At 61.0% G+C, this 54,715-nt stretch carries 57 protein-coding genes (1 of these 57 only partly in view); 31 read left to right on the forward strand and 26 right to left on the reverse strand.

Annotation, left to right across the window (positions count from 1 at the left end; genetic code table 11):
• The first annotated feature begins 63 nt into the window (after positions 1 to 63).
• From mreC to tldD, 7 genes are all read left to right on the forward strand, one after another.
• A complete protein-coding gene (gene mreC, locus F8N66_RS06390) occupies positions 64 to 1,206 on the forward strand; it encodes a rod shape-determining protein MreC (protein WP_150769386.1) in 1,143 nt (380 codons plus the stop codon).
• Positions 1,206 to 1,697 carry a rod shape-determining protein MreD gene (gene mreD / locus F8N66_RS06395; RefSeq protein ID WP_150769387.1) on the forward strand — a complete coding sequence of 164 codons (492 nt, stop codon included), beginning with the start codon at positions 1,206 to 1,208 and terminating at the stop codon, positions 1,695 to 1,697. Before mreC ends, mreD begins: the two co-directional genes overlap by 1 nt.
• Before the next feature lie 43 nt (positions 1,698 to 1,740).
• Entirely contained in the window at positions 1,741 to 2,337 is a 597-nt protein-coding gene (locus F8N66_RS06400) for a Maf family protein (RefSeq protein ID WP_150769388.1), read from the forward strand.
• Positions 2,338 to 2,394: 57 nt separating this feature from the next.
• A complete protein-coding gene (gene rng / locus F8N66_RS06405) occupies positions 2,395 to 3,852 on the forward strand; it encodes a ribonuclease G (RefSeq protein ID WP_150769389.1) in 1,458 nt (485 codons plus the stop codon).
• Positions 3,853 to 3,927: 75 nt separating this feature from the next.
• A complete protein-coding gene (locus tag F8N66_RS06410; protein WP_150769390.1) occupies positions 3,928 to 7,731 on the forward strand; it encodes a YhdP family protein in 3,804 nt (1,267 codons plus the stop codon).
• Positions 7,732 to 7,890: 159 nt separating this feature from the next.
• The gene (locus tag F8N66_RS06415; RefSeq protein WP_150769391.1) at positions 7,891 to 8,745 is read left to right on the forward strand and encodes a carbon-nitrogen hydrolase family protein; all 855 of its coding nucleotides are present in this window, start codon (positions 7,891 to 7,893) and stop codon (positions 8,743 to 8,745) included.
• Between the two features lie 12 nt (positions 8,746 to 8,757).
• The gene (gene tldD / locus F8N66_RS06420) at positions 8,758 to 10,200 is read left to right on the forward strand and encodes a metalloprotease TldD (protein ID WP_150769392.1); all 1,443 of its coding nucleotides are present in this window, start codon (positions 8,758 to 8,760) and stop codon (positions 10,198 to 10,200) included.
• A 93-nt stretch (positions 10,201 to 10,293) separates the two neighbouring features.
• Here the strand turns inward: tldD and yjgA are convergent, their stop codons facing one another.
• Entirely contained in the window at positions 10,294 to 10,818 is a 525-nt protein-coding gene (gene yjgA, locus F8N66_RS06425; protein WP_150769393.1) for a ribosome biogenesis factor YjgA, read from the reverse strand.
• A 108-nt stretch (positions 10,819 to 10,926) separates the two neighbouring features.
• Between yjgA and pmbA the strand changes: the two genes are divergently transcribed.
• From pmbA to F8N66_RS06455, 6 genes are all read left to right on the forward strand, one after another.
• Positions 10,927 to 12,273 (forward strand): metalloprotease PmbA, encoded by a 1,347-nt coding sequence (gene pmbA, locus F8N66_RS06430; protein WP_150769394.1) that lies wholly within the window; start codon positions 10,927 to 10,929, stop codon positions 12,271 to 12,273.
• 245 nt (positions 12,274 to 12,518) lie between these two features.
• On the forward strand, positions 12,519 to 12,926 hold the full coding sequence (locus F8N66_RS06435) for a FagA protein (RefSeq protein WP_150769395.1): 408 nt from the start codon (positions 12,519 to 12,521) through the stop codon (positions 12,924 to 12,926).
• A complete protein-coding gene (locus F8N66_RS06440; protein ID WP_150769396.1) occupies positions 12,907 to 14,283 on the forward strand; it encodes a class II fumarate hydratase in 1,377 nt (458 codons plus the stop codon). The genes F8N66_RS06435 and F8N66_RS06440 overlap by 20 nt, the downstream gene beginning before the upstream one ends.
• A gap of 27 nt (positions 14,284 to 14,310) precedes the next feature.
• Positions 14,311 to 14,748, forward strand: coding sequence for a hypothetical protein (locus tag F8N66_RS06445; RefSeq protein ID WP_150769397.1), 438 nt, complete (start codon positions 14,311 to 14,313; stop codon positions 14,746 to 14,748).
• A gap of 1 nt (position 14,749) precedes the next feature.
• Positions 14,750 to 15,361 (forward strand): superoxide dismutase, encoded by a 612-nt coding sequence (locus F8N66_RS06450; RefSeq protein ID WP_150769398.1) that lies wholly within the window; start codon positions 14,750 to 14,752, stop codon positions 15,359 to 15,361.
• 29 nt (positions 15,362 to 15,390) lie between these two features.
• Complete coding sequence (locus tag F8N66_RS06455) at positions 15,391 to 16,284, forward strand: ZIP family metal transporter (protein WP_150769399.1); 894 nt, start codon at positions 15,391 to 15,393, stop codon at positions 16,282 to 16,284.
• 10 nt (positions 16,285 to 16,294) lie between these two features.
• Here F8N66_RS06455 and F8N66_RS06460 read toward each other — a convergent pair whose 3' ends face one another.
• From F8N66_RS06460 to F8N66_RS06505, 10 genes are all read right to left on the reverse strand, one after another.
• A complete protein-coding gene (locus F8N66_RS06460; RefSeq protein ID WP_150769400.1) occupies positions 16,295 to 16,570 on the reverse strand; it encodes an HPr family phosphocarrier protein in 276 nt (91 codons plus the stop codon).
• 15 nt (positions 16,571 to 16,585) lie between these two features.
• Positions 16,586 to 17,443, reverse strand: coding sequence for an RNase adapter RapZ (rapZ, locus tag F8N66_RS06465; RefSeq protein ID WP_150769401.1), 858 nt, complete (start codon positions 17,441 to 17,443; stop codon positions 16,586 to 16,588).
• Between the two features lie 2 nt (positions 17,444 to 17,445).
• Positions 17,446 to 17,910 carry a PTS IIA-like nitrogen regulatory protein PtsN gene (gene ptsN / locus F8N66_RS06470; protein ID WP_150769402.1) on the reverse strand — a complete coding sequence of 155 codons (465 nt, stop codon included), beginning with the start codon at positions 17,908 to 17,910 and terminating at the stop codon, positions 17,446 to 17,448.
• A gap of 12 nt (positions 17,911 to 17,922) precedes the next feature.
• The gene (gene hpf / locus F8N66_RS06475; protein ID WP_007941242.1) at positions 17,923 to 18,231 is read right to left on the reverse strand and encodes a ribosome hibernation-promoting factor, HPF/YfiA family; all 309 of its coding nucleotides are present in this window, start codon (positions 18,229 to 18,231) and stop codon (positions 17,923 to 17,925) included.
• Positions 18,232 to 18,305: 74 nt separating this feature from the next.
• Complete coding sequence (locus F8N66_RS06480; RefSeq protein WP_150769403.1) at positions 18,306 to 19,799, reverse strand: RNA polymerase factor sigma-54; 1,494 nt, start codon at positions 19,797 to 19,799, stop codon at positions 18,306 to 18,308.
• Between the two features lie 184 nt (positions 19,800 to 19,983).
• Positions 19,984 to 20,709, reverse strand: a complete 726-nt coding sequence (gene lptB / locus F8N66_RS06485; RefSeq protein ID WP_150769404.1) for an LPS export ABC transporter ATP-binding protein — start codon at positions 20,707 to 20,709, stop codon at positions 19,984 to 19,986.
• On the reverse strand, positions 20,709 to 21,257 hold the full coding sequence (gene lptA, locus F8N66_RS06490) for a lipopolysaccharide transport periplasmic protein LptA (protein ID WP_150769405.1): 549 nt from the start codon (positions 21,255 to 21,257) through the stop codon (positions 20,709 to 20,711). Before lptA ends, lptB begins: the two co-directional genes overlap by 1 nt.
• Positions 21,244 to 21,816: an LPS export ABC transporter periplasmic protein LptC gene (lptC, locus tag F8N66_RS06495; protein ID WP_150769406.1), complete on the reverse strand. Its 573-nt coding sequence runs from the start codon at positions 21,814 to 21,816 to the stop codon at positions 21,244 to 21,246. Before lptC ends, lptA begins: the two co-directional genes overlap by 14 nt.
• A 7-nt stretch (positions 21,817 to 21,823) precedes the next feature.
• On the reverse strand, positions 21,824 to 22,348 hold the full coding sequence (locus F8N66_RS06500; RefSeq protein ID WP_150769407.1) for a KdsC family phosphatase: 525 nt from the start codon (positions 22,346 to 22,348) through the stop codon (positions 21,824 to 21,826).
• Positions 22,348 to 23,322 carry a KpsF/GutQ family sugar-phosphate isomerase gene (locus tag F8N66_RS06505; protein WP_150769408.1) on the reverse strand — a complete coding sequence of 325 codons (975 nt, stop codon included), beginning with the start codon at positions 23,320 to 23,322 and terminating at the stop codon, positions 22,348 to 22,350. Before F8N66_RS06505 ends, F8N66_RS06500 begins: the two co-directional genes overlap by 1 nt.
• A 274-nt stretch (positions 23,323 to 23,596) precedes the next feature.
• On the opposite strand from F8N66_RS06505, the gene F8N66_RS06510 reads away from it, so the two are divergent.
• From F8N66_RS06510 to hisC, 10 genes are all read left to right on the forward strand, one after another.
• On the forward strand, positions 23,597 to 24,406 hold the full coding sequence (locus F8N66_RS06510; protein WP_150769409.1) for an ATP-binding cassette domain-containing protein: 810 nt from the start codon (positions 23,597 to 23,599) through the stop codon (positions 24,404 to 24,406).
• Positions 24,406 to 25,203, forward strand: a complete 798-nt coding sequence (gene mlaE, locus F8N66_RS06515) for a lipid asymmetry maintenance ABC transporter permease subunit MlaE (protein WP_150769410.1) — start codon at positions 24,406 to 24,408, stop codon at positions 25,201 to 25,203. The genes F8N66_RS06510 and mlaE overlap by 1 nt, the downstream gene beginning before the upstream one ends.
• A complete protein-coding gene (gene mlaD / locus F8N66_RS06520; RefSeq protein WP_046026814.1) occupies positions 25,203 to 25,670 on the forward strand; it encodes an outer membrane lipid asymmetry maintenance protein MlaD in 468 nt (155 codons plus the stop codon). The genes mlaE and mlaD overlap by 1 nt, the downstream gene beginning before the upstream one ends.
• A gap of 11 nt (positions 25,671 to 25,681) precedes the next feature.
• Entirely contained in the window at positions 25,682 to 26,335 is a 654-nt protein-coding gene (locus tag F8N66_RS06525) for a phospholipid-binding protein MlaC (protein ID WP_150769411.1), read from the forward strand.
• A complete protein-coding gene (locus tag F8N66_RS06530; RefSeq protein ID WP_150769412.1) occupies positions 26,332 to 26,637 on the forward strand; it encodes a lipid asymmetry maintenance protein MlaB in 306 nt (101 codons plus the stop codon). The genes F8N66_RS06525 and F8N66_RS06530 overlap by 4 nt, the downstream gene beginning before the upstream one ends.
• Before the next feature lie 114 nt (positions 26,638 to 26,751).
• Positions 26,752 to 26,991, forward strand: a complete 240-nt coding sequence (locus tag F8N66_RS06535) for a BolA family protein (RefSeq protein WP_077045294.1) — start codon at positions 26,752 to 26,754, stop codon at positions 26,989 to 26,991.
• A 22-nt stretch (positions 26,992 to 27,013) separates the two neighbouring features.
• Complete coding sequence (gene murA / locus F8N66_RS06540; RefSeq protein ID WP_150769413.1) at positions 27,014 to 28,279, forward strand: UDP-N-acetylglucosamine 1-carboxyvinyltransferase; 1,266 nt, start codon at positions 27,014 to 27,016, stop codon at positions 28,277 to 28,279.
• Positions 28,280 to 28,422: 143 nt separating this feature from the next.
• The gene (hisG, locus tag F8N66_RS06545; protein WP_150769414.1) at positions 28,423 to 29,058 is read left to right on the forward strand and encodes an ATP phosphoribosyltransferase; all 636 of its coding nucleotides are present in this window, start codon (positions 28,423 to 28,425) and stop codon (positions 29,056 to 29,058) included.
• Between the two features lie 126 nt (positions 29,059 to 29,184).
• Entirely contained in the window at positions 29,185 to 30,510 is a 1,326-nt protein-coding gene (gene hisD, locus F8N66_RS06550; RefSeq protein ID WP_150769415.1) for a histidinol dehydrogenase, read from the forward strand.
• Between the two features lie 2 nt (positions 30,511 to 30,512).
• The gene (gene hisC, locus F8N66_RS06555; protein ID WP_150769416.1) at positions 30,513 to 31,565 is read left to right on the forward strand and encodes a histidinol-phosphate transaminase; all 1,053 of its coding nucleotides are present in this window, start codon (positions 30,513 to 30,515) and stop codon (positions 31,563 to 31,565) included.
• Between the two features lie 123 nt (positions 31,566 to 31,688).
• Here hisC and F8N66_RS06560 read toward each other — a convergent pair whose 3' ends face one another.
• The 3 genes from F8N66_RS06560 to algW form a co-directional block, all read right to left on the reverse strand.
• Positions 31,689 to 32,408 (reverse strand): DUF4198 domain-containing protein, encoded by a 720-nt coding sequence (locus F8N66_RS06560; protein WP_150769417.1) that lies wholly within the window; start codon positions 32,406 to 32,408, stop codon positions 31,689 to 31,691.
• A gap of 12 nt (positions 32,409 to 32,420) precedes the next feature.
• Positions 32,421 to 34,526 (reverse strand): TonB-dependent siderophore receptor, encoded by a 2,106-nt coding sequence (locus F8N66_RS06565; protein ID WP_150769418.1) that lies wholly within the window; start codon positions 34,524 to 34,526, stop codon positions 32,421 to 32,423.
• 87 nt (positions 34,527 to 34,613) lie between these two features.
• Complete coding sequence (gene algW / locus F8N66_RS06570; protein WP_150769419.1) at positions 34,614 to 35,774, reverse strand: Do family serine endopeptidase AlgW; 1,161 nt, start codon at positions 35,772 to 35,774, stop codon at positions 34,614 to 34,616.
• A gap of 102 nt (positions 35,775 to 35,876) precedes the next feature.
• Between algW and F8N66_RS06575 the strand changes: the two genes are divergently transcribed.
• From F8N66_RS06575 to cysN, 3 genes are all read left to right on the forward strand, one after another.
• Positions 35,877 to 36,635, forward strand: a complete 759-nt coding sequence (locus F8N66_RS06575; RefSeq protein ID WP_150769420.1) for a Nif3-like dinuclear metal center hexameric protein — start codon at positions 35,877 to 35,879, stop codon at positions 36,633 to 36,635.
• A gap of 251 nt (positions 36,636 to 36,886) precedes the next feature.
• A complete protein-coding gene (gene cysD, locus F8N66_RS06585; RefSeq protein ID WP_150769422.1) occupies positions 36,887 to 37,804 on the forward strand; it encodes a sulfate adenylyltransferase subunit CysD in 918 nt (305 codons plus the stop codon).
• Between the two features lie 9 nt (positions 37,805 to 37,813).
• The gene (cysN, locus tag F8N66_RS06590) at positions 37,814 to 39,712 is read left to right on the forward strand and encodes a sulfate adenylyltransferase subunit CysN (RefSeq protein WP_150769423.1); all 1,899 of its coding nucleotides are present in this window, start codon (positions 37,814 to 37,816) and stop codon (positions 39,710 to 39,712) included.
• 178 nt (positions 39,713 to 39,890) lie between these two features.
• Here the strand turns inward: cysN and F8N66_RS06600 are convergent, their stop codons facing one another.
• From F8N66_RS06600 to F8N66_RS06610, 3 genes are read right to left on the reverse strand one after another with little or no spacing between them, the layout of a single operon-like run.
• A complete protein-coding gene (locus F8N66_RS06600) occupies positions 39,891 to 40,790 on the reverse strand; it encodes an acyltransferase (protein ID WP_150769424.1) in 900 nt (299 codons plus the stop codon).
• Positions 40,791 to 42,890, reverse strand: a complete 2,100-nt coding sequence (gene pta, locus F8N66_RS06605) for a phosphate acetyltransferase (protein WP_150769425.1) — start codon at positions 42,888 to 42,890, stop codon at positions 40,791 to 40,793.
• A gap of 59 nt (positions 42,891 to 42,949) precedes the next feature.
• The gene (locus F8N66_RS06610) at positions 42,950 to 43,276 is read right to left on the reverse strand and encodes a DUF3565 domain-containing protein (protein ID WP_150769426.1); all 327 of its coding nucleotides are present in this window, start codon (positions 43,274 to 43,276) and stop codon (positions 42,950 to 42,952) included.
• On the opposite strand from F8N66_RS06610, the gene F8N66_RS06615 reads away from it, so the two are divergent.
• From F8N66_RS06615 to F8N66_RS06625, 3 genes are all read left to right on the forward strand, one after another.
• Positions 43,245 to 43,730 carry an FKBP-type peptidyl-prolyl cis-trans isomerase gene (locus tag F8N66_RS06615; protein ID WP_008054392.1) on the forward strand — a complete coding sequence of 162 codons (486 nt, stop codon included), beginning with the start codon at positions 43,245 to 43,247 and terminating at the stop codon, positions 43,728 to 43,730. The two genes, F8N66_RS06610 and F8N66_RS06615, sit on opposite strands and share 32 nt — an antisense overlap.
• Positions 43,731 to 43,853: 123 nt before the next feature.
• A complete protein-coding gene (locus F8N66_RS06620) occupies positions 43,854 to 44,336 on the forward strand; it encodes a glutathione peroxidase (protein WP_150769427.1) in 483 nt (160 codons plus the stop codon).
• Positions 44,337 to 44,523: 187 nt separating this feature from the next.
• The gene (locus tag F8N66_RS06625; protein ID WP_150769428.1) at positions 44,524 to 45,627 is read left to right on the forward strand and encodes an NADH:flavin oxidoreductase; all 1,104 of its coding nucleotides are present in this window, start codon (positions 44,524 to 44,526) and stop codon (positions 45,625 to 45,627) included.
• A 119-nt stretch (positions 45,628 to 45,746) separates the two neighbouring features.
• Here F8N66_RS06625 and F8N66_RS06630 read toward each other — a convergent pair whose 3' ends face one another.
• A complete protein-coding gene (locus F8N66_RS06630; RefSeq protein ID WP_150769429.1) occupies positions 45,747 to 46,946 on the reverse strand; it encodes a glycosyltransferase family 4 protein in 1,200 nt (399 codons plus the stop codon).
• A 40-nt stretch (positions 46,947 to 46,986) separates the two neighbouring features.
• Positions 46,987 to 47,739: a sulfate transporter CysZ gene (cysZ, locus tag F8N66_RS06635; protein WP_150769430.1), complete on the reverse strand. Its 753-nt coding sequence runs from the start codon at positions 47,737 to 47,739 to the stop codon at positions 46,987 to 46,989.
• Between the two features lie 315 nt (positions 47,740 to 48,054).
• Here cysZ and trxB point away from each other — a divergent pair, with 315 nt between their 5' ends.
• Positions 48,055 to 49,011, forward strand: coding sequence for a thioredoxin-disulfide reductase (gene trxB / locus F8N66_RS06645; protein ID WP_150769431.1), 957 nt, complete (start codon positions 48,055 to 48,057; stop codon positions 49,009 to 49,011).
• Positions 49,012 to 49,188: 177 nt separating this feature from the next.
• Here trxB and F8N66_RS06655 read toward each other — a convergent pair whose 3' ends face one another.
• From F8N66_RS06655 to F8N66_RS06685, 7 genes are all read right to left on the reverse strand, one after another.
• Positions 49,189 to 50,439, reverse strand: a complete 1,251-nt coding sequence (locus tag F8N66_RS06655; RefSeq protein WP_150769432.1) for an aspartate aminotransferase family protein — start codon at positions 50,437 to 50,439, stop codon at positions 49,189 to 49,191.
• A gap of 193 nt (positions 50,440 to 50,632) precedes the next feature.
• Positions 50,633 to 50,971, reverse strand: a complete 339-nt coding sequence (locus tag F8N66_RS06660) for a HopJ type III effector protein (protein ID WP_150769433.1) — start codon at positions 50,969 to 50,971, stop codon at positions 50,633 to 50,635.
• Positions 50,964 to 51,260, reverse strand: a complete 297-nt coding sequence (locus tag F8N66_RS06665) for a DUF1244 domain-containing protein (RefSeq protein WP_008026968.1) — start codon at positions 51,258 to 51,260, stop codon at positions 50,964 to 50,966. Before F8N66_RS06665 ends, F8N66_RS06660 begins: the two co-directional genes overlap by 8 nt.
• A gap of 97 nt (positions 51,261 to 51,357) precedes the next feature.
• Entirely contained in the window at positions 51,358 to 51,729 is a 372-nt protein-coding gene (folX, locus tag F8N66_RS06670) for a dihydroneopterin triphosphate 2'-epimerase (protein ID WP_150769434.1), read from the reverse strand.
• Positions 51,729 to 52,307, reverse strand: a complete 579-nt coding sequence (gene folE / locus F8N66_RS06675) for a GTP cyclohydrolase I FolE (protein WP_150769435.1) — start codon at positions 52,305 to 52,307, stop codon at positions 51,729 to 51,731. The genes folX and folE overlap by 1 nt, the downstream gene beginning before the upstream one ends.
• 20 nt (positions 52,308 to 52,327) lie before the next feature.
• Positions 52,328 to 53,038, reverse strand: a complete 711-nt coding sequence (gene folM / locus F8N66_RS06680; protein WP_150769436.1) for a dihydromonapterin reductase — start codon at positions 53,036 to 53,038, stop codon at positions 52,328 to 52,330.
• 174 nt (positions 53,039 to 53,212) lie between these two features.
• Positions 53,213 to 53,782, reverse strand: a complete 570-nt coding sequence (locus F8N66_RS06685; RefSeq protein WP_150769437.1) for an antibiotic biosynthesis monooxygenase — start codon at positions 53,780 to 53,782, stop codon at positions 53,213 to 53,215.
• Positions 53,783 to 53,989: 207 nt separating this feature from the next.
• On the opposite strand from F8N66_RS06685, the gene F8N66_RS06690 reads away from it, so the two are divergent.
• A protein-coding gene (locus F8N66_RS06690; RefSeq protein WP_150769438.1) for a MerR family transcriptional regulator crosses the window boundary here: on the forward strand, positions 53,990 to 54,715 show its 5' portion. The gene runs 234 nt beyond the window's last position; 726 of the gene's 960 nt are visible here — the first part of the coding sequence; its start codon is at positions 53,990 to 53,992; its stop codon lies beyond the right edge, outside the window.

Consider the following 54,715-nt stretch of genomic DNA (forward strand, 5'->3'; position numbering starts at 1 on the left):
CTGCATCCAGGCCGGTTTGATGCCGTATGAATAAAGAGAACATTTGCCTGGGAGGAGCGGCTCATTAAACCGCTTTTCACCAAGGGTCCCTCACTGGGCGTGCGCTTGTTGGTGCTGGTCGTGCTTTCGGTCGCGCTGATGGTGGTCGATGCCCGCTTCACACTGCTCAAGCCAGTGCGTAGCCAGATGTCGCTGGTGCTGATGCAGTCCTACTGGATCACCGACCTGCCGCAGCGGCTATGGCAGGGTGTGGCCAGCCAGTTTGGCAGCCGGACCGAACTCGTCGCCGAAAACGAAAAACTCAAGAGCGAGAACCTGCTGTTGCAGGGGCGCATGCAAAAGCTTGCTTCCCTGACCGAACAGAACGTTCGGCTGCGCGAGTTGCTCAACTCATCGGCACTGGTCAACGAGAAGGTCGAAGTGGCCGAATTGATCGGCATGGACCCCAACCCGTTCACCCATCGCATCATCATCAACAAAGGCGAACGTGATGGCGTGGTCCTCGGTCAGCCGGTCCTCGATGCCCGTGGCCTGATGGGCCAGGTGGTCGAGTTGATGCCCTACACCTCCCGCGTCCTGCTGCTGACCGACTCCACCCACAGCATTCCGGTGCAGGTCAACCGTAACGGCCTGCGGGCGATTGCCAGCGGTACCGGTAACCCGGAGCGCCTCGAACTGCGCCACGTGGCGGATACCGCCGACATCAAGGAAGGCGATCTGCTGGTCAGCTCCGGCCTCGGCCAGCGGTTCCCCGCGGGTTACCCGGTCGCCACGGTCAAGGAAGTGATTCACGACTCCGGTCAGCCGTTCGCCATTGTCCGCGCGGTGCCGACCGCGGCCCTCAACCGCAGCCGTTACCTGCTGCTGGTGTTCAGCGACAACCGCACGGCTGAAGAGCGGGCCAACGATGCCGCGCAGGCCCAGGAATCCCTGGATGCGCAAGGCGGTGGGCCGATCATCCCGGCGACCGTGCCGAAACCCGCGATCGTTCCGGCTGCCGTTGCGGCACCGGCCACGCCGGCCGCTCCAGCGGTGGCACCCGCAGCCGCCGCACCGGTCAAGCCTGCCGCCACCCATCCGGCCGCTGCCAGGCCGCCAGCGACTGCCCCGGCAGCCGCCAAGCCGCCGGCGGCTCAGCCCGCTGCCGTCAAGCCTGCTGCCAAACCGCCTGCCTCCGCGCCGGCGACCACTGGGGGACGAGAATAATGGTCGGTGTCAAAGCCTCCCGAAACGGCTGGATGGTCTGGCTGACGTTCGCCATCGGCATGCTGCTCAGCGTTTCGCCGCTGCCGCAGTTCATGGAAATCCTTCGCCCGCTGTGGCTCGGCCTGCTGCTGGCATTCTGGGCGCTGGCCCTGCCGCAAAAAGTCGGGATGGTCACCGCGTGGTGCCTGGGCCTGGCGGAAGACGTGCTGTATGGCACGTTGCTGGGTCAGAACGCGTTGATCCTGACCCTCATTACCTACCTGGTGCTGGCGCTGCAGCAACGCCTGCGGATGTTCCCGATGTGGCAGCAGAGCCTGGTGATCCTGGTGATCTTCGGCCTCGCGCAGCTGGTTCAACTCTGGCTCAGCGCGTTGACCGGCAACCGCCAGCCAACACTGGCGCTGGTCTTGCCGGCCCTGGTCAGCGCGCTGCTCTGGCCGTGGATCAGCTTCGGTTTGCGCGGATTGCGTCGACGCTACAAAATCAATTAATTCGGTCAGGCATTTGCCTCCAACTCGACAGGGAGATGTCTTGATGAAACGGCTGTATCTCGCCTCTGGCTCGCCGCGTCGGCGTGAACTGCTCACGCAGATCGGCGTGCCGTTCACCGCCACCAGCGCGGACATCGACGAAACCCCCCTGACTCACGAATCTCCATTGGCCTATGTCGAGCGTCTGGCGCGCGGCAAGGCAGCGGCTGGCCGGGATTGTGTGGCGTCCGATGCGCCGTTCTGCGTCCTGGGCGCCGATACCGCCGTGGTGCTCGACGGCAAAATTCTCGGCAAACCGGTTGATGAAGCCGATGCTTGCGCCATGCTGAAGCTGTTGTCCGGCCATGAACATGAAGTCCTGACGGCCATTGCGTTGCTCGACGGTGAGCGTTGCGAGTCGCGGGTGGTGCGCAGTGTGGTGCGGTTTCGCCCCATCGCCAGTGAGGAGGCGGCGGCCTACTGGGCCAGCGGCGAGCCACGGGACAAGGCCGGTGGTTACGGCATTCAAGGGTTGGGCGCGGTGTTTGTCGCCGGGCTCAATGGAAGTTATTCGGCGGTGGTTGGACTGCCGCTGTGCGAAACCGCGGAACTGCTCGGCCATTTCGGCATACCCTGTTGGCAAACCCCTGACGCGCGCTAAGCGTTGTACGGACCAGATGCGGCCATTAACGTGAACATGCCTGAACGAGACCCTGCCATGAGTGAAGAGATCCTGATCAACATCACGCCGATGGAATCACGCGTGGCGGTGGTTGAAAACGGTGTCCTGCAAGAGGTGCATGTCGAGCGCACGCAAAAGCGCGGGATCGTCGGCAATATCTATAAAGGCAAGGTCGTGCGCGTATTGCCGGGCATGCAGGCGGCTTTCGTCGATATCGGCCTGGATCGTGCCGCGTTCATCCATGCTTCGGAAATTTCCCTGCGTGAAGGCCCGGCGGTGGAGAGCATCAGTGCCCTGGTGCATGAAGGCCAGAGCCTGGTGGTGCAGGTCACCAAGGACCCGATCGGCTCCAAGGGCGCGCGCCTGACCACCCAGTTGTCGATCCCCTCGCGCTATCTGGTGTACATGCCGCGTACCGCCCATGTCGGCATTTCGCTGAAGATCGAAGACGAAGCCGAGCGCGAACGCCTCAAGCAAGTGGTCACCGATTGCGTGGCCAAGGAAGGGATCAAGGAAGCCGGTGGTTTTATCCTGCGTACCGCGGCGGAAGGTGCCGGGGCCGATGAGATCCTCATGGACATCCGCTACCTGCGCCGGCTCTGGGATCAGATCAGCGAGCAGATCAAAACCATCAGCGCACCCAGTGTGATCTACGAAGATCTCGGCCTGGCATTGCGCACCCTGCGTGACCTGGTGAGCCCGAAGATCGAGAAGATTCGTATCGACTCACGGGAAACCTTCCAGAAAACCACACAGTTCGTCGCCGAACTGATGCCGGAAATCGCCGATCGTCTGGAACATTACCCCGGTGAGCGGCCGATTTTCGACCTGTACGGTGTCGAGGACGAAATCCAGAAAGCCCTGGAACGCAAGGTCCCGCTGAAGTCAGGTGGTTATCTGGTGGTCGATCCGGCGGAAGCGATGAGCACCATCGACGTCAACACCGGGGCATTCGTCGGTCATCGCAACCTCGAAGAAACCATCTTCAAGACCAACCTCGAAGCCGCGACCGCCATCGCTCGCCAACTGCGCCTGCGCAATCTGGGCGGGATCATCATCATCGACTTCATCGACATGGAAGACGAGGAACACCAGCGTCAGGTGCTGCGCACGCTGGAGAAGCAGCTCGAGCGTGATCACGCCAAGACCAACATCATCGGTATCACCGAGCTGGGCCTGGTGCAGATGACGCGCAAGCGCACCCGCGAAAGCCTCGAGCAAGTGTTGTGCGAGCCGTGCACCAGCTGCCAGGGGCGCGGCAAGCTGAAGACCCCGGAGACCATTTGCTACGAAATCTTCCGCGAAATCCTCCGGGAGGCTCGCGCCTATCAGGCGGAAGGCTATCGTGTATTGGCGAACCAGAAAGTTGTCGACCGCCTGCTCGACGAAGAGTCCGGCAACGTCGCCGAACTGGAAGGATTTATTGGGCGCACCATTCGGTTCCAGGTCGAAACCATGTACTCCCAGGAACAATACGACGTGGTGTTGCTCTGAATCGCCATGTCTTGATTAAACCTGCACGGCTGGCTTCAGCTTTCCGCAACACTTTTGCCATGGGAGCCAACTGACATGGAGCGTCTGACACGCATTTTGGCCGCTTTGACCCGCTGGGGTCTGGGCCTGTGCGCGTTGGTTTTGGTGTTGATGGCGTTGTACGTCAGCCTGGGCCGCGAACTGGCGCCGCTGGTGGGCGAGTACCGTGACGAAGTCGAGACCCGGGCCGGCGAGGCCCTGGGGATGCCGCTGCAAATCGGTGAGCTGGAAGGCAGCTGGAGCGGTTTCGCGCCCATCCTGTCGGCGCACGATGTGACCCTCGGCGAGGGCGCCAATGCCCTGCACCTGGAGAGCGTGCGCGCGGTACCGGACCTGTGGGCCAGCCTGCTGGCGCGCGAAGTGCGCATCGCCCATGTCGCGCTCAATGGCCTGAAAATCAGCCTCAAGCAAGGCGATGACGGTCAGTGGGCGCTGGAAGGCCTGCCGGTCAAGGACGATCAGCCGCTCGATCCCGAACAATTGCTCAATCGCCTGCAAATGATCCAGCAGTTGTCGGTACTCGACAGTCAGGTCACCTTGCAGCCGTGGGGTGCGTCGCCGCTGACGTTGACCTATGTCGGCCTGACCCTGAAAACCGGTGCCACCCGTCAGCGCCTCGATGCCCGTTTGACCCTGCCCGATGGCCAGCCGCTGGCCATGAGTGTCCGTACCCGCCTGCGTGCCAGTCAATGGAAAGACGGTGAGGCCGAGGTTTACCTGAGCCTGCCGCAAAGCGACTGGTCGAAATGGCTGCCCGAGAACATCAGCCAGCAGTGGAATTTTTCCGAGATCAAGGCCGGTGGCGAGCTATGGGTCACCTGGGGCAAGGGTGTGTTGCAAAGCGCTACGGTGCGTTTGAATGCGCCGCACCTCAAGGGCGCCTATGCCGAGCGCAAGCCGGTCAAGATCGACAACCTGGCGCTTAACGGCTATTTCCAGCGCAGTGCGCAAGGGATGTTGGTGACGGTGGATTCCCTGGCCATGAATCTCGGCAAGACCCGCTGGGAATCCCGACTACAGGTCAAGCAAACCGCCGCCACCGATAAAACCGAAGAACTCTGGCACCTGCAGGCCGACCGCCTTGACCTGACGCCGCTCACGCCGTTGCTCAATGCCCTGGCGCCATTGCCGGAAGGCTTTGCCACGGTGGTCGAGCGACTCAAGGTCACCGGCGGGCTGCGCAATGTACTGATCGACGTGCGGCCCAATGCCACCGACGACAGCAAGTTCAGCTTTGCCGCCAACCTTGAACAGGTGGGTTTCAACGCCTATCACGGCGCACCGGCGGCCCGGAATGTCACGGGCAGCATCAGCGGTGACCTCGGGCACGGCGAGTTGCGCATGGACAGCAAGGATTTCATGCTGCACCTGGACCCGATTTTCGCCAAACCCTGGCAATACCTCCAGGCCAACGCCCGCCTGACCTGGAAACTCGATAAAGAAGGTTTCACCCTGATCGCGCCGTACCTGAAGGTGCTGGGCGAGGAGGGCAAGATTGCCGGCGACTTCCTGATCCGCCTGCATTTCGATCACACCCAGGAAGACTACATGGACCTGCGGGTCGGCCTGGTGGACGGTGACGGTCGCTACACCGCCAAGTACCTGCCAGCGGTGCTCAGCCCGGCGCTGGACGAATGGTTGCGCACGGCGATTCTCAAGGGCGCGGTGGACCAGGGCTTCTTCCAGTACCAGGGCTCGTTGAACCATGGTGCGGCCGACACAGCGCGCAGCATCAGCCTGTTTTTCAAGGTGCACGATGCCGAGCTGGCGTTCCAGCCAGGCTGGCCCCATGTCAGCAAAGTCACGGGCGATGTCTTCGTTGAAGACAGTGGCGTGCGGATTCTGGCCAGCAAGGGGCAACTGCTCGACACCCAGGTCAGCGACATTTACGTCAACATTCCCCATGTGCCCGAAGGGCAAAGCTCCCACCTGTTGCTCGACGGCGCATTCGCCGGAGGCTTGGGTGATGGCTTGAAAATCCTGCAAACAGCGCCGATCGGCACGGCTGAAACCTTTGCCGGCTGGGAAGGCGAGGGCGATCTGCAAGGCAAATTGAAGCTGGATATTCCGCTGGTCAAAGGTGAGCAGCCGAAGATCCTCGTCGATTTCAAGACCGCCAAGGCTCGCCTGAAACTGGCCGAGCCGACCCTGGAACTGGCCCAGCTCAAGGGCGATTTCCGTTTCGACAGCGCCAAGGGCCTGAGCGGGCAAAACATCACCGCACGGGTCTTCGACAAACCGGTGACCGCGCAGATTTTCGCCGAGGGTCGCGAGGGCAAGCTCAACACCCGGGTCACCGCTGCGGGGCAGGTCGAGGTCAAGAAACTCACCGACTGGCTGAAGGTGACCCAGCCCTTGCCGGTGAGCGGCGTCATCCCTTATCAGTTGCAGCTGACCCTGGATGGCGCCGATAGCCAATTGATGGTCAATTCCAATCTCAAAGGTGTCACCGTGGATTTGCCGGCACCTTTCGGCATGTCGGCCGATGCGGGGCGTGACACGACGTTTCGCATGACCCTGCAAGGAGCAGAGCGCCGCTATTGGGTGAACTACGGCGAACTGGCCAATTTCACTTTTGCCGCACCCGCGGCCAATTTCGCCGACGGGCGCGGTGAGTTGTTCCTGGGCAAGGGTGAGGCGGTGCTGCCAGGTGCCAAGGGCTTGCGGATACGCGGCGTGCTCTCGGAGCTGGACGTCGGCCCATGGCAGGATCTGGTCAGCAAGTATGCCGGGCAAGACCCCGGCGGCAGCGCCAAGCAATTGCTCAGCGGCGCGGATTTCAAGGTCGGCAAGCTCAGCGCCCTCGGCACCACGCTGGATCAGGCTTCCGTGCAGTTGACGCGCAAACCGTCTGCCTGGGCATTGCAGCTCGACAGTCAACAGGTCAAGGGCAACGCCAGCTTCCCCGATGCCAAGGCCGCGCCGATGGTGATCAATCTGCAGACCGTGCGTCTGCCCGCCCCTGACCCGACGGTGCTGGCCGACGAGAACTCGCCGGATCCACTGGCCTCGGTCGACCCGACCAAGATCCCTGCGCTGGATATCACCATCAATCAGCTGTTCCAGGGCAACGACCTGGTGGGTGCGTGGTCGCTCAAAGTGCGTCCTACGGCCAAGGGCATCGCCCTCAACTCGCTGGACATGGGCCTCAAGGGCATTCTGTTGCAGGGCAGCGGCGGCTGGGAAGGCACGCCCGGCTCCAGCACCAGCTGGTACAAGGGGCGGATCAGCGGCAAGAATCTTGCCGATGTGCTCAAGGGCTGGGGCTTTGCACCGAGCGTCACCAGCCAGGAGTTCCGTATGGATGTTGACGGCCGCTGGCCCGGTTCACCGGCATGGCTGGCCTCCAAGCGCTTCTCCGGCACCCTCGATGCGTCGATGAAGGAAGGCCAGTTTGTTGAAGTCGAAGGCGGAGCGCAGGCGTTGCGGGTGTTCGGCCTGCTCAACTTCAACTCCATCGGTCGGCGTTTGCGCCTGGACTTCTCCGATCTGTTCGGTAAAGGCTTGAGCTATGACCGGGTCAAGGGGCTGCTGGTGGCGACCAATGGCGTCTACGTCACCCGTGAGCCGATCCAGATGACCGGCCCGTCGAGCAATGTTGAACTCAACGGCACCCTGAACCTGGTGGGCGATCAGATTGATGCCAAGTTGCTGGTGACCTTGCCGGTGACCAACAATCTGCCGATTGCGGCACTGATCGTCGGCGCACCGGCCATTGGCGGGGCACTGTTTCTGATCGACAAGTTGATCGGTGATCGCGTGTCCCGTTTCGCCAGCGTGAAGTACACCGTCAAAGGGCCGTGGAAAGACCCGAAAATCACCTTCGACAAGCCTTTTTGAAACGCCATCCTTCGGACCTATGGAGTAGCATGGCCGTACACTTCACCTGTAGGAGCTGCCGCAGGCTGCGATCTTTTGATTTTAAGAATCAAAAGATCGCAGCCTCGTTTCACTCGGCAGCTCCTACAGGCTTGCGTTGACTTCAGATAAGGAATGGCCATGTCCCTAGCGGTGATTCAAATGGTCAGCCAGAGCGACGTGCTGGCCAACCTGGCCCAGGCCCGTCGCCTGCTTGAAAAGGCAGCGGCTGGTGGTGCCGTGCTTGCCGTGTTGCCGGAAAATTTCGCCGCCATGGGTCGGCGGGACATCGCCGACATCGGTCGCGCCGAAGCGCTGGGCGAAGGTCCGATCCTGCCCTGGTTGAAACAGACCGCACGTGACCTCAAGTTATGGATAGTGGCGGGCACCTTGCCATTGCCACCGGTGGATCAGCCGACGGCCAAGGTGCATGCCTGCTCGTTGCTGGTCAATGACCAGGGCGAAACGGTCGCTCGCTACGACAAGCTGCACCTGTTTGACGTGGACGTGACAGACAATCGCGGCCGTTATCGCGAATCCGATGACTATGCTTATGGCAGTGGGGTCGTGGTCGCAGACACGCCGGTGGGGCGAGTCGGCCTGACGGTCTGTTATGACTTGCGCTTCCCGGAGCTCTACAGTGAATTGCGTGCGGCCGGCGCCGAGCTGATTACCGCGCCGTCGGCCTTTACCGCGGTGACCGGCGCCGCGCACTGGGATGTGCTGATTCGTGCGCGCGCCATCGAAACCCAGTGTTATGTGCTCGCGGCCGCCCAGGGCGGGACGCATCCGGGGCCACGGGAAACCTGGGGCCATGCGGCCATTGTCGACCCATGGGGGCGTGTGCTGGCGCAACAGGATCAAGGCGAGGCGGTGCTGCTGGCCGAGCGCGACAGCAGCGAACAGGCGTCCATCCGGGCGCGGATGCCGGTGTCCAGTCACCGGCGATTTTTCTCGCAGGGCGCTCAGCGACCTGCATCAGAACGACGAATTTAAGGCGTAAAGCATATGAGCGAGTTGTTGTCCTCAGTCAGTGAACACCTCCTGGCGCCCGGCGGCGTAACGATCGAAAGCCTGCAAGGTGTGCTCGGCGACCTGGCCGGCCCGGGTATCGATGCCGCCGACCTGTATTTCCAGGGGCAGATTTCCGAGTCGTGGGCGCTGGAAGACGGGATCGTCAAGGAAGGCAGCTTCAACCTCGACCAGGGTGTGGGCGTGCGCGCGCAATCGGGTGAAAAAACCGGTTTCGCCTACAGCAACGCGATCACCCTGGAAGCCCTGGGCGCGGCGGCCCGTGCCGCCCGTTCGATTTCCCGCGCCGGGCAGAACGGCACGGTGCAAGCGTTCACCACCCAGGATGTTGCGCAGCTGTACGCGCCGGACAATCCGCTGGAAGTGCTGACCCGTGCCGAGAAAGTCGATCTGCTCAAGCGTGTCGATGCCGCCACTCGCGCGCTCGATCCGCGTATCCAGCAAGTCACCGTGAGCATGGCCGGTGTGTGGGAGCGGATCCTGGTGGCGTCCACCGATGGCGGCCTGGCGGCGGACGTGCGGCCGCTGGTGCGCTTCAACGTCAGTGTGATCGTCGAGCAGAATGGTCGTCGCGAGCGCGGTGGCCATGGCGGCGGCGGTCGGACCGATTACCGTTATTTCCTCGGCGAAGACCGCGCCATGGGCTATGCCCGTGAAGCGCTGCGTCAGGCATTGGTCAATCTGGAAGCCATTCCGGCACCGGCCGGCACCTTGCCGGTGGTGCTCGGTTCCGGCTGGTCGGGCGTGCTGTTGCACGAAGCGGTCGGCCACGGCCTGGAAGGCGACTTCAACCGCAAGGGCAGCTCGGCCTACAGCGGGCGCATGGGCGAGATGGTTGCGTCCAAGCTGTGCACCATTGTCGATGACGGCACCCTGTCCGGTCGCCGTGGCTCCCTGAGCGTTGACGATGAAGGCACCCCGACCGAATGCACCACGCTGATCGAGAACGGCGTGCTCAAGGGTTACATGCAGGACAAGCTCAACGCGCGCCTGATGGGCGTGGCCCGCACCGGCAACGGCCGTCGCGAATCCTACGCGCATCTGCCGATGCCACGCATGACCAACACCTACATGCTGGCCGGCGAAAGCGACCCGGCGGAAATCATTGCCTCGGTGAAGAAGGGCATCTACTGCGCCAACCTCGGCGGCGGCCAGGTCGATATCACCAGTGGCAAGTTCGTGTTCTCTACCAGCGAGGCGTACCTGATCGAAGACGGCAAGATCACTGCCCCGGTCAAAGGCGCGACGTTGATCGGCAACGGCCCGGAGGCCATGAGCAAGGTGTCGATGGTCGGCAACGATCTGGCGCTGGACAGCGGTGTGGGCACGTGTGGCAAGGATGGGCAGTCGGTGCCGGTGGGTGTCGGCCAGCCAACGCTGAAAATTGATGCGATCACCGTGGGTGGCACGGGCTCGTAAGGAAAAACAACCGTAGGAGCTGCCGCAGGCTGCGATCTTTTGATCTTGAAATGATCGCAGCCTGCGGCAGCTCCTACAGGAGAAGGACGTTAATCAGCGCAAACCGCGTTGAGTCTCGTCCAGCTCACGGATGTACTTGAAGATTTTACGGCTGGAAGCAGGAGGCTTGTTTTGCGCAACCTCGTGCTGGGCCTGACGGATCAAGGAACGCAATTGCTGGCGATCGGCGTCAGGGTAGTCGACGACGAATTTTTCCAGAACGGCATCGTCACCGGCAATCAGGCGATCTCGCCAGCGCTCCAGGTTATGGAAGCGCTCGTTGTACTGGCGAGTGGAGGCATCGAGTTGATCGAGCAACACCAGAATGGCGTCAGTGTCCTGATCGCGCATCAGCTTGCCGATGAACTGAAGGTGCCGTTTACGCGCGATGTTCGCGGTGTGCTTGGGCGCATCGGCCAGGGCCCGGCGCAAGGCGTCGGTCAAGGGCAGTTTTGCCACCAAGTCAGGCTTGAGTGTTGTAAGGCGCTCGCCAAGGTCAACCAGAGCATGCAGCTCGCGTTTAACCTGGGATTTGCTTTTTTCTCCCGTATCGAGGGAGTCGTCGTAAGAATCAACCATGGTGGCCGTCCGCAAGAAAACGCCGCCATGATAACCAGTCGGGGGCCGCTTGTCCGGCCCGGTCGCTCGATGACCGTTACCGAAAGCAGAATTTGAGTGGAGAACAGCATGAGTGCAGTTGAAAGCGTCGGCCCACAAGCATTGCCGGCACTGCAAGAGCAAGTCGAGCAGATCATCGCTGAAGCCAAGCGCCAGGGCGCCAGTGCCTGTGAAGTGGCGGTGTCCCTGGAGCAGGGCCTGTCGACCTCGGTACGCCAGCGCGAAGTCGAAACTGTTGAATTCAATCGCGATCAGGGCTTTGGCATCACCTTGTACGTCGGCCAGCGCAAGGGCTCGGCCAGCACCTCGGCCAGCGGTCCGGATGCTATCCGCGAAACCGTCGCCGCGGCACTGGCCATTGCCAAGCACACGTCGGAGGACGAGGCTTCGGGTCTGGCGGATGCCGCACTGATGGCCCGGGATCTGCAGGACTTCGACCTGTTCCATGAGTGGGACATCACGCCGGAGCAAGCCATCGAGCAGGCCCTGGCGTGTGAAGCCGCGGCCTTCGCTGCCGACAGCCGAATCAAGAACGCCGATGGCACCACCCTGAGCACTCATCAGGGCTGCCGGGTCTACGGCAACAGCCACGGGTTTATCGGTGGCTACGCATCGACGCGGCACAGCCTCAGTTGCGTGATGATCGCCGAGGCCGACGGCCAGATGCAGCGCGATTACTGGTACGACGTGAACCGCCAGGGCAATTTGCTGGCCGACCCGGTGAGCATTGGCCAGCGTGCCGCGCAACGGGCTGCGAGCCGCCTGGGTGCGCGTCCGGTGCCGACCTGCGAAGTGCCGGTGCTGTTCTCCGCGGAGCTGGCCGGTGGTCTGTTTGGCAGTTTCCTGTCGGCCATTTCCGGCGGCAGCCTGTATCGCAAATCATCGTTCCTTGAGGGCACCCTGGGCCAGAAACTGTTTCCGGAGTGGCTGACCATCGACGAGCGTCCGCATCTGATGCGGGCGATGGGCAGTGCGGCGTTCGATGGCGATGGCCTGGCGACGTATGCCAAGCCGTTCGTCGAAAAAGGCGAACTGGTGTCCTACATCCTCGGCACTTACTCCGGTCGCAAGCTGGGCATGCCGAGCACCGCGAACGCCGGTGGTGTGCACAACCTGTTCGTCACCCATGGCGATGAAGATCAGGCCGCCTTGCTGCGCCGCATGGGGCGCGGCCTGCTGGTGACCGAATTGATGGGCCAGGGCCTGAACATGGTGACGGGTGATTATTCCCGCGGCGCGGCGGGGTATTGGGTCGAAAACGGCGAAATCCAGTTCGCGGTCCAGGAAGTGACCATCGCCGGCAACATGCGCGACATGTTCAAACAGATCGTTGCCGTGGGTAATGACCTGGAGCTGCGCAGCAATATTCGCACGGGGTCGGTGTTGATCGAGCGGATGACTGTCGCCGGTAGCTGAGCCTCCTCGCTGTAGACTGAGGCGCGCCACCCACGGGGTGGCGCGCTTTTTTTTGCCCTGCAGGAGCCTCATGTGGGAGCGGGCTTGCTCGCGAATGCGGTGTGTCATTCGATATCCATGCTCAATGACATACCGCATTCGCGAGCAAGCCCGCTCCCACATGGAGTTCGTCGCACCTTTTCGGGGTTGTTTTGGTTCTCATTATCATCTAATAATAAATCTCATTACCGAATGAGCCCCGGATCATGAGTTCTGCCTTGCACGAGCAGCCTTACCTCGAAAGCTGGCGCTGGATGAGTCGCCAGATCCGTTGTGCGATGGACCCCGACGAACCTCGCCTGATCGAACATTACCTGGCCGAAGGCCGGTACCTGGCCTGTTGCACGGCGACCTCACCCTGGACCGTCGCTGAAACCTCCTTCCGTTTGTTGCTCGACACCGCCGCCGATGTCGCGCTGCCCTGGCACTGGCGCACCTACTGTCTGGACCAGGCCTGGCGCCCGCTGCGTGAACTGGAACGACTCTCCCTCTGCAAATGCCGCCTCAAGCGCTGGCAGAGCTACACCTGGCAACTGGCGACCTGCGAGTTGCAACCCTCCATTCCTCTTAACGAACTGGTGCAAGGATTTTCAGATGACCAAGACACGTATTGAGCGCGACAGCATGGGCGAACTCCAGGTCCCGGAAGACGCCCTCTACGGCGCACAGACCCAACGTGCGGTGGATAACTTCCCGATCAGCGGCAAACCGATGCCGGTGCAGTTCATTCGGGCGTTGATCCTGGCCAAGGCAGCCGCAGCCCGCGCGAACATCGAACTCAAGCAGATCAGCGAATCGCAAGGCAAAGCCATCGTCGATGCCGCGCAAGGCCTGCTTGAAGGCGATTTCATGCAGCACTTCCCGGTGGACATCTTCCAGACCGGTTCCGGCACCAGTTCCAACATGAACGCCAACGAAGTGATCGCCACCTTGGCCAGCCGGCTGCTGGGTGAGCCGGTGAACCCCAACGATCACGTCAACTGTGGCCAAAGCAGCAACGACATCATTCCCACCACCATCCACGTCAGTGCGGCGCTGGCCTTGCACGAGCAGTTGCTGCCGGCGCTGAAAGGGCTGGTGCAGGTGATCGAGCGCAAGGCCGGGCAGGTTCATCACCATGTCAAAACCGGACGCACCCACCTGATGGACGCGATGCCGGTACGCATGAGCCAGGTGCTCAATGGCTGGGCACAACAGTTGAAGGCCAACATCGGTCACCTGCAGGATTTGCAACCCAGCCTGCAATCCCTGGCTCAAGGTGGAACGGCAGTGGGGACCGGGATCAATGCGCACCCCGAGTTCGCCGCGCGTTTCAGCCAGCAACTGAGCCAATTGACCCGGGTCGAGTTCACGCCGGGTGTGGATCTGTTTGCGCTGATCGGCTCCCAGGACACCGCTGTCGCCGTCTCCGGTCAACTCAAGGCCACCGCGGTCTCGCTAATGAAAATCGCCAACGACCTGCGCTGGATGAACTCTGGACCGCTGGCCGGGCTTGGCGAAATCGAACTCGAAGCGTTGCAGCCGGGCTCTTCGATCATGCCAGGCAAGGTCAACCCGGTGATTCCGGAAGCCACAGCCATGGTCGCCGCCCAGGTCATTGGCAACGACACGGTCATCACCATTGCCGGTCAGTCGGGCAACTTCGAATTGAACGTGATGCTGCCGATCATCGCCCAGAACCTGCTGAGCAGCATCGAGTTGCTGGCCAATGCCAGCCGCCTGTTGGGTGAAAAGGCCATCGCCAGCTTCAAGGTCAACGACGCACGACTGAAGGAAGCGTTGTCGCGCAACCCGATTCTGGTGACCGCCCTCAACCCGATCATTGGCTACCAGAAAGCCGCCGAAATCGCCAAGAAGGCCTATCAGCAAGGTCGACCGGTGATCGATGTCGCCCAGGAGCACACCGACCTGTCGCGTAGCCAGCTGGAAGAGTTGCTCAACCCGGAAAAACTCACCGCAGGCGGCGTGTGAACCCCGCTACCGCTTTGGAGGCACACCATGGAGCACTGGAAACGCACGATCGAAAGGGCCAATCGCTTTTTCATGCTGGGTGAACTGGTCGATGCCCGCGAGGCCTACTTGCAGGCATTGGCCCTGGCCCAAGTGTTGTTCGAGCGCTGGGCGGATGCCGATGAAGCGGTGGCGGCCTGCGTGATTTCCCATCACAACCTGGCGGACCTGCACCTGCGCCTGAACCAGCCGGAGGAGAGCGCCGAGTATCTGTGCGCTATCCACCAACGGTTGTTGCAGACCATGCAGGACCCCCGACTGCCGACGGCATTGCGTGAAGCCGCGCTGCGCCAGAGCAGCAAAACCTATGTCGAACTGCTGAATTTCATCAGCGAACACGGCGAATACCCGCGCACTCATCGTTTGCTGCACATCGATGCCACGTCGTCGCAACCCCCTGCGCCTCATCATCATGGAGTTCATTGAAATGGCTTTTACCTTGCCTGCCTTGCCGTATGCCTACGACGCCCTGGAGCCGCACATCGATGCGCAGACCATGGAGATTCACTACACCAAGCATCACCAGACCTACATCAACAACCTGAACGCCGCCGTTGAGGGCACCGAGTTTGCCGAGTGGCCGGTGGAAAAACTGGTGGCCGCCGTTCAGGAGCTGCCGGAAAAACTCCGCGCGGCCGTGATCAATCAGGGCGGTGGCCACGCCAACCATTCGTTGTTCTGGGAAGTCATGGCGCCCCATGGCGGCGGCAAGCCGGAGGGCATCCTGGCCAAGGCCATCGATGAGCAACTGGGTGGTCTCGACAGTTTCAAGGACGCCTTCACCAAAGCCGCGCTGACCCGTTTCGGCAGTGGTTGGGCCTGGCTGAGCGTGACGCCGCAAAAGACCCTGGTCGTGGAAAGCAGCGGCAATCAAGACAGCCCATTGATGAATGGCAACACACCGATTCTCGGCCTGGATGTCTGGGAACACGCCTATTACCTGCAATATCAGAACCGCCGTCCGGAATACATCAGCGCGTTCTACAACGTGATCAACTGGCCTGAAGTCGCTGCGCGCTATCAGGCTGCGCTGGTCTGAGTTTTCAAAAAAACAATTCAAGGCAGACTATGGGCACTGAAACACTGGCGATCGGAAGTGGGCGAATGTTTCGTTACGCGTTTGGATCGCTGTTAATGCTGGCGGGCATGAGCTTGCTGGTGGCGCATGGGCTGGAATGGCTGGACCTTGAACCGAAGCTGTCGCGGGCATTGCAGGGGGGTGCCATCTGCGCCTTGGGCACTGCGCTGGGGGCGGTTCCGGTGCTGGTGATCCGGCGCATGCCCCAGGCACTCAGCGATACATTGCTGGGGTTTGGTGCCGGTGTGATGCTGGCCGCGACTGCGTTTTCGCTGATCGTGCCGGGCATCGCAGCGGCAGAAAACCTGGGCATGACCCCGTGGGCGTCCAGCAGCCTGATCTGTTTCGGCATCATGCTCGGTGCATTCGGGCTGTTTCTGGTCGATCGCAAAGTGTCCGGCGCCTCCCCGGAAATGCTCATTGGCACCGTGGAGCACCCGGTGATTCCGCCGCGGATCTGGCTGTTCGTGTTCGCGATCATTGCCCATAACATTCCCGAAGGGATGGCGGTGGGCGTCTCGGCCGGAGGCGGCATGCCGGATGCCGACAGCCTGGCGATGGGCATCGCCTTGCAGGATGTGCCTGAGGGGCTGGTGATTGCCTTGGTTTTGGCCGGGGCAGGGATGTCGCGGTTCAAGGCGTTCCTGATCGGTGCCGCCTCAGGCCTGGTCGAGCCGGTATTCGCGCTGTTGTGCGCGTGGCTGGTGAGCCTGGCCGAACTGTTGCTGCCGTTGGGTTTGGCATTGGCGGCCGGGGCGATGTTGCTGGTGGTCACCCACGAAATCATTCCAGAGTCGCGCCGTCACGGTCACGACAAGCTGGCGAGCCTCGGGTTGCTGATCGGGTTTTGCTTGATGATGGTGATGGATACGGCGTTGGGGTAGGAGGCGAGTATTACTCGCCTTCATCGAAGTAGTTGTTGATCAAGGCCACCAGCGCATCCATCGCTTCCTGTTCCTGCTCGCCTTCCGTGCTCAAATGGATTTTGGTGCCCTTGCCGGCGGCGAGCATCATCATGGCCATGATGCTTTTGCCATCGACGGTGGATTCGGGCGTGCGTCCTACCCTGATCGTGCAACCCTTGAATTGACCGGCAACCCCAACGAATTTTGCAGACGCCCGGGCATGCAGGCCCAATTTATTGATGATTTCGATTTCCAGAGCAGGCATCGCGATGTGAATCCTTTAGCTGAGGTCGCGGTGGCGGACCTGGACGTTTTTCAGGGATTGCTGCAGGGTCTTGCCCAGGCGTTCGGTCAGGTAGACAGAACGGTGATGACCGCCGGTGCAACCGATGGCAATGGTGACATAGGCGCGGTTGCTGGCGGCAAAACGGGGTAACCATTTGAGCAGGTAGGAGGAAATATCCTGGAACATCTCTTCAACGTCCGGCTGTGCCGCGAGGTACTCGGCAACCGGTTGATCCAGGCCGGACTGCGCGCGCAACTCAGGCTTCCAGTAAGGATTGGGCAGGCAGCGCACATCGAAGACCAGGTCGGCGTCCACCGGCATGCCACGCTTGAAACCGAAAGACTCGACCAGGAACGCTGTTCCGGGCTCCGGCTGGTTCAGCAGGCGCAGCTTGATGGTGTCGCGTAGCTGGTAAAGGTTCAGGTTGGTGGTATTGACCTTGAGATCGGCCAGGTCGGCGATAGGGCCTAGCAGGCTCGTTTCATCGTTGATCGCCTCGGCCAGCGAGCGATTGGCACTGCTGAGCGGGTGGCGGCGGCGGGTTTCCGAAAAGCGTTTGAGCAAGGTTTCTTCGTCGGCATCCAGGTACAGGACGTCACACTGGATATGTCGGCTGCGAACCTCTGCCAACAGCTCCGGGAACCGCGACAAGTGGCTTGGCAGGTTGCGGGCATCGATCGATACCGCAACCAGCGGCTGGGACAGCTCGGTGTGAATCAGCGCGCGTTCCGCCAGTTCCGGCAGCAAGCCGGCCGGCAGGTTGTCGATGCAGTAATAGCCGTTGTCCTCAAGTACATCGAGGGCGGTACTTTTACCCGAGCCGGAGCGGCCGCTGACGATGATCAAGCGCATGATTACTGCCCGTTTTGCTCGTCTAGGACAACCTGATACAAGGCTTCATTGCTCGGGGCGCTGCGCAATTTGTCGCGCACGTCCTTGCGGTCGAGCATGCTGGCGATCTGGCGTAACAATTCAAGGTGCGCATCGGTGGCGGCTTCCGGGACCAGCAGGACGAACAACAGGTCAACCGGGGCGCCATCGATAGCGTCAAAATCGATAGGGGCGTCCAGGTGCATCAAGGCGCTGATGGGCGAATGGCAACCCTTGAGGCGGCAGTGAGGAATGGCGATGCCGTTGCCAAAACCGGTGGAACCGAGTTTTTCACGGGCAATCAAAGCCTCGAAGACATCTTGCATCTCCAGATCCGGCACTTCGCGATGGATGAGGTTGGCAATTTGCTCGAGGGCTTTCTTTTTGCTGCCGCCCGGCACGTTCACGAGGGAACGGCCGGGGGTCAGGATACTTTCAAGTCGGATCATGGGTTGGGAGTGTTAACGACCGGTAGCGCCCTGGAGGAGGCTCTGGGTCTTTTCCTTATGCTTTTTGAGTTGTTTATCCAGCTTGTCGGTCAGTGCGTCGATCGCCGCATACATATCGGTATGTTCTGCGTTGGCGACCACTTCATTGCCGGGAATATGCAGCGTGGCTTCGATTTTCTGCTTCAGCTTTTCGACCGTCATCGTGACCTGCACGTTGGTGATCTTGTCGAAATGTCGCTCCAATCGTTCGAGTTTTTCGCCGATGTAGGTGCGAAGAGGTTCGGTCACTTCCAGTTGGTGTCCACTGATGTTGACTTGCATACAGCTTCTCCTTCGTTGCCAGTGCATAAAGCGGTAGACCCGATGATCTACCACTGGAACGCTGTGGCGTGGCTCTACATCAACCGCTTGCGTTCGCTCGAAGGCGCGATCCCGAGGGATTCGCGGTACTTGGCGACGGTGCGGCGAGCCACCTGAATGCCTTGTGCCTCCAGTAAACCAGCGATCTTGCTGTCACTCAACGGCTTTTTCTGATTTTCCGCGGCAACCAGTTTTTTGATGATCGCGCGGATCGCCGTGGACGAGCATTCGCCACCTTCAGAGGTGCTGACATGGCTGGAGAAAAAGTATTTCAGTTCGTATATGCCCCGAGGGGTATGCATGAACTTCTGGGTGGTCACCCGAGAGATCGTTGACTCGTGCATGCCGACCGCTTCAGCGATGTCATGCAGGACCAATGGCTTCATGGCTTCGTCGCCATACTCCAGGAAGCCGCGCTGATGCTCGACGATCTGGGTGGCAACTTTCATCAGGGTTTCGTTGCGGCTTTGCAGGCTCTTGATGAACCAGCGGGCTTCCTGCAACTGGTTGCGCATGAAGGTGTTGTCGGCACTGGTGTCGGCGCGACGCACGAAACCGGCGTACTGGGCGTTGACGCGCAGGCGCGGCACTGACTCCTGGTTGAGCTCCACCAGCCAGCGCTCGTTGTCCTTGCGCACGATTACGTCGGGTACGACGTACTCGGCTTCGGTGGACTCGATCTGCGAGCCCGGGCGCGGGTTGAGGCTCTGCACCAGTTCGATCACCTGGCGCAGCTCATCTTCCTTGAGTTTCATGCGGCGCATCAGCTGGCTGTAGTCACGGCTGCCGAGCAAGTCGATGTAGTCGGTGACCAGGCGCTTGGCCTCGGCCAGCCAAGGCGTTTTGGCGGGCAGCTGGCGCAACTGCAGGAGCAGGCATTCGCCCAGGTTGCGGGCGCCGATGCCGGCGGGTTCGAATTGCTGGATGCGGTGCAGGACGGCTTCGATTTCGTCCAGTTCGATGTCCAGTTCCGGGTCGAAGGCTTCGAGGATTTCCTCGAGGGTTTCGTCCAGATAACCCTGGTTGTTGATGCAGTCGATCAGGGTCACGGCGATGAGCCGGTCGGTGTCGGACATCGGCGCCAGGTTCAATTGCCACAGCAGGTGGCTTTGCAGGCTTTCCCCGGCCGATGTGCGGGTGGTGAAATCCCACTCGTCGTCATCGTTGCTTGGCAGGCTGCTGGCGCTGGTCTGGTAGACGTCTTCCCAGGCGGTATCGACGGGAAGCTCGTTGGGAATGCGCTCGTTCCAGTCGCCTTCCTCGAGGTTATCAACCGTCGGGGCGCTTTCCTGGTAGGAGGGTTCCTGGATATCGGTGTTGGGCTTCTGTTCGGCGTTGTCGGCCAAGGGGTCGGTGTTATCGAAGTCGTCGCCTTCTTCCTGGCGTTCGAGCATCGGATTGGACTCCAGGGCCTCCTGGATTTCCTGTTGCAGGTCCAGGGTCGACAATTGGAGCAGGCGGATGGCCTGTTGCAGCTGCGGTGTCATCGTCAGCTGCTGGCCCATTCTCAAGACTAGCGATGGTTTCATGGCAGGGGCTTAACACCTTATTCGCCGGCGCACATGCGCCATCCACTACAGAGCGCCGGAGCGCCAAACTTAAGCAAATTATATGCCCGAAATTGCAGTGTTTGCCTAGAGCGCTGTAACAATAAAAAAGTGTTGATTTTTCATCGAGACAAGCGCTCGGTCGACAAGCCAGGCACCTCAGTGCTTACAGGCGGAACTCATGGCCCAGGTACACTTCCTTGACCAGATCGTTGGCCAGGATGGTGGCGGAGTCGCCTTCGGCGATCAGTTGGCCATCGTTGACGATGTAGGCGGTTTCGCAGATATCCAGGGTTTCACGGACGTTGTGGTCGGTGATCAGCACGCCAATGCCCTTGGCCTTGAGGTGGTGGATGATTTGCTTGATGTCGCCCACCGAAATCGGGTCCACGCCGGCGAAAGGTTCGTCGAGCAGGATGAATTTCGGGTTGGTGGCCAGCGCACGGGCAATTTCCACGCGGCGGCGTTCGCCACCGGACAGGCTCATGCCGAGGTTGTCGCGGATGTGGCTGATGTGGAATTCCTGCAACAGGCTTTCCAGTTCCTTGCGACGGCCGTCCTTGTCGAGTTCCTTGCGGGTCTCGAGGATCGCCATGATGTTGTCGGCGACCGAGAGTTTGCGGAAGATCGACGCTTCTTGCGGCAGATAGCCGATACCGGCCTTCGCCCGACCGTGCATCGGTTGGTGGCTGACGTCCAGATCGTCGATCAGGACGCGGCCCTGGTCTGCCCTGACCAGGCCGACAATCATGTAGAAGCAGGTGGTCTTGCCGGCGCCGTTGGGACCGAGCAGGCCGACGATCTGACCGCTCTCGATGGACAGGCTGACGTCACGCACGACCTGGCGGCTCTTGTAGCTCTTGGCCAGATGCTGAGCTTTCAGAGTTGCCATTACTGGGCCTTTTGCTCGTCAGTTTTCTTTTTCGGCTGGATCACCATGTCGATGCGCGGGCGCGCCTCGGTGACTTTGCTGCCGGTGGCGCGGCCGGCGCTGGCCAGCTTCTTGACCGTGTCGTAGACGATTTTCTCGCCCTGGGTGGTGTTGTTGTCCTTGTCGACCACTTTGGCGCGATCGATCAGCACGACGCGGTTCTGCGAGGCGTGGTACTGGATGGTCACGCCCCAGCCTTGTACAGGCTTGGTGTCGCCCTGGGTTTGCAGTTGCTCGAAGTAGGCCAGGTTGCCCACCGAGGTCACCACGTCGATATCGCCGGCAGCGGTGCGGGTGATGGTCACGGTATTGCCGGTGACCTTCATCGAACCCTGGGTAATGATCACGTCACCTTTGTAGGTGGCAATGCCATTCTTGTCGTCCAGCTGGGCATCGTCGGCCTGGATGCGGATAGGCTGCTCTTGATCGTTCGGCAGAGCCCAGGCGCTCACGCTTCCCAGTGCTGCGCCCAGACTGAGCAAAATAGGGAGGGTTTTAACGAGCCTCATACTGTCCTCTTACGTTCGATAGCAGGTGTATCCTGCTTTCTTTCAAGTACGCTTTCATTCCGTTGCCTGTCGATACACCGCCGGCGCCGTCGATTCTAACGGGTTGCTCGGTCTGCGCATATTGCTGCTGCGGGAACACCGTCATGCGCGTGGTGGTGATCAGGGTCCTGCGGTTTTTCTCGTCGAAACGCGTGATGCGTACCGAATCGATCAGTTCGACCTGGGTGCCGTCCGGATTGACTTCGCCCTTTTCGCTCTGGACGTGCCAGGGGAATTGAGTGCCGCGGAACATGTTCAGGTCGGGGTTGGTCAGCAAGGTCACTTCGGTCGCTTTAAGGTGTTCGACCTTGTCCGATGTCATTTCGTATTGCAGCTTGCCGTCCGGCAGGAACTGCACGCTGTGGGCGTTGATGGCGTAATAGTCGATCGCGCTGTTGTCGACCGGCGCAACCGGCTTGTCGAGGAAGCGTTCGGGGCTGATGTTCCAGTAGCCGACCGCGGCGAAAATCGCCGCGATGCAGCCGAACACCAGGATGTTGCGAATCTTTTTGCTCAGCATGTTTGGCTCACAGGTACGCGGCGTTGGCCGCATCGAGGCGGCCCTGGGCGCGCAGGATCAATTCGCAGAATTCGCGGGCGGCACCTTCGCCGCCGCGGGCCTGGGTCACGCCATGGGCGTGCTCACGCACGAAGCTGGCGGCATTGGCCACGGCCATGCCCAGGCCCACACGGCGAATCACCGGCAGGTCCGGCAGGTCGTCACCCAGGTAGGCGACCTGTTCATAGCTTAGGTTGAGTTGGCCAAGAAGCTCGTCGAGCACCACCAGTTTGTCTTCGCGGCCCTGATACAGGTGCGGGATACCGAGGTTTTTAGCCCGGCGCTCGACCACCGGCGTCTTGCGGCCACTGATGATCGCGGTCTGCACGCCGGCGGCCATCAACATCTTGATGCCCTGGCCGTCGAGGGTGTTGAAGGTCTTGAATTCGCTGCCGTCTTCGAGGAAGTACAGGCGTCCGTCGGTGAGAACGCCGTCGACGTCGAAAACCGCCAGCTTGATCTGTTGGCCGCGTTGCATCAGGTCCGTGCTCATTACATTACCCCCGCACGCAGCAGGTCGTGCATGTTCAAGGCGCCGACCGGACGGTCTTCGTCATCGACCACCACCAGCGCGTTGATTTTGTGATCTTCCATGATTTTCAGGGCTTCGGCGGCGAGCATCTCGGCGCGGGCGGTCTTGCCGTGGGCGGTCATGACTTGATCGATGGTGACGCTGTGGATGTCGATGGTACGGTCCAGCGTGCGGCGCAAATCGCCGTCGGTGAAGATCCCGGCGAGCTTGCCATCGGCTTCGAGGATCACGGTCATGCCCAAACCCTTGCGGGTCATTTCCATCAGGGCGTCCTTGAGCAGGGTGCCGCGCTGGACTTGTGGCAACTCCTGGCCGGCGTGCATGACGTTTTCCACTTTCAGCAGCAGGCGTCGGCCCAGTGCGCCACCCGGATGGGAAAAAGCGAAGTCCTCGGCGGTGAAACCGCGGGCTTCCAGCAGGGCGACGGCCAGTGCATCACCCATGACCAGTGCGGCGGTCGTCGAAGAGGTGGGCGCCAGGTTCAGCGGGCAGGCTTCATGTTCGACGTGGACGTTGAGGTTCACCTCGGCGGCCTTGGCCAGCGGCGAATCGGGATTGCCGGTCATGCTGATCAGCTGGATGCCCAGGCGCTTGATCAGCGGCAGCAGGGTCACGATTTCATTGGTGGAGCCGGAGTTCGACAGCGCGAGGATGATGTCGTCGCGCGTGATCATGCCCATGTCACCATGGCTGGCTTCAGCGGGGTGAACGAAAAATGCCGTGGTGCCGGTGCTGGCCAGGGTGGCGGCGATCTTGTTGCCGATATGCCCCGACTTGCCCATGCCGACCACGACTACGCGGCCTTTGCTGGCCAGAATCATCTCGCAGGCGCGTACGAAATCTGCGTCGATTTGCGGCAGCAAGCCTTGTACGGCTTCCACCTCGAGGCGGATGGTGCGTTGGGCGGATTGAATCAGGTCGCTGGATTGGCTCATGTCAGAAATCGTTTAGCCTGATGAAAAGGCGGCGATTATAGCGGTTATGATCGAAACCCTCACGCAAGTTCGTCGCGCATTGTCATTCCTTGTTACCGAATCCCTCTAAATGAAGCCTTTTGCTACCTATGTCGTGGAACAAGGTCCGGCAATGACCTTGGGCGCGTGGCGTTTGCAGTGATATAGTTCGCCGCCAGTTCGGCCCGCCCGGAGGTATGTGCTTTCGTCAGAAAGTCAGGCGTCCGAGTGAGAGGCTGCATCGCAAGGAGTTTAGATGAGTGCCGATAACGCCTACGCGGTCGAGCTGAAGGGACTGACCTTCAAGCGCGGTGCGCGCAGCATTTTCAATAACGTCGATATCCGTATTCCCCGCGGCAAGGTCACCGGCATCATGGGACCTTCCGGCTGTGGCAAGACTACGCTGTTGCGATTGATGGGGGCGCAGTTGCGACCTTCCAGGGGCGAAGTCTGGGTCAACGGCCAGAACCTGCCGAAGCTCTCGCGCAGCGATCTGTTCGATGCCCGCAAGCACATGGGCGTGCTGTTTCAGAGTGGCGCACTGTTTACCGACCTCGATGTGTTCGAGAACGTGGCCTTTCCCCTGCGTGTCCACACCGCGCTGCCTGAAGAAATGATTCGCGATATCGTCCTGCTCAAGTTGCAGGCCGTGGGTTTGCGCGGTGCCATCGACCTGATGCCCGACGAGCTGTCCGGCGGCATGAAGCGGCGCGTCGCGCTGGCACGGGCGATTGCGCTGGACCCGCAGATCCTCATGTATGACGAGCCCTTCGTCGGCCAGGACCCAATCGCCATGGGCGTGCTGGTGCGCCTGATCCGCCTGCTCAACGATGCGCTGGGCATCACCAGCATCGTGGTGTCCCACGACCTGGCCGAGACCGCGAGCATCGCCGACTACATCTATGTGGTGGGCGACGGGCAGGTTTTGGGGCAGGGCACGCCTGAAGATTTGATGAGTTCGGATGACCCGAAGATTCGCCAATTCATGACCGGCGAACCCGATGGTCCGGTCGCGTACCACTTTCCAGCGACGGATTACCGCGCAGATCTCCTGGGGAAGCGTTGATGCGCAAGATTTCACTTTTAGAGCGCGTGCGCCGCTTCGGCAGCGCCGGCATCGATGTGCTGGCGGTGTTCGGACGTTCGACGCTGTTCCTGTTTCATGCGCTGCTGGGCCGTGGCGGCATCGGTGGTGGTTTCGGCCTGTTGGTCAAGCAACTGCACTCCATAGGCGTGATGTCGCTGGTGATCATCGTGGTCTCCGGGATTTTCATCGGCATGGTGCTGGCGCTGCAGGGGTTCAATATCCTGTCCAGCTACGGTTCGGAGCAGGCGGTCGGGCAGATGGTTGCGCTGACATTGCTGCGCGAATTGGGCCCGGTGGTGACGGCATTGCTGTTTGCCGGGCGTGCCGGTTCGGCGCTGACGGCCGAAATCGGCAACATGAAGTCCACCGAACAATTGTCCAGTCTCGAAATGATCGGGGTCGACCCGCTCAAGTACATCATTGCCCCGCGCCTTTGGGCCGGCTTCATTTCCCTGCCGGTGCTGGCGATGATTTTCAGCGTGGTGGGCATCTGGGGCGGTTCGTGGGTGGCTGTCGACTGGCTGGGTGTCTATGAAGGTTCGTACTGGTCGAACATGCAGAACAGCGTGACCTTCGCGGACGATGTGCTCAACGGCATCATCAAAAGCATGGTTTTTGCCTTCGTCGTGACCTGGATCGCCGTATTCCAAGGCTATGACTGCGAGCCCACTTCCGAGGGGATCAGTCGTGCCACTACCAAGACCGTGGTGTATGCCTCACTGGCTGTGCTCGGTCTGGACTTTATTCTGACCGCCTTGATGTTTGGAGATTTCTGATGCAAAACCGCACCCTGGAAATCGGTGTCGGCCTTTTCTTGCTGGCTGGCATCCTGGCTTTGTTGCTGCTGGCGTTGCGGGTCAGTGGCCTGTCGCCCAGCCCGAGCACCGATACCTATAAACTTTATGCGTACTTCGACAATATCGCCGGTTTGACGGTCAGAGCTAAAGTGACCATGGCCGGTGTGACCATCGGCAAGGTCACGGCAATCGATCTGGACCGCGACAGTTTCACCGGTCGGGTGACCATGCAGCTGGAAAAGCGCGTAGATAACCTGCCGGCCGACTCCACTGCATCTATCCTGACCGCCGGGCTGTTGGGCGAGAAGTACATCGGTATCAGCGTGGGCGGGGAAGAAGCCCTGCTCAAGGACGGCGGGACGATTCACGACACCCAGTCGTCGCTGGTGCTCGAGGACCTGATCGGCAAGTTCCTTCTCAACACCGTTAGCAAAGACGCCAAATGAGGAATTTTTAAATGATCTCTACCTTGCGACGTGGCCTGTTGGTATTACTCGCGGCCCTGCCGTTGATGGCTAACGCCGTGGCGGCGCCTTCCGCGCACGAACTGGTACAGGACACCACCAACCGTTTGCTGGCCGATCTGGCCGCCAACAAAGACAAGTACAAGCAGGATCCGCAGGACTTTTATACGGCGCTGAACACCATCGTCGGGCCCGTGGTGGATGCCGAGGGCATTTCCAAGAGCATCATGACGGTCAAGTACTCGCGTAAAGCCACGCCTGCGCAAATGAAGACCTTCGAAGAAAACTTCAAGAAGGGTCTGTTCCAGTTCTATGGCAACGCCTTGCTCGAATACAACAACCAGGGCATCACCGTGGATCCCGCCAAGGACGAGTCGGGCGACCGTACGAGTGTCGGCATGACCGTCAAGGGCAGCAATGGCGCGATCTATCCTGTGTCCTACACGTTGGAAAAAGTCGGTGGCGACTGGAAGCTGCGCAACGTCATCATCAACGGCATCAACATCGGCAAGCTGTTCCGCGATCAGTTCGCCGACGCGATGCAGCGCAATGGCAATGACCTGGACAAGACCATCAATGGTTGGGCCGGGGAAGTCGCCAAGGCCAAGGAAACCGCTGAGCAGTCCACCGAGAAGCAAACCCAATGAGTGAGTCGGCCGTCCTGATGGACGAAGCCGGCGAGCTGCGGCTCAGCGGCGTGCTGGATTACCGCACGGGCCCGGGCCTGCGCGAGCACGGGCAGGCGCTGATCAAGGCCAGCAAGGCCGAGGCACTGGTGGTCGATTGTTCGGCGGTGACCAAGTCCAGCAGCGTCGGGCTGTCGTTGCTGCTGTGCTTCATGCGCGATGCACAGGCGGCCGGCAAGGCGCTGAGCATCCGTGGGATGCCAGAAGACATGCGCGAAATTGCTCAGGTCAGTGAATTGACCGAGCTGTTGGCGCATCCCTAACCCGCATCGATAAACAAGCCCCCCGTCAGAGTCCTGCTTCGCGGGGTTCGCAGGCGCGGGGCTTTTTTGTATGATGTCCGACCCGCGCGCACAGGGCGCCGATTGAGGTTGAGCATGCAGGCCGTAGAAGTGAAAAGCTTCCTTGAAGCAAAGCTGCCAGGAACGCAGGTGGAAGTTGAAGGCGAAGGCTGCAATTTCCAGCTGAACGTGATTAGCGATGAACTGGCGGCATTGAGCCCGGTCAAGCGTCAGCAGCAGATCTATGCCCATTTGAACCCATGGATCACCGATGGCAGCATTCATGCGGTCACTATGAAATTTTTCAGCAGCGCGGCCTGGGCCGAGCGCACCTGAGCCCAAGGGCGTCGAGATTCTTATGGATAAATTGATTATTACTGGCGGTGCTCGTCTTGACGGCGAAATCCGCATCTCCGGGGCAAAGAACTCTGCCCTGCCGATCCTAGCCGCCACGCTGCTGTGCGATGGTCCGGTGACCGTTGCCAACCTGCCGCACCTGCACGACATCACCACCATGATCGAATTGTTCGGTCGCATGGGGATCGAGCCGGTGATCGACGAGAAACTGTCCGTCGAAATCGACCCGCGCACCATCAAGACCCTGATCGCTCCGTACGAACTGGTTAAAACCATGCGTGCGTCGATCCTGGTGCTGGGCCCGATGGTTGCCCGTTTCGGTGAAGCCGAAGTGGCGCTGCCTGGCGGTTGCGCCATCGGTTCGCGTCCGGTCGACCTGCACATCCGTGGCCTGGAAGCCATGGGCGCGATCATCGACGTCGAAGGCGGCTACATCAAGGCCAAGGCGCCTGAAGGCGGCCTGCGCGGCGCGCACTTCTTCTTCGACACCGTCAGTGTGACCGGTACCGAAAACATCATGATGGCCGCCGCTCTGGCCAAAGGCCGCAGCGTACTGGCAAACGCCGCGCGCGAGCCTGAAGTCGTCGACCTGGCGAACTTCCTGAACGCCATGGGTGCCAAGGTATCCGGCGCTGGCACCGACACCATCACCATCGATGGCGTCGAGCGCCTGCACACCACCACTTACAAAGTGATGCCTGACCGTATCGAAACCGGCACCTACCTGGTGGCGGCTGCCGTGACCGGTGGTCGCGTGAAGGTCAAGGACACTGATCCGACCATCCTCGAAGCCGTCCTGGAAAAACTCCGGGAAGCCGGCGCCGAAATCACCTGCGGTGACGACTGGATCGAGCTGAACATGCACGGCAAGCGGCCCAAAGCCGTCAACGTGCGCACCGCTCCGTACCCGGCATTCCCGACAGACATGCAGGCGCAGTTCATCTCCCTCAACGCCATTGCCGAAGGCACCGGTGCTGTGATCGAGACGATCTTCGAAAACCGCTTCATGCACGTTTACGAACTGCACCGCATGGGCGCCAAGATCCAGGTTGAAGGCAACACCGCCATCGTCACCGGTACCGAAAAGCTCAAGGGCGCGCCCGTCATGGCCACCGACCTGCGTGCTTCGGCCAGCCTGGTGATTTCGGCGCTGATCGCCGAAGGCGACACGCTGATCGATCGCATCTACCACATCGACCGTGGTTACGAGTGCATCGAAGAGAAACTGCAGATGCTGGGCGCCAAGATCCGTCGCGTTCCGGGCTAGTGGTTGCAGATGGGGCACAGGGACGTGCCCATTGGTTTTGTTTCAAGTCGAGGGCGTCTTTTCATTATGGAGAATGCCCTCGATGTGTGTCCGGCGCCATTTGTGACCGGGCATCAGTAGCCTGATAAGGACTGACGTTTCCCATGTTGACCATCGCACTGTCCAAGGGCCGCATCCTTGACGACACCCTGCCGCTTCTGGCTGAAGCGGGCATTGTGCCGACCGAGAATCCGGACAAGAGCCGCAAGCTGATCATCCCCACGACCCAGGAAGATGTACGCCTGCTGATCGTGCGTGCCACCGACGTGCCGACCTATGTCGAGCATGGTGCCGCCGACCTGGGTGTCGCCGGTAAAGACGTGCTGATGGAATACGGCGGCCAGGGCCTGTACGAGCCACTGGACCTGCAAATTGCCCAGTGCAAGCTGATGACCGCCGGCAAGGTCGGCGCCATCGAGCCCAAGGGCCGCCTGCGCATCGCCACCAAGTTCGTCAACGTTGCCAAGCGTTACTACGCCGAGCAGGGCCGCCAGGTCGACATCATCAAGCTGTACGGCTCGATGGAACTGGCTCCGCTGATCGGCCTGGCCGACAAGATCATCGACGTGGTCGACACCGGTAACACGCTGCGGGCCAACGGCCTGGAGCCCCAGGAGTTCATTGCTGCCATCAGCTCCCGGCTGATCGTCAACAAGGCTTCGATGAAAATGCAGCACGCCCGTATCCAGGCGTTGATCGACACCCTGCGCAAGGCAGTGGAGTCTCGACACCGCGGCTGATTCACCTGCGCGCCGGTAAGGCGCGCCCGTCTATCCGCCTCATAGCCAGAATTCTCAGGTGCCCAAGCGGAAACGACTGCTAAGTTAGGGCGCCTGAGTTTTTGCCATTCCTATGAGGCTCTCGCTATGACCGCACCGACTGCAATTCGCCGACTCAACGCTGCTGACCCGGATTTCGCGCATCATCTGGATCATCTGCTGAGCTGGGAAAGTGTGTCTGACGACTCGGTCAATCAGCGGGTGCTGGACATCATCAAGGCCGTGCGTGAGCGTGGCGATGCTGCATTGGTGGATTACACCCGTCAGTTCGACGGGCTGGACGTTGCCTCCATGGCCGACCTGATCCTGCCGCGCGCACGCCTGGAACTGGCGCTGACCCGCATCACCGCAGAGCAGCGCGAAGCCCTGGAAAAAGCCGCGGCACGCGTGCGCAGCTACCACGAAAAGCAGAAGCAGGATTCCTGGAGCTACACCGAAGCCGACGGCACGGTGCTGGGCCAGAAGGTCACGCCGCTGGATCGCGCCGGCCTGTACGTGCCGGGCGGCAAGGCGTCGTACCCGTCGTCGGTACTGATGAACGCGATCCCGGCCAAGGTCGCTGGCGTGACCGAAGTGGTCATGGTGGTGCCGACTCCACGTGGTGAAATCAACGAGCTGGTGCTGGCCGCGGCCTGCATCGCTGGCGTCGACCGCGTGTTCACCATCGGCGGCGCACAAGCCGTTGCCGCGCTGGCCTACGGCACTGAAAGCGTGCCGAAGGTCGACAAAGTGGTCGGCCCGGGCAACATCTATGTCGCCACCGCCAAGCGCCACGTGTTTGGCCAGGTCGGCATCGACATGATCGCCGGTCCTTCGGAGATCCTCGTGGTGTGCGACGGCAAGACCGATCCGGACTGGATCGCCATGGACCTGTTCTCCCAGGCCGAGCACGACGAAGACGCCCAGGCGATTCTGGTTAGCCCCGATGCTGCGTTTCTGGATCAGGTCGCCGCCAGCATCGCCAAGCTGATGCCGACCATGGAGCGCGCCGGGATCATCGAAACCTCGATCAATGGCCGTGGCGCGCTGATTCAGGTGCGTGACATGGAGCAAGCCATCGAAGTCGCCAACCGCATCGCGCCGGAGCACTTGGAGTTGTCCGTCGCCGATCCGCAGGCCTGGCTGCCACAGATTCGCCACGCCGGCGCGATCTTCATGGGCCGTCACACCTCCGAAGCCCTGGGTGACTACTGCGCGGGTCCGAACCACGTGCTGCCGACCTCCGGCACTGCACGGTTCTCGTCGCCGCTGGGTGTGTACGACTTCCAGAAACGCTCCTCGATCATCTTCTGCTCCGAGCAGGGCGCATCGGACCTGGGCAAGACCGCTTCGGTGCTGGCCCGCGGCGAGTCGCTGACCGCTCACGCTCGTAGCGCCGAATACCGCATCATTGACGACAAGCAGGGGAACTGAGCATGAGTAAATTCTGGAGCCCGTTCGTCAAGAATCTGGTGCCCTATGTGCCGGGCGAACAACCAAAACTGGCGAAGCTGGTGAAACTCAACACCAACGAAAACCCGTACGGCCCATCGCCCAAAGCCCTGGCCGCGATGCAGGCCGAACTGAACGACAACTTGCGCCTGTACCCGGACCCGAACAGCGACCTGCTGAAAAACGCAGTCGCCAACTACTACGGCGTGCAGAGCAACCAGGTGTTCCTCGGCAACGGTTCCGACGAAGTCCTGGCGCACATTTTCCACGGCCTGCTGCAACACGATCAGCCGCTGTTGTTCCCGGACATCAGCTACAGCTTCTATCCGGTGTACTGCGGCTTGTACGGCATCCAGTTCGACGCGGTGCCGCTGGACGAGCAGTTCCAGATCAACCCGGCGGACTACGCCAAGCCTAACGGCGGGATCATTTTCCCTAACCCGAACGCACCGACCGGTTGCCTGTTGGCGCTGGAAGCCGTCGAGCAGATCCTCAAGGCCAGCCCGGATTCGGTGGTCGTGGTGGACGAAGCCTACATCGACTTCGGCGGGGAAACCGCCATCAGCCTGGTGGACCGTTATCCGAACCTGCTGGTGACCCAGACCCTGTCCAAATCCCGTTCCCTGGCTGGCCTGCGGGTGGGTTTGGCAGTGGGGCATCCGGACCTGATCGAGGCGCTGGAGCGGATCAAGAACAGCTTCAACTCCTATCCGATCGATCGCATGGCGAATGTGGGTGGGGCAGTGGCTTTCGAGGATCGCGAGTACTTCGACAAGACTTGTCAGCTGGTGATCGAACACCGTGAATGGGTGATCGAGCAGTTGCAGGCCAAGGGCTTTGAAGTGCTGCCGTCGGCGGCGAACTTCATCTTTGCCCGGCATCCCAAGCATGATGCAGCGGGGCTGGCGGCGAAGCTGCGTGAGCAGGGCGTGATCGTTCGGCACTTCAAGCAGGAGCGGATTGCGCAGTTCCTGCGGATCAGCATCGGCACGCCAGAGCAGAACCAGGCACTGATCGACGGCCTCGGCGACCTTTAAACCCCCTTCGCGAGCAAGCCCGCTCCCACACTTGGACCTTCGTCGTGCACAGAATTTGTGCTCAATGGAGATCCAGTGTGGGAGCGGGCTTGCTCGCGAATGGAGCGCCGCCAGTTCGACGTCTTACTCGTGATGCGGCTCACCCAGGAACGTCAGCGAACTGAACAGTCCCCGACTGCCCACATCCGCGCTGTCCTTCACCGGCACTTCCACCTGCGCCGCAATCACATTCAGCCCTTCATTGCGCACCAGCACCTGCGCCCGGCCATCCTTGTCGGTTTCGGTGCTCAAGGTGTTCGGTGCATTGCGGTAATCGCCCACCAGTTTCACGCCCGCCGCCGGCTTGCTGTCCAGTAGCACCCGGACCGGCAGCGACTGGCCCGGCCCAACGGTCAGCGGATCGACCTCGGGCAGTATCAGCAACTTCAGCTGATCAAGTTTCGGCAACTTTGCGCCCGGCTGATCAATCGCCAGGCTGTACTTGAAGGTCTGGGTCGATTCGATCGCCCCCGGCACTTTGCTGCGCCCCTCGTTGATCCATTTTTTGTCAGCAGTCTGCGACCACATGCCGTTATCCAGTGCGACGGCCATCACCGCCGGTGGTTTCAGGGGGTGCAGGCGGGCGTGATCGGCCAGGCGCTGCACCGTCACCGGTATCATTTTCCCATTGCCGTCATAGGCCCAGGCGCCGCTGATTTTCTGGGCCTTGAACGCATTATCCTCGGCACCGTGGCCGTAGATCACTTCGATGTTGCCGCGGCGTTCTTCGGTCCACAGGCCATGGGCCGAGACTTGAGTGGCGAACAGCAGGCCAAGTAGTGCCAGGGGTTTGAGCGGGTGCATGCAGACGTCCTTTTACAGAGTGAGTGTCAGGCTGACAGTGAAATTGCGCGGCTCGCCGGGGTTGACCCAGTAGTTGCTGTACGAGCGCTCGAAGTACTTCTCATCGAAAACATTGTTCAGGTTCAGGCCCACTGTGACGTTGTCGCTGGCCTTGTAATGGGCCAGCAGGTCGACGGTGTGGTATGCCGGTAACTCGAAGTCGGTGCCGGCTTCGCCTGAGCGATCGCCAACGTAAGTGAAGGCCGCGCCGAGGTCCGAGCCGCGCAAGCTTCCCTCCTGGAACTCATAGACCCCCAGCAGGCTGCCGCTGCGTTTGGCCACGCCCAGTATTCGGCTGCCGGTGGGGATGACCTTGTCACCCTCGGTGACTTCGGCGTCGATGTAGGCGAAGGCGCCGATGACCCGTACGGCATCGGAGACTTGCCCGGCGACTTGCAGATCGAAACCCCGGCTGCGGGCCTTGCCCATGGCGCGGCTGGTGTCGGTGCCCGGATCCAGGGCAAGGACGTTTTCCTTGTCTATCTGGAAGACGGCGAGGGTGCTGCTCAAGCGTTCGTCGAACAGCTCGCTCTTGAGGCCGATTTCATAGCCGACCCCTTCCTCCGGGTCGAAGGACTTGCCGGCGGCATCAAGACCATTGTTGGGTTTGAACGAGGTGGACGCGTTGGCGAATAAGCCGACTTCAGGCGTGAGCTGATAGAGCAAGCCGGCCCGCTGGGTCAGGGCGTCGTGGGGCTGGCGACTGGTGGCGTCGCGGCTATGGTCATCGATACGCTGATCGAACTGCTCGAAGCGCGCACCGAGCATGCCCCGCAGTTTGTCGGTAAAGATGACCTGGTCTTGCAGGTTCAGCGCGTGGCTCTCGACATGCTCGAAAAAATCTGTCCCGGAGCGCGCGCCAGCGGGTTTCGGCTGGCCGTAGACCGGTTGGTAGAGGTCGATCGCGTAGGGGCTGCCGGCAATGGTCGTCACCCGCTCGGCCTTGCGGTAGTTCTCGTACTCGCTGCCGATCAGCAGTTCATGCTGCCAGCCGCCGAGGTCGAAAAAACCGCGCAGTTCAAGCTGGGTAATGCTGTCGTGCCAGTGGTTGTCACGCTCGCGGTAGCGGCGATTGACCGTGTGGACGTCGGCGTTCAACGGGCGCGATTCGGAGGCGAAACCCCAGAGCTTGCCTTCCTTGTAGTGACTGGCCAGGCGCAGCTTCCAGGTGTCATTGAGTTGATGTTCAAGCGCCGCTTGCAACTGGTTGTTGTGATTGTCGATGTCGCCGTCGTTCGGTTCGCCTAGGAAGGTCGAGCGGGAAACGCCGCTCCAGGTATTGTTCGGTGCGACGATGCCACGGTCGAATGTCGAGCTGTGCCGGACGAATTCGCTTTCCACCAGCAGGTGGGTGTCGGGATTCAGCTGCCAGCTGAAGGAGGGCGCGACGAATACTCGCTGGCTGTCGACGTGATCGCGAAAACTGTGGTTGTCCTCGATGGCCAGGTTGACCCGCGACAGGACATCGCCGTTGTCGTCCAGCGGTGTGTTGACGTCCAGCGCGGTGCGGTAGCGATCCTGGCTGCCTGCGCTGGTTTGCAGCGTGGCGAAAGCCTCGGCCTGGGGCTTCTTGGTGACGATGTTCACCGTGCCCCCGGGATCTCCACGGCCATAGAGGCTGGCTGCCGGGCCTTTGAGCACTTCGATGCGCTCGATGTTGGCCACGTCCGGTGTGCTCGGGTAGCCGCGGTTGGCGCTGAAGCCGTCCTTGTAGAACTCCGACGTGGTGAAGCCGCGCACGCTGTATTCGTAAAGCGTCAGGCCGCCAAAGTTGTTCTGTTTCGACACGCCGCCGGCAAAGTCCAGTGCGCGTTCGACGCTGGTGCTGCCCAGGTCATTGAGCACGCTGACGGGAATGACGCTGATTGACTGCGGGATGTCGCGGATGGCCGTGTCGGTCTTGGTCGCACTGGAGGAACGGGTAGCGCGGTAGCCATCGACCGGGCCGGTGGCGGACTCGTAATCGGAAACGACGCTGATAGCATCCAGTTCGAGGGTTTGGGAGTCCTCGGCGAAAACCGGATTCCCCAGCAGGCCGAAGGCAATTCCGGCGAGGGAAGCCTTTGTTCGAGACGACATGTTATGTTGTTCCAATTGCTAGAATTGAAACAATATAACATGTCTAATGAGAATGTCTGCCAATAGCCCGAGATTCTCGGGCCAGGATTAGTTTTCTTCTTTTTCCTTGATCGGCGCGGGCGGTGGACGCAAGCCGATTTCCGCCGTGAGCTTGAGTTCCTTGCCGTTGCGCATGACCTGGACCGTGACTTTATCCGTTGGTTTGATCCGTGCGACCTGGTTCATCGAACGGCGGCCATCGCCGGCGGGTTCGCCATCGATGGCGAGGATCACGTCGCCCAGTTGCAGACCGGCCTTCTGCGCCGGGCCGTCGCGGAAAATGCCGGCGACGACGATGCCTGGTCGCCCCGACAAGCCAAACGATTCCGCCAGCTCCTGGCTCAAGGGTTGCACTTCAATGCCCAGCCAGCCGCGAATCACCTGGCCGTGTTCGATGATCGACTTCATCACCTCCATCGCCAGTTTGACCGGGATCGCAAAACCGATGCCCTGGGAGCCGCCGGACTTGGAGAAAATCGCGGTATTGATACCCGTCAGGTTGCCGTTGGCATCCACCAGCGCGCCGCCGGAGTTGCCGGGGTTGATCGCGGCGTCGGTCTGGATGAAGTCTTCGTAGTTGTTCAGGCCCAGCTGATTACGCCCGGTGGCACTGATGATGCCCATGGTCACGGTCTGGCCGACACCGAACGGGTTGCCGATGGCCAGCGTCACGTCGCCGATGCGGATGTTGTCGGAGCGGCCGACCGTGATCGAGGGCAGATTCTTCAAGTCGATCTTCAGCACCGCGAGGTCGGTTTCCGGGTCGCTGCCAATCACCCGGGCCAGGGTTTCACGACCGTCCTTGAGTGCCACCACGATCTGGTCGGCGCCGCTGGTCACGTGGTTGTTGGTCAGGATGTAGCCTTCCGGGCTCATGATCACGCCGGAGCCGAGGCTCGATTCCATGCGTTTCTGCTTGGGCGAGTTGTCGCCGAAGAAACGGCGGAACTGCGGGTCTTCAAACAGAGGATGGTTGGGCTTGTTGATGACTTTGGTGGTGTACAGGTTCACCACCGACGGCGCGGCGGTGGTGACCGCGTCGGCATAGGACACCGGGCCTTGCTGCATGCTGGTGGTTTGCGGGGCTTGTTGCAGATTGACGTCGAGGCTGGGAAGCCCGACCCATTGCGGGTAACGCTGGATGATTAACAGAGCGACAAGCACGCCGGCCAACAACGGCCAGCCGGAAAAACGCAGCGCCTTGAGCATTAAGCACGTCCTGAGAGGTTGCAGGCGGTTAGAGACCGCCCATAATGTCGCGCATTATACGAGGCCGCGCGTGCCTCTGAACGGGATATTTAGGAGTCTTTTATGGCCGTCGCCCTGAGCACACTCGTCGAAGAAGCCGACCGTTACCTCAACAGTGCGAAAATCGCCGACTATTGCCCCAACGGCCTGCAGGTCGAAGGGCGGCCGCAGGTGATGCGCATCGTCAGTGGCGTCACCGCCAGCCAGGCCTTGCTCGATGCCGCGGTGGAGGCCAATGCCGATCTGGTGCTGGTGCACCATGGTTATTTCTGGAAGGGCGAAAACCCGTGCATCACCGGCATGAAGCAGCGTCGCCTGAAGACCCTGCTCAAGCACGACATCAGCCTGCTGTCCTATCACCTGCCGCTGGACCTGCACCCGGAGGTTGGCAACAACGTGCAGTTGGCGCGCCAACTCGACATCACCATCGAGGGCCCGCTGGATCCCGACAACCTGAAAATCGTCGGTCTGGTCGGCTCGTTGGCCGAACCCGTGACGCCCAGGGACTTCGCGCGCCGCGTGCGCGAAGTCATGGGCCGCGAGCCGCTGTTAATCGAGGGCAGTGCAACGATTCGCCGGGTTGGCTGGTGCACCGGTGGCGGCCAGGGCTACATCGACCAGGCGGTGCTGGCGGGTGTCGACCTGTACCTCAGCGGCGAAGCCTCGGAACAAACCTTCCACAGCGCCCGGGAAAACGACATCAGTTTCATCGCCGCCGGTCACCATGCCACCGAACGCTATGGCGTCCAGGCGCTGGGAGATTACCTGGCGCGACGATTTGCCCTTGAGCACATCTTCATCGATTGCCCGAATCCGATCTGAAGAACACCACAGATCAAATGTGGGAGCGGGCTTGCTCGCGAATGCGGATTAACATTAACGGATCTGTTGACTGACTCACCGCCTTCGCGAGCAAGCCCGCTCCCACAAAGTCCTCCGCGGCCAAACAGGCAGGCATATTCATATACCCTTTCGATCTAGCCCGCGTCCTGATTAGAAGAGGTCGCTGTGCTAGGATTCCCCGCTCGAACACGGCCCGCTGGCCGTTCATAAGAAAGATTTCGTGAGTAGCCATGGTCGACAAACTGACGCATCTGAAACAGCTGGAGGCGGAAAGCATCCACATCATCCGCGAGGTGGCCGCCGAGTTTGATAACCCGGTGATGCTGTATTCCATCGGTAAAGACTCCGCCGTGATGCTGCACCTGGCACGCAAGGCATTCTTCCCCGGCAAGCTGCCGTTTCCGGTGATGCACGTCGACACCCAGTGGAAATTCCAGGAGATGTACAAGTTCCGCGACAAGATGGTCGCCGAGCTGGGCCTCGACCTGATCACCCACGTGAACCCGGAAGGCGTGGCGCAAGGCATTAACCCGTTCACCCACGGCAGTGCCAAGCACACCGACATCATGAAGACCGAAGGCCTCAAGCAGGCACTGGACAAGCATGGTTTCGACGCCGCCTTCGGTGGTGCCCGTCGCGATGAAGAGAAATCCCGCGCCAAGGAGCGCGTGTACTCGTTCCGCGACAGCAAGCACCGCTGGGACCCGAAAAACCAGCGCCCGGAGCTGTGGAACGTCTACAACGGCAAGGTCAACAAGGGCGAATCCATTCGCGTGTTCCCGTTGTCGAACTGGACCGAGCTGGACATCTGGCAGTACATCTACCTCGAAGGCATCCCGATTGTGCCGCTGTACTTCGCCGCCGAGCGTGAAGTCATCGAGAAGAACGGCACCCTGATCATGATCGACGACGAGCGCATCCTCGAACACCTGAGCGATGAAGACAAAGCCCGCATCGTCAAAAAGAAAGTGCGTTTCCGTACCCTTGGCTGCTACCCGTTGACGGGCGCGGTGGAGTCCGAGGCCGAAAGCCTCACGGACATCATTCAGGAAATGCTCCTGACGCGAACTTCCGAGCGCCAGGGCCGTGTCATCGACCACGATGGCGCAGGCTCGATGGAAGACAAAAAACGTCAAGGTTATTTCTAAGGGGCTGTCATGTCGCATCAATCTGATTTGATCAGCGAGGACATCCTCGCCTACCTGGGCCAGCACGAACGTAAAGAGCTGCTGCGCTTCCTGACCTGCGGTAACGTCGACGACGGCAAGAGCACCCTGATCGGGCGCCTGCTGCACGACTCCAAGATGATCTACGAAGATCACCTGGAAGCGATCACCCGCGACTCGAAAAAAGTCGGTACCACCGGCGAAGACATCGACCTGGCATTGCTGGTCGACGGCCTGCAGGCCGAGCGTGAGCAGGGCATCACCATCGATGTCGCCTACCGCTATTTCTCCACCGCCAAGCGCAAATTCATCATCGCCGACACCCCCGGCCATGAGCAGTACACCCGCAACATGGCCACCGGTGCGTCCACCTGTGACCTGGCGATCATCCTGGTCGACGCCCGTTACGGCGTGCAGACCCAGACCCGTCGCCACAGCTTCATCGCCTCGTTGCTGGGCATCAAGCACATCGTCGTCGCCATCAACAAGATGGACCTCAAGGACTTCGACGAGGGCGTGTTCGAGTCGATCAAGGCCGACTACCTGAAGTTCGCCGAAGGCTTGAAGCTCAAGCCGACCAGCATGCACTTCGTACCGATGTCGGCCCTCAAGGGCGACAACGTGGTGAACAAGTCCGAGCGCTCGCCGTGGTACACCGGCCAGTCGCTGATGGAAATCCTCGAGACCGTGGAAGTGGCGGGCGACCGCAACTTCACCGACCTGCGTTTCCCGGTGCAATACGTCAACCGTCCGAACCTGAACTTCCGCGGTTTCGCCGGCACCCTGGCCAGCGGCATCGTCAAGAAGGGCGACGAGGTTGTTGTTCTTCCGTCGGGCAAGAGCAGCCGCGTGAAATCCATCGTCACCTTCGAAGGTGAACTGGAACACGCCGGCCCAGGTCAAGCCGTGACGCTGACCATGGAAGACGAGATCGATATCTCCCGTGGCGACCTGCTGGTGCATGCCGACAACGTGCCGCCCGTCACCGACAGCTTCGAAGCGATGCTGGTGTGGATGGCTGAAGAGCCAATGCTGCCGGGCAAGAAATACGACATCAAGCGCGCCACCAGCTACGTGCCGGGCTCCATTGCCAGCATCGTCAACAAGGTCGACGTGAACACCCTGGAAGAAGGTCCGGCCAGCGCGTTGCAGCTGAACGAAATCGGCAAGGTCAAGATCGCGCTCGACGCGCCCATTGCCCTGGACGGTTACGAGAGCAATCGCACCACCGGCGCGTTCATCATCATCGATCGCCTGACCAACGGCACCGTCGGCGCCGGCATGATCGTCGCCCAACCGGTGGCCCATGGCACCAGCACGCACCACGGCAAGCTGGCCCACGTTGCCACCGAAGAACGCGCCCAGCGCTTCGGCCAGCAACCGGCTACCGTGTTGTTCAGCGGTCTGTCGGGCGCGGGCAAAAGCACCCTGGCCTACGCCGTCGAGCGTAAGCTCTTCGACCTGGGCCGTGCGGTGTTCGTGCTCGATGGCCAGAACCTGCGTCACGACCTGAACAAAGGTCTGCCACAGGATCGCGCCGGCCGTACCGAGAACTGGCGTCGTGCCGCGCACGTGGCGCGCCAGTTCAACGAAGCCGGTCTGCTGACCCTGGCGGCGTTCGTGGCGCCGAGCGCCGAAGGGCGCGAGCAAGCCAAGGACCTGATCGGCAAGGAGCGTCTGCTGACGGTCTACGTCCAGGCCTCGCCAACGGTTTGTGCCGAGCGTGACCCGCAAGGCCTGTACGCGGCCGCCGGGGATAACATCCCGGGCGAGTCCTTCCCGTACGATGTGCCGCTGGATGCCGACCTTGTGATCGACACTCAGTCCGTGTCGCTGGAGGAAGGCGTCAAGCAAGTGCTGGATCTGCTGCGTAAACGCGGCGCGATCTAAGCGCTAGCCGCCAATAAAAAACCCGCCGATGAGTGATCATCGGCGGGTTTTTTTGTTCGACTCGGTCAACTGTGGGAGCGGGCTTGCTCGCGAAAGCGGATTAACATTCAACAAGTGTGTTGGCTGACACACTGCCTTCGCGAGCAAGTCGCACCGCCGCTTCCACAGGGGATCACTGTTATCTCGGATATTCGCGATGCATCTGCCCCAGCAACGCATCCTTGTCCTGCCACAACTGGTTGATCCAGCCCTGGAACTGCAAGCGGTACTCACCATCCTGGTCGTAGTTCTTGCCGATGAACTGCGGCGGGATCTTCAGCTCTTCAAAGTGCACCACCACGTCCGCCACATTCCCGCACAGCAGGTCCCAGAAGCCGGGACGGCCGGCCGGGTAGTGGATCGTCACGTTGACGATCGATTCCAGCTGCTCACCCATGGCATCCAGCACAAACGCAATGCCACCGGCCTTGGGCTTGAGCAGGTACTTGAACGGTGACTGCTGCTGCGCGTGCTTGCCCTGGGTAAAGCGTGTGCCTTCGACGAAGTTGAAAATGCCGACCGGGTTGTTGCGAAACTTCGCGCAGGTCTTGCGGGTGGTTTCCAGGTCCTTGCCTTTCTTTTCCGGGTGCTTCTCCAGATACGCCTTGGAGTAGCGCTTCATGAAAGGAAAACCCAGCGCCCACCACGCCAGGCCAATCACCGGCACCCAGATCAACTCTTGCTTGAGAAAGAACTTCAACGGCTGGATGCGTCGATTGAGCACGTATTGCAGCACCAGAATGTCGACCCAGCTCTGGTGGTTGCTGGTGATCAGGTACGAGTGCTGATAGTCGAGGCCTTGCAGCCCGCTGATGTGCCAGCGTGTGCGGCGCACCAGGTTCATCCAGCCTTTGTTGAGGCTGATCCAGGCTTCATGGGTATGGCTCATCAACCAGCCGGCAATGCGCTGGGTGAGGGCGAACGGCAATGCCTTGATGAGTGCCACGCAGAACAGAAACGAGCAGAGCAGAATCGTATTGAGCGCCAACAGCAGCGCGGCGATTGCACCGCGCACGGGGGCAGGGAGAAAATCCAGCATTTAAACATCCATGGGTCGGTTGGCTGCCTGGATCGCGGTCAAGGCGATGGTGTAGACGATGTCATCGACCTGCGCGCCGCGCGGCAAGTCGTTCACCGGTTTGCGCAGGCCTTGCAGCATCGGTCCGAGGCTGACGCAGTCGGCGCTGCGCTGCACGGCTTTGTGGGTGGTGTTGCCGGTGTTGAGGTCGGGGAACACGAACACCGTGGCGCGACCGGCGACCTGACTGTTCGGCGCCAGTTGCCGGGCCACGGTTTCGTTGGCGGCGGCGTCGTACTGCAAGGGGCCGTCGATCAGCAGCGTGCTTTGCTGCTCATGGGCGAGCAGCGTCGCTTCGCGGACCTTCTCGACTTCTTCGCCGCTGGCCGACTCACCACTGGAATAGCTGATCATCGCCACACGCGGGGTGATGCCAAACGCCGCTGCCGAATCGGCGCTTTGCAGGGCGATCTCCGCCAGTTCGCTGGCGCTCGGGTGCGGGTTCATTACGCAGTCGCCATAGACCAGCACTTCTTCGGGAAACAGCATGAAGAACACCGAGGACACCAGGGTGCAGCCCGGCGCGGTTTTGATCAGCTGCAGGGCAGGGCGGATGGTGTTGGCGGTGGAGTGGATGACGCCCGATACCAGGCCGTCGACTTCATCCAGCGCCAGCATCATGGTGCCGATCACCACGGTGTCTTCCAGTTGCTGCTCGGCCATGGGTGCGTTGAGGCTTTTGCTCTTGCGCAGCGCAACCATCGGCTCGACGTAGCGCTCGCGGATCAGGTCCGGATCGAGAATTTCCAGCCCCGGCGGCAGTTCGATGCCCTGGGCCCGGGCGACCGCTTCGACGTCGGCCGGCTTGGCCAGCAACACGCAGCGAGCGATGCCGCGTGCCTGGCAGATCGCCGCGGCCTGAACGGTCAACGGCTCGCTGCCTTCGGGCAGGACGATGCGCTTGTTGGCGGTCTGTGCGCGCTGGATCAGTTGATAGCGGAACACCGCCGGCGACAGGCGCATTTCCCGTGGCGTGCCGCAGCGCTGGTGCAGCCAGTTGGCGTCCAGGTGGCTGGCGACGAAATCGGTGATGATCTCCGCGCGCTCGCGGTCGTCGATCGGGATTTCCTTGTTCAGGCCGTTCAACTGGTTGGCGGTGTCATAGGAGCCGGTGCTCACCGACAGTACCGGCAGGCCTGCCTGCAGGGCGCCGCGGCACAGGTCCATGATGCGTGGATCGGGCAGGGTGTCGCTGGTCAGCAACAGGCCGGCCAGGGGCACACCGTTCATGGCCGCGAGGCTCACCGCGAGGATGATGTCGTCGCGATCGCCGGGGGTCACCACCAGCACGCCGGGCTTGAGCAGCTCCACGGTGTTGCGCATGGTGCGCGCGCAAATGATGATCTTGGTCATGCGCCGGGTTTCGTAGTCGCCGGCGTTGAGCACCTGGGCGCCCATCAGGTCGGCCACGTCGCGGGTGCGCGGGGCGTTCAGTTCCGGCTGGAACGGGATGCAGCCCAGCAGGCGAAAATCGCCGCTGCGCAACAGCGGCGAGTGTTCCTTGAGGCGCGAGGCGAAGGCCTCCATGCTCTCGTCGGTCTTGACCTTGTTGAGGATCACGCCGAGGACTTTCGGGTCTTTCGGCCCGCCAAACAGCTGCGCCTGCAATTCCACGCGACCGGACAATTCGGTCAGCACTTCGTTTTCCGGCGCCGACACCAGAATCACTTCCGCATCGAGGCTCTTGGCCAGGTGCAGGTTGACCCGTGCGGCATAGCTGGCGCTGCGGGTCGGCACCATGCCTTCGACGATCAGCACGTCCTTGCCGATGGCGGCTTGTTGGTACAGGGTGATGATTTCTTCGAGCAACTCGTCCAGCTGGCCGTCGCCGAGCATTCGCTCGACATGGGCCAGGCCCAGCGGTTGTGGCGGTTTCAAACCGTGGGTACGGGCCACCAGTTCGGTGGAGCGTTCAGGTCCCGTGTCCCCCGGGTGCGGCTGGGCAATCGGTTTGAAGAAGCCGACCTTGAGGCCGGCGCGCTCAAGGGTACGCACCAGCCCGAGGCTGATGGAGGTCAGGCCCACGCCAAAGTCGGTGGGTGCGATAAAAAAAGTTTGCATGCGGATTCTCTGAGGGAGCAGGCAAGGGTGATCGCCTATGGCTGGCGATCTACCGAAATTCAGTCGCCAAGGTTATCGCTAACCACGCCTTGTGCGCACCAACCGCAATCAAAGGGCTGGCCTATTTTTTCCTGGCGCTGCACTGGATCCATGACCCAGGCCCGGGATTGCCAGGGCGGTTGGTGGCGCAGGTGTTGGGTATGGCCGCAGGAAAGTTCGGCCACCCAGTGCCCGTCCTCGTCCTGATGAAAGCCGGTGACCGTCGCACCCCGTCTGTCCGGGTTGTGTTCGCTTTCGGGCGATTGCTTCGCTAAACTGGGTCTTTCATTATTCTTTTGCAAAAGGTCTCGCCCCATGCTGATCGCCGCCAATAAGGCTGTCTCCATCGACTATACCCTGACCAACGACGCTGGTGAGGTCATCGACAGCTCCGCCGGCGGCGCGCCGCTGGTCTACCTGCAAGGCGCAGGCAACATCATCCCGGGCCTGGAAAAGGCTCTGGAAGGCAAGGCCGTCGGCGACGAGCTGACCGTAGCCGTTGAACCTGAAGATGCCTACGGCGAATACGCGGCCGAACTGGTCAGCACCCTGAGCCGCAGCATGTTCGAAGGCGTCGACGAGCTGGAAGTGGGCATGCAGTTCCACGCTTCCGCTCCGGACGGCCAGATGCAGATCGTGACCATCCGTGATCTGGACGGCGACGACGTCACCGTTGACGGCAACCACCCGTTGGCCGGTCAGCGCCTGAACTTCCAGGTCAAGATCATCAACATCCGTGACGCCAGCCAGGAAGAAATCGCTCATGGTCACGTCCATGGCGAAGGTGGCCATCACCACTGATTTCTGCGCTAAGCTTTCGATGACTGGAGAGGCGCCCCGAGGGCGCCTTTTTAGTCTGCGGCTGTCCCAGGCGACACCGCCAAGCGGTTGTTTCGAGAAAAACACGGGAATCTGGAGTACGTCATGAGTGCTTTTCACGACCTTAATTTGACAGGCCTGGACGGTCAGGCGCTCCCTCTGGCGCCTTTCAAGGGGCACGTGGTGCTGGTGGTCAACGTGGCTTCCAAGTGCGGCTTGACCCCTCAATACGCCGCGCTGGAAAACCTCTACCAGCAATACAAGGGCAAGGGCTTCAGTGTGCTGGGCCTGCCGTGCAATCAATTTGCCGGGCAGGAGCCGGGTTCCGAGCAAGAGATCCAGGCGTTTTGCAGCCTCAACTATGGCGTGACCTTTCCGTTGTCCAGCAAGCTGGAAGTCAACGGGCATGAGCGTCATCAGCTGTACAAGCTGCTGGCGGGCGAGGGTGCGGAGTTCCCTGGTGACATTACCTGGAACTTCGAGAAGTTCCTGCTGGGCAAAGACGGACGTGTGCTGGCGCGTTTTTCGCCACGTACTGCTCCCGACGATCCAAGTGTCGTTCAGGCGATTGAAAAAGCCTTGAGCTGAAGATCAAGAGATCGCAGCCTTCGGCAGCGCCTACAGGTGTTCACATATCCCCTGTAGGAGCTGCCGAAGGCTGCGATCTTTTCTTTGTGCCTTTTGATCCACAATCACCCAAATCAATAGTGCTGTTCACTCCGTGCGAACCTCCATATTATAGTCGTCATAAAGTCTATCCTCGTGGAGCGTCCCCATGCCCGTCAAAGCCTTGTTCAAACCGTTCCACCTCGGCACCCTCGAACTGCCGACCCGCGTCGTCATGGCACCCATGACCCGTTCTTTTTCGCCAGGCGGCGTGCCTAATTCCAAAGTGATCGAGTACTACCGTCGTCGTGCCGCGGCAGGCGTTGGTTTGATCATTACCGAAGGCACCACCGTGGGTCACAAGGCCTCCAACGGCTACCCGAACGTGCCGCATTTCTACGGTGATGCGGCACTGGCCGGCTGGAAAAAAGTCGTTGATGCAGTACATGCCGAAGGCGGCAAGATCGTTCCGCAACTGTGGCACGTCGGCAGTGTGCGTCGTATCGGCACCGAGCCGGACGCCAGCGTGCCGGGTTACGGTCCGTCCGAAAAAGTGAAGGATGGCCATGTCGTGGTGCACGGCATGAGCAAGCAGGACATCCAGGACGTGATCGCTGCGTTCGCCCAAGCAGCCAAGGATGCCCAGAGCATCGGCATGGATGGCGTGGAAATCCATGGCGCCCATGGTTACCTGATCGACCAGTTCTTCTGGGAAGGCAGCAACCAGCGCACCGACGAGTACGGCGGCAGCCTGGCCAACCGCTCACGTTTCGCCATCGAACTGATTCAGGCCGTGCGCGCGGCGGTCGGTGAAGGCTTCCCGATCATCTTCCGTTTCTCCCAGTGGAAGCAGCAGGATTACACCGCCCGTCTGGTGCAAACCCCAGAGGCCTTGGGCGAGTTCCTCAAGCCGTTGTCCGACGCCGGTGTGGATATTTTCCACTGCTCGACACGCCGTTTCTGGGAGCCGGAATTCGACGGGTCCGAACTGAACCTGGCCGGCTGGACCCGCAAACTCACCGGCAAACCAACCATCACCGTGGGCAGCGTCGGCCTGGACGGCGAATTCCTGCAGTTCATGGTCAACACTGACAAGGTGGCGCAGCCGGCCAGCCTGGAAAAACTGCTGGAGCGCTTGAACAACGATGAGTTCGACCTGGTCGCCGTCGGCCGTGCGCTGCTGGTGGACCCGGACTGGGCACAGAAAGTACGCGACGGGCGTGAGGAAGACATCCTGCCGTTCAGCCGCGAGGCGTTGATGACGCTGGTTTAAGCGGCGACTGGCCGGGCCTCTTCGCGAGCGGGCCCGCTCCCACATGGGATTTGTGAACGACACGGATCAAATGTGGGAGCGGGCTTGCTCGCGAAGACTGACCTGAATCCACCGAAAATTCAGGGCAATGTCGGTGCATTCGGCACCGCCAACTCCCCCACGCAAGCCCCCCGCAACTGCCCCTCGAACTGGTCGATAATCGCCGCCCAACCTTGCCGGCTCGCATGCTGGCGCGCATTGAGCCGCATGCATCGCAAGGTTTCGCGCTCCTCCAGCATCCACACCGCCGCATCGCAGAATGCGTCTTCGTCTCCCGGCATCGCCAACACACCGTTGTAGCCATGGCGAATATGCTGCGCTGCAGCGGCCTGATCGTAAGCCACCACGCCGAGCCCCGAGGCCAGCGCCTCAAGCACCACGTTGCCGAAGGTTTCGGTCAGGCTGGGAAACAGAAAAACGTCCCCCGACGCATAGTGACTGGCCAGGGCTTCACCCCGTTGGGCCCCGCAGAAAATAGCGTCGGGCATTGTGCTTTCCATGAGCTGGCGTTGCGGACCTTCGCCCACCACGATCAGCTTCAGGTTGCGCTGTGGATAAGTCGCCTTGAGCGTGTCGAAGCAACGCTTGAGCAGGCCCAGGTTTTTCTCCGGTGCCAAACGTCCGACATGGATGACGGCAATGTCCTTCTCGCCCAGCCCCCATTGTTCACGCAGCGTATTCAAGCGCTTGGCCGGGTGAAACAACTGGCTGTCGACGCCGCGGGACAGCAGCGCCAGACGCTCGAATTGTCGACGCTCCAGCTCCATTCTCTGGCTGGTGCTCGGCACCAGCGTCAGCGTCGAACGATTGTGGAACCAGCGCAGGTAGTGGGTCAGCAGGCGCGTCAGCAAACCGAGCCCGTATTGGCTGGAATACTGATGGAAGTTGGTGTGAAAGCCGCTGACCACCGAAATCCCCAGGCGCCGTGCCGCACGCAGGGCGGACAACCCCAGCGGACCTTCCGTGGCGATGTACAGCACGTCCGGGCGATGACGCTTCCAGCGCCTCAGCAACTTGTGCATCGACGACTGGCCCCATTGCAGGCCGGGATAGCCTGGCAATGGCCAGCCTCGGCACAGCAGCAGCTCATCGTCGCTGCCCGCCAACTGATCGCAACCCTGGCGCGGTCGCACCAGTTCAACCTGATGCCCGCGGGCGCGCAAACCGTCGCACAGGCGACCAAGGGTATTGGCCACGCCGTTGATTTCGGGAGGGAAGGTTTCGGTAATCAGGGTGATATGCAGAGCTGTCGTCATGACCTCAGTGTCGACTGAGGTCATGTCGTCGTTGTGACGTCCGGATGATGGATTTGTGACCGGATCAGCGTTGCGTCACCAGATTCTCCGCACCGCGCTCGCGCACCCAGAACAGGGTCGCTCCAGCCACGGCCGCCGGCATCATCAGGATGTTGACCACCGGGATCAGCAGCACCAGATACACGCTGCCGCCGAAACTCATGCTCTGCCAGCGCTTCTGCCGCAGCCAGGCGAGCATCTCGTTCCAGCCCAGCTTGTGGTTGTCCGCCGGGTAGTCGATGTACTGGATCGCCATCATCCATACCCCGAACAGCAACCAGAGCGGCGCGGCGATGATGTTCACCACCGGGATGAACGAGAGGATGAACAGGCCGATCGCCCGGGGCAGGAAGTAACCGAGCTTGCGCATCTCCCGGGCGAGGGTCCGCGGGATCATGGCAATCAGTTCGCCCCAGCTGAAGGCCGGGAAGTCGTCGGTGCCGCGCACCACCACTTCGACCTTCTCCGCCAGAAAACCGTTGAACGGCGCGGCGATGATGTTGGCGAGCATGGTGAAGGTAAAGAACACCATCAACACCACCAGCACCACGAACAGCGGCCACAGCACGTAACTGAGGAAACTCAGCCAGTCGGGCAGCGACGGCATCAGCGCATCGACCCACAGGCTGAATTGATGGCCGGCCAGATAAATCAATCCGACGAACAGCACCAGGTTGATTAAAAGTGGAAGTAGTACAAAAAGCCGCAGGCTTGGGCTGAGTACCAGTTTCAGGCCCTCGCGCAGGTATTGCGGGCCGGACAGTACAGGGGCGGGCATAACGTGCTCCGAGCAGAGGGAAAACGCGCCGACCTTACCGGCTTTGCTTGATGTGCGAAAGCGCGGCAGCGGTATCGACATTAACTGTAACAAAGGCGTCCGAATACGCCTCACGACGGCATAGAGACCACCTATGAGCTGGATTGTTAAACCGTATTTCCTTAATCTTCGCCCCCTCGATACGCTGCACCCAATCTTTTTACAGGACTGTCGAGTTCAAGCCTTCCCCAAGTGCTTTCAATGGTCCTTTTTTATTCCCGCCGGCGATCCGGCGTTCCGCGCCAGGTGTTCCGGGCCGGTCAACAGGAGCAGGTCATGTCTGAAGTCCGTCATTCGCGAGTGATTATTCTCGGTTCCGGCCCTGCCGGTTACAGCGCAGCGGTCTATGCCGCCCGTGCCAACCTCAAGCCTCTGCTGATCACCGGCATGCAGGCCGGCGGTCAGCTGACCACCACCACCGAAGTCGACAACTGGCCGGGCGACGTCCACGGCCTGACCGGCCCGGCGCTGATGGAGCGGATGCGCGAGCACGCCGAGCGCTTTGAAACCGAGATCGTCTTCGATCACATCAATGCCGTGGATTTTGCGGCCAAGCCGTACACCCTGACCGGCGACAGCGCGACCTACACCTGCGACGCCCTGATCATCGCCACCGGTGCCAGCGCGCGTTACCTGGGCCTGCCGTCCGAAGAAGCGTTCATGGGCAAAGGCGTGTCGGCCTGCGCGACCTGTGACGGTTTCTTCTACCGCAACAAGCCAGTGGCTGTGGTCGGCGGTGGCAACACCGCTGTGGAAGAAGCCCTGTACCTGGCCAACATCGCCAGCACCGTGACCCTGATCCACCGTCGCGAAACCTTCCGCGCCGAGAAGATCCTGATCGACAAGCTCAATGCCCGCGTGGCCGAAGGCAAGATCATCCTCAAGCTCAACGCCACCCTGGACGAAGTCCTGGGCGACAACATGGGCGTGACCGGTGCCCGCCTGAAGAACAACGACGGCAGCTTCGATGAAGTGACAGTCGACGGCGTGTTCATCGCTATCGGCCACACCCCGAACACTTCGCTGTTCGAAGGCCAGCTGACTCTGAAAGACGGCTACCTGGTCGTGCACGGCGGCCGCGACGGCAACGCAACAGCCACCAACCTCGAAGGTATCTTCGCGGCCGGTGACGTGGCTGACCACGTTTACCGTCAGGCCATCACCTCGGCTGGCGCCGGTTGCATGGCGGCACTGGATGCCGAGCGTTACCTGGACAATCTGCAGAACGCTTGATGCTGTAGAAACGAAAAAACCGGCTTCGCAGCCGGTTTTTTTGTGCCCGCAATTTAATGTGTGAGCCCTTTCCAATGTGGGAGCGGGCTTGCTCGCGAATGCGGTGTATCAATCGATGTTAATGTTTGCTGATATGACGCCTTCGCGAGCAAGCCCGCTTCCACAGGGGTCGTGGGCTCATACTAATTGCTGTAAACACCCCTCAAGGATATCCAGGCCTTCTTCCAGCACTGCAGCTTCCGTCGTCAACGGCGCCAGCAACCGAATGATGTGCCGCGATTTGCCGCTTGGCATCAGCAACAAACCCGCGTCCCGTGCCAGGGCCAGCAGTTGCGTCAACTGCGCCGAAGCCGGTGTGCCGTCGGCGTTGGCCAACTCAATCCCGCGCATCGCGCCAACCCCGGTCAGACGCCCCAGATAGGGTGACAGCTTGCGCTCACGCCAGGATTGGTAACGGCTGACAATCGCCTCTTCCTGCTGGGCGCCCCAGGCTTGCAGAGAGGCGTCGGTCATTTCGTCCAGGGTTGCCAGCGCGGCGGCGCAGGCGATGGGGTTGCCGGAGTAAGTGCCGCCGAGCCCGCCCTTGGGCAGGTTGTCGAGCAGCGACTTGCGCCCGACCACCGCACCCAGCGGCATGCCGCCGGCGATGCTTTTGCCAAGCAGGATCAGGTCCGGTTCGATGCCCAGTCGCGAAAACGCAAAACGCTGGCCGGTACGGCCGAAACCGGACTGGATTTCATCGGCGATCAGCACAATGCCTTTCTCGTCGCACAAGCGCCGCAAGGCCTGTGCAAACGTCGCATCCATGGCCAGGAAACCCGCTTCACCCTGCACCGGTTCGACGATAAAACAGGCGACATCATCGACGTCGATTTCAACGCTGAACAGGCGCTCCATGGCCTTGAGCGCGTCGGCGCAGGTCACGCCGTTGTCTTCGCTGGGAAAAGGCAGGTGATACACCGGCCCGGGCAATACGCCGATTTTCTGTTTGTAGGGCGCGACCTTGCCGTTGAGATTGAGGGTGGCCAAGGTACGGCCGTGGAAGGCGCCATCGAAGGCAATCACGGCGGTACGACCGGTTGCGCCCCGGACGATCTTCAGCGCATTTTCCGCCGCTTCGGCACCGCTGTTGGTGAGCATGCCGCTGATGGGGTAGTCCACCGGAATGAACGCTGTCAGACGCTCCATGAGTTCCAGGTAGGGCGCATGGGGCGCGGCGTTGAACGCGTAGTGGGTCAGCCGCGTGGCCTGTTCGCGAATGGCCCCGACGATGCGCGGGTGGCAATGACCGAGGTTCAGTACGCCGATGCCACCGACAAAGTCGATGTAGCGTTTGCCATCCGTGTCCCAGACCTCGGCGTTTTTGCCGTGGCTGAGCGTGACAGGGTGAACGATGTTGATCGACTGGCTGATGGTTTCGCTGCGCATGGAGGACCGGCTCGGAAGAAGGAGGACTTCTTTTTATCTAAGCCGCGAGCAGTGCTGGCCGGCAAACGAAATAAAGTCGCCGGGTCAATCGTTAAAGTCGGGATATGCAAAAAATCAAAAGATCGCAGCCTGCGGCAGCTCCTACACATGCCCCGGTAGGAGCTGCCTCAGGCTGCGATCTTTTGCGTCGAAATCAGCGGCGGGTCAGGGGCTGTTGGGCGAATTTCACTCCGGCCAGGCCATGAGCGATCAACGCACGGATGTTGCCGTGATCGCTGCCCTCAGGCGTCGCCAGCACCGAACGGTAATGCTCACCAAACGCCAGCAAGGCCTCTTCATCGCTCAGGCCTTCCAGCAACGCCAGGCCCAGCGTCTTGCACGAACCTTCGTTCTGCCCGGCCGCGTTTTCCACGCCGCCGTTGTTGAAGGCCTGGGGCTGGTAAGCGTAACCGGCGGCAATGAACGCCAGGGTATCGGCGAAGGCGTGTTCGCCGCTCTTGAGGCTGGCGCGCAGGGTGTTCAAATCACTCATTGGGTTTTCCTTTGGCGAACGCCGCTTGTTGTTCGGCGCTGGCTTCTTGCTGATATTGGGCTTTCCACTCGGCGTACGGCATGCCGTAAACCACTTCACGGGCGTCATCGAGGCTGACCTCGATCTGGCGTTCATCGGCGGCGGCCTTGTACCACTTGGACAGGCAGTTGCGGCAGAAACCGGAGAGGTTCATCAGGTCGATGTTCTGCACATCCTTGCGGCTGTCCAGATGGGCCACCAGCCGGCGAAAGGCGGCGGCTTCGAGTTCGAGGCGTTGTTGATCGGTCATGGGAGTCTCTTCGAGACAGCTGCAAGCGGCAAGCTTCAAGCTGCAAGATGGATGGCGGTGGCCTCTAGCTTACCGCTTGAAGGTTGCGGCTTGAAGCCTAGCGACTGGCCGCGAGCGTAATCGACACCGACTCGGCAAAGCGCAGGGCATGGGGCTTGTCGACTTCGACTTCAGCGTACAGCACCGATGGGTTGGCCATGACCAGATCGAGAATTTCCTGGGTCAGGCGTTCAAGCAGGGCGAAGCGATTGCCCTCGACGTGGGCGATGATCGCCTTGGTGATGGTCCGGTAGTTCAGCGCGTGGTCGATATCGTTGTCACGCACCGCCTCCTGGGCCGCGTACAGGATCGTCAGGTTGATCAAGACATCCTGCTTGTTGCGGATTTCATCCTCATTGATGCCGATGTAGGTGCGCAGGCACAGGTCCTTGACCCGGATGCGTGCCATGCCTGGTTGAAGTTGTGGCATTACGACTTGCTCCGTCCAATCAATTGCAGGAACTCCTGGCGGGTATTGCTCGACTCGCGGAAGGCGCCGAGCATCACCGAGGTGTTCATGGTCGAATTCTGTTTCTCGACGCCGCGCATCATCATGCACATGTGCCGGGCCTCGATCACGACCGCGACTCCAGCGGCACCGGTCACCTGTTGCACGGCGTCGGCGATTTGCCGGGTGAGGTTTTCCTGGATTTGCAGGCGGCGGGCGAACATGTCCACCAGCCGCGCAATCTTCGACAGGCCCAACACCTTGCCCGTTGGAATATAAGCCACGTGTGCCTTGCCGATGAAGGGCAGCATGTGATGTTCGCAGAGCGAGTACAGCTCGATATTGTCGACGATCACCATTTCATCGTTGTCGGAGGCGAACAGCGCACCGTTGACGATCTCCTCGACACTTTGCTCGTAGCCGTGACACAGGTACTGCATCGCCTTGGCCGCGCGCAGCGGGGTGTCGCGCAGGCCTTCGCGGTCGGGGTCTTCGCCGAGACCGATGAGGATCTCGCGATAGTTCTGGGACAAGCCGTTCTGGGGCCGGGATAACGTCATGGAAAATCCTCGCGGGACACTTATTTGATGTGCCTTCCGCCATTGACGGTCAGGGTCGTGCCGGTGACATAAGGGTTATCGAGCAAATAGCGCAGGCTGTGGTAGATCACTTCGCTGCCGGGCTCGATGCCCAGCGCGGATTTGGCCAGCGCCTTGGCGCGGTAGGCCGCGTCGTCATCAGGATTGAACAGTAGCAGGGCCGGCGCAATCGCGTTGACCTTGATGCCTGGCGCGTACTTCGCGGCGAAGGACAGGGTCAGGCTGTCGAGCCCGGCTTTGCTGGCGCAGTAGCCAATGTGCTTGCTGCTGCCTTTGCGCGTGACGTCATCGCTGATGTGCACGATGTCGGCCGGGCTGGAGCGTTCGAGCAGGTCGGCACAATGCAGGTTGATCAGGTAGGGCGCCAGCATGTGCACGCTGAACATGCGGGTGAACGCCGCCGCGTCGCTGTCCGGGGTTTCGGCCAGCCATTCGGAGGCGTTATGGACGATGGCCCGCAGGCGGTCGGTATGGGTTTTCAGTTCGCTGATGAAGGCCAGGATGCCGGCTTCGCTGGAGAAGTCCGCGAACAGCGCTGTCGCCCCCAGATCGCGCAGGATTTGCACGCCGGGGCGTTCGCTGCGGTAGCTGAAGATCACGTGATGGCCGTCTTCGAGCAAGCGCTGCGCGCAGTGCAGGCCGACACGCTGGCCGGCTCCGGTGATGAGGATGGGGGCTGCGGAGGAAGTCATGAACGGCTCGCGTCGCGGTGAGAGCAAAACTATACCAGCGCATTGCGGCGTTCACCTATGCCCACTGTAGGAGCGAGCCTGCTCGCGATGGTCGTGAACGATAGCGCTGGGCGTCTGATACCCCGTGGCGGTCTTGCGTCCATCGCGAGCAGGCTCGCTCCTACAGTGGGGGAATCATTGGTTTTGGGGGGAGGGCTCGGTGGGCAATGGTCTTGCCGGGGTGCTGTTCAGCCAATTGGCCAACAGACGGGTCGACAACGGAATGAAGAAGTAGACCATCAATGGCGTCAGGCACAGGGTACTGATGAAGACGCGAAGGAGCAGGGTCATCTCGCCCAGCAGCGGCCCCAAGAGGAAGTTGAACAGCAGCGACACCGGAAAAAACGCCAGCCAGATCGCCACCGCCTGCTTCCACCGTGGCGGGCGTTGACCGGCAGCGCCGAACCAGCCTTCGATGCCACTGACCCGATGTTCCGTCGGATGGGCGAACAAGTCACTGCCGCGTGCCAGCCATGCGGTCCGCGACGCGGAGTGCTCCCAGGCGTGCAGGGTCTGTTCGTCGGCGAAGCGGAAGATGATCTGGAACTCGTCATCGTCGGGCGGCGGGGCCAGCACGCCAGAGCCGAGATAACCACGGAAATCGGTGGCCAATTGTTCGCCTTCGCGCAACCAGGCGATCAGGTCCTGATAACGCCCGTCGGCGACACGGCGCGCAACCATCAGGGTGACGGGGGAGGTAGACATCATGTATCTCCATAAACAATGCGTCGCTCCGGGTAGGAGTCTCGCCAGGCGCAGCGCCGGGGTGGTGGGCTGCGGCTTGGGACAAGCAAGGATTATTCCTGATTCCAGGTGCGACGTCAGTGGCTGTCGTAACAATCTATGCCTTGAATGAAGATGGGGCAGGAGAGGTAGAATAGGATCCAACCAACACATGGACGTAACCCCCAGATGCCTGTTCAGACTGACATTGCTCCTGGTGACTCGCCTGCGCGCACTCTTGAACGGGAAGAACTCTTTCCGATTCGCGAGGTGGCGCGGCTGACAGGTGTCAATCCGGTCACGCTTCGCGCCTGGGAGCGGCGCTATGGCCTGATCGTGCCCACACGCACCGACAGCGGGCATCGCCTGTACTCCATGACCGATATTGAACGCGTGCGCAGCATCCTCGACTGGATCGAGCGCGGCGTGGCGGTCAGCAAGATCGGCAAGATCCTGGCCAGGACGGCGCCGCTCCAGGCGCTGTCGCACATTATTCCCAACGATCTTGTCCAGGCTGACTACGCGCAATGGCAGTCGCAAATCCAGGCGGCGGTGAGTGCCTTCGACGATATCCAGCTGGAGCAGATCTACGGACAGATCTTTTCCACGTACGCCCAGCCTGTCGTATTCCAGGACATCCTGATCCCGCTCTGGAAGCAATTGCTGCAACGCCAGGATTCGTTCGGCCGGACCAGCGAATGGCTGTTCCTTGACAGTTTCCTGCGGTCACGGGTCTTGCAGCGCTTGCTGTTGATTCGTGACAAGCAACCCCGTCGAGTCATCGTCAGCGCCCTGGCAGGCCAGTGCCGGGAGCTTGAGTTGCTGATTGCCGCGCTGTTCCTGAGCAGCGGACATACCGGTGTGCGCGTATTGACCATCGGCCAGCCCTTCGACGAGTTGACGCTGGTGTGCGAA

It is taken from the genome of Pseudomonas fluorescens (genome assembly GCF_902498195.1).
Classification (GTDB): Bacteria; Pseudomonadota; Gammaproteobacteria; order Pseudomonadales; family Pseudomonadaceae; genus Aquipseudomonas; species Aquipseudomonas fluorescens_BU.

Excerpts from the sequence above, each read along its gene's own strand:
- mreD (WP_150769387.1), top strand. The coding sequence starts at position 1,206 with ATGGTCGGTGTCAAAGCCTCCCGAAACGGCTGGATGGTCTGGCTGACG.
- F8N66_RS06400 (WP_150769388.1), top strand. The coding sequence starts at position 1,741 with ATGAAACGGCTGTATCTCGCCTCTGGCTCGCCGCGTCGGCGTGAACTG.
- rng (WP_150769389.1), top strand. The coding sequence starts at position 2,395 with ATGAGTGAAGAGATCCTGATCAACATCACGCCGATGGAATCACGCGTG.
- F8N66_RS06410 (WP_150769390.1), top strand. The coding sequence starts at position 3,928 with ATGGAGCGTCTGACACGCATTTTGGCCGCTTTGACCCGCTGGGGTCTG.
- F8N66_RS06415 (WP_150769391.1), top strand. The coding sequence starts at position 7,891 with ATGTCCCTAGCGGTGATTCAAATGGTCAGCCAGAGCGACGTGCTGGCC.
- tldD (WP_150769392.1), top strand. The coding sequence starts at position 8,758 with ATGAGCGAGTTGTTGTCCTCAGTCAGTGAACACCTCCTGGCGCCCGGC.
- yjgA (WP_150769393.1), bottom strand. The coding sequence starts at position 10,818 with ATGGTTGATTCTTACGACGACTCCCTCGATACGGGAGAAAAAAGCAAA.
- pmbA (WP_150769394.1), top strand. The coding sequence starts at position 10,927 with ATGAGTGCAGTTGAAAGCGTCGGCCCACAAGCATTGCCGGCACTGCAA.
- F8N66_RS06435 (WP_150769395.1), top strand. The coding sequence starts at position 12,519 with ATGAGTTCTGCCTTGCACGAGCAGCCTTACCTCGAAAGCTGGCGCTGG.
- F8N66_RS06440 (WP_150769396.1), top strand. The coding sequence starts at position 12,907 with ATGACCAAGACACGTATTGAGCGCGACAGCATGGGCGAACTCCAGGTC.
- F8N66_RS06445 (WP_150769397.1), top strand. The coding sequence starts at position 14,311 with ATGGAGCACTGGAAACGCACGATCGAAAGGGCCAATCGCTTTTTCATG.
- F8N66_RS06450 (WP_150769398.1), top strand. The coding sequence starts at position 14,750 with ATGGCTTTTACCTTGCCTGCCTTGCCGTATGCCTACGACGCCCTGGAG.
- F8N66_RS06455 (WP_150769399.1), top strand. The coding sequence starts at position 15,391 with ATGGGCACTGAAACACTGGCGATCGGAAGTGGGCGAATGTTTCGTTAC.
- F8N66_RS06460 (WP_150769400.1), bottom strand. The coding sequence starts at position 16,570 with ATGCCTGCTCTGGAAATCGAAATCATCAATAAATTGGGCCTGCATGCC.
- rapZ (WP_150769401.1), bottom strand. The coding sequence starts at position 17,443 with ATGCGCTTGATCATCGTCAGCGGCCGCTCCGGCTCGGGTAAAAGTACC.
- ptsN (WP_150769402.1), bottom strand. The coding sequence starts at position 17,910 with ATGATCCGACTTGAAAGTATCCTGACCCCCGGCCGTTCCCTCGTGAAC.
- hpf (WP_007941242.1), bottom strand. The coding sequence starts at position 18,231 with ATGCAAGTCAACATCAGTGGACACCAACTGGAAGTGACCGAACCTCTT.
- F8N66_RS06480 (WP_150769403.1), bottom strand. The coding sequence starts at position 19,799 with ATGAAACCATCGCTAGTCTTGAGAATGGGCCAGCAGCTGACGATGACA.
- lptB (WP_150769404.1), bottom strand. The coding sequence starts at position 20,709 with ATGGCAACTCTGAAAGCTCAGCATCTGGCCAAGAGCTACAAGAGCCGC.
- lptA (WP_150769405.1), bottom strand. The coding sequence starts at position 21,257 with ATGAGGCTCGTTAAAACCCTCCCTATTTTGCTCAGTCTGGGCGCAGCA.
- lptC (WP_150769406.1), bottom strand. The coding sequence starts at position 21,816 with ATGCTGAGCAAAAAGATTCGCAACATCCTGGTGTTCGGCTGCATCGCG.
- F8N66_RS06500 (WP_150769407.1), bottom strand. The coding sequence starts at position 22,348 with ATGAGCACGGACCTGATGCAACGCGGCCAACAGATCAAGCTGGCGGTT.
- F8N66_RS06505 (WP_150769408.1), bottom strand. The coding sequence starts at position 23,322 with ATGAGCCAATCCAGCGACCTGATTCAATCCGCCCAACGCACCATCCGC.
- F8N66_RS06510 (WP_150769409.1), top strand. The coding sequence starts at position 23,597 with ATGAGTGCCGATAACGCCTACGCGGTCGAGCTGAAGGGACTGACCTTC.
- mlaE (WP_150769410.1), top strand. The coding sequence starts at position 24,406 with ATGCGCAAGATTTCACTTTTAGAGCGCGTGCGCCGCTTCGGCAGCGCC.
- mlaD (WP_046026814.1), top strand. The coding sequence starts at position 25,203 with ATGCAAAACCGCACCCTGGAAATCGGTGTCGGCCTTTTCTTGCTGGCT.
- F8N66_RS06525 (WP_150769411.1), top strand. The coding sequence starts at position 25,682 with ATGATCTCTACCTTGCGACGTGGCCTGTTGGTATTACTCGCGGCCCTG.
- F8N66_RS06530 (WP_150769412.1), top strand. The coding sequence starts at position 26,332 with ATGAGTGAGTCGGCCGTCCTGATGGACGAAGCCGGCGAGCTGCGGCTC.
- F8N66_RS06535 (WP_077045294.1), top strand. The coding sequence starts at position 26,752 with ATGCAGGCCGTAGAAGTGAAAAGCTTCCTTGAAGCAAAGCTGCCAGGA.
- murA (WP_150769413.1), top strand. The coding sequence starts at position 27,014 with ATGGATAAATTGATTATTACTGGCGGTGCTCGTCTTGACGGCGAAATC.
- hisG (WP_150769414.1), top strand. The coding sequence starts at position 28,423 with ATGTTGACCATCGCACTGTCCAAGGGCCGCATCCTTGACGACACCCTG.
- hisD (WP_150769415.1), top strand. The coding sequence starts at position 29,185 with ATGACCGCACCGACTGCAATTCGCCGACTCAACGCTGCTGACCCGGAT.
- hisC (WP_150769416.1), top strand. The coding sequence starts at position 30,513 with ATGAGTAAATTCTGGAGCCCGTTCGTCAAGAATCTGGTGCCCTATGTG.
- F8N66_RS06560 (WP_150769417.1), bottom strand. The coding sequence starts at position 32,408 with ATGCACCCGCTCAAACCCCTGGCACTACTTGGCCTGCTGTTCGCCACT.
- F8N66_RS06565 (WP_150769418.1), bottom strand. The coding sequence starts at position 34,526 with ATGTCGTCTCGAACAAAGGCTTCCCTCGCCGGAATTGCCTTCGGCCTG.
- algW (WP_150769419.1), bottom strand. The coding sequence starts at position 35,774 with ATGCTCAAGGCGCTGCGTTTTTCCGGCTGGCCGTTGTTGGCCGGCGTG.
- F8N66_RS06575 (WP_150769420.1), top strand. The coding sequence starts at position 35,877 with ATGGCCGTCGCCCTGAGCACACTCGTCGAAGAAGCCGACCGTTACCTC.
- cysD (WP_150769422.1), top strand. The coding sequence starts at position 36,887 with ATGGTCGACAAACTGACGCATCTGAAACAGCTGGAGGCGGAAAGCATC.
- cysN (WP_150769423.1), top strand. The coding sequence starts at position 37,814 with ATGTCGCATCAATCTGATTTGATCAGCGAGGACATCCTCGCCTACCTG.
- F8N66_RS06600 (WP_150769424.1), bottom strand. The coding sequence starts at position 40,790 with ATGCTGGATTTTCTCCCTGCCCCCGTGCGCGGTGCAATCGCCGCGCTG.
- pta (WP_150769425.1), bottom strand. The coding sequence starts at position 42,890 with ATGCAAACTTTTTTTATCGCACCCACCGACTTTGGCGTGGGCCTGACC.
- F8N66_RS06615 (WP_008054392.1), top strand. The coding sequence starts at position 43,245 with ATGCTGATCGCCGCCAATAAGGCTGTCTCCATCGACTATACCCTGACC.
- F8N66_RS06610 (WP_150769426.1), bottom strand. The coding sequence starts at position 43,276 with ATGGAGACAGCCTTATTGGCGGCGATCAGCATGGGGCGAGACCTTTTG.
- F8N66_RS06620 (WP_150769427.1), top strand. The coding sequence starts at position 43,854 with ATGAGTGCTTTTCACGACCTTAATTTGACAGGCCTGGACGGTCAGGCG.
- F8N66_RS06625 (WP_150769428.1), top strand. The coding sequence starts at position 44,524 with ATGCCCGTCAAAGCCTTGTTCAAACCGTTCCACCTCGGCACCCTCGAA.
- F8N66_RS06630 (WP_150769429.1), bottom strand. The coding sequence starts at position 46,946 with ATGACCTCAGTCGACACTGAGGTCATGACGACAGCTCTGCATATCACC.
- cysZ (WP_150769430.1), bottom strand. The coding sequence starts at position 47,739 with ATGCCCGCCCCTGTACTGTCCGGCCCGCAATACCTGCGCGAGGGCCTG.
- trxB (WP_150769431.1), top strand. The coding sequence starts at position 48,055 with ATGTCTGAAGTCCGTCATTCGCGAGTGATTATTCTCGGTTCCGGCCCT.
- F8N66_RS06655 (WP_150769432.1), bottom strand. The coding sequence starts at position 50,439 with ATGCGCAGCGAAACCATCAGCCAGTCGATCAACATCGTTCACCCTGTC.
- F8N66_RS06660 (WP_150769433.1), bottom strand. The coding sequence starts at position 50,971 with ATGAGTGATTTGAACACCCTGCGCGCCAGCCTCAAGAGCGGCGAACAC.
- F8N66_RS06665 (WP_008026968.1), bottom strand. The coding sequence starts at position 51,260 with ATGACCGATCAACAACGCCTCGAACTCGAAGCCGCCGCCTTTCGCCGG.
- folX (WP_150769434.1), bottom strand. The coding sequence starts at position 51,729 with ATGCCACAACTTCAACCAGGCATGGCACGCATCCGGGTCAAGGACCTG.
- folE (WP_150769435.1), bottom strand. The coding sequence starts at position 52,307 with ATGACGTTATCCCGGCCCCAGAACGGCTTGTCCCAGAACTATCGCGAG.
- folM (WP_150769436.1), bottom strand. The coding sequence starts at position 53,038 with ATGACTTCCTCCGCAGCCCCCATCCTCATCACCGGAGCCGGCCAGCGT.
- F8N66_RS06685 (WP_150769437.1), bottom strand. The coding sequence starts at position 53,782 with ATGTCTACCTCCCCCGTCACCCTGATGGTTGCGCGCCGTGTCGCCGAC.